We start from the raw sequence: 56,592 nt of genomic DNA, 5'->3' as shown, positions 1-56,592 counted from the left end.
TTGGGTAAAGGCTAGAGCGCGTTGATTGAGCGTTGCGCTAAAAAGTTTGGGCGCTAAGGCCATTAGACCAGCAAAGATGGTCAATGTTAGTAAGAAGCTGGGATGATAGGTAACCAGAGTCACAATTCCCAAAAGGATATTGAAGGCTTGGCTCAACATGAGTTCGAGAACCTCAAAGCCCATATCGTTGATGGTCTCTATATCGTAGGTTAGCCAAGAGGTATAGGCTTCTTGGCTCTGCTTGCGGAATTGGGCCAAATCCACTTGAGCTAAACGTCTGGTAATATCAGAACGCATTAGCTGGTCCATGTCTTGGATGGCCTTTTCCTTGGCAGGGGTAATGTAGTTGATTTGCAGAATCCAAATCAAGTTAACAGCCAGTTGGATGCCACACCAAAATAGAAAGGTCTGGACATCTAAAGTGACAAGGCTGGTGAGAGCCTGGGCATTGGCTAGTCCATTTCCCAAAAGGCAAAGGGAATTGACGGTAATCCAAAAAAGGACCAAAGCAGCTTGCTTGCGACAGCGTAAAATATAATTTGTCAGGGACATTGTTTTCCTTTCTTAGAGGAGGAGCTACTCCTCTCAAACGGCCAAATCGGCAGGGCGAGGAAAACAAGATTACCCGTTCTTAGTGAGGAGTAACCTGCCTTCCTAGGGACATGAAATGTTTAGTTAGTCTTTTTAGCATAGATGAGTCCTCACTTTCGTTTGTAATGGTAACTAGTATATCATTTAAAAAAAGGTTTGACAAGGCAAGATGAGTGATTTGGCACACCCTATGCATGTGTTTTTGTAAACTCTAAAAAGGTTGGATTTAGTCGAAAAGTTATCCGTTTTACGAGTGTTTTATTAACGGTCATCCTGAAAGCTGAACGATCTTCATGGGCCTAGCGTGGCTGATTTCGGGATAAAGCGTTATTTTTATGTGGCGGGTTCTTGGTCATAATACTCTTGTCCCACAGCTGTGATTGGTTATTAGTATTTTTTATGCCCTTGTAACGTACGAAAAAGTAGGGATTATGGGCATGGCCTCACTGGCGCGATGTCAGGAAGCTATCGTTAACTTGATGGAAGACTATCGTGTGGTATATAACGTCGTAGCTCAAAGAATGCGTTAGAGAAATGCGTTTTTACATGAGGAATCAGGGACTCTAAAAAGATGTTTGGATGCGTCAAACATGCGGTTTCCTCAGGTTTCTCTGGGGTATTATTTCAAACCAAGATACTATAGGAATTGGCTGAGTTGGAAAAGCGATTCTATTTCTAATCCTATATCTGCCTGCTAAGTCCCAAAAGCGGTGAATGGTATAAGAACTGAGTTTCAAATCTGTCATAACCTCACCTACTTATAGACGGAACGCTTGGAGGGTGATATAATACTAGATAAAAGATTAGGGAGGTATTGCGAATGGAACGCGCTATTTTTGCTGGAGGGTGTTTTTGGTGTATGGTTAAGCCCTTTGAGGAGATGGATGGTGTAGCCTCAGTCTTGTCGGGATATACTGCGGGGCATGTGGCAAACCCTACCTATGAGCAGGTATGTTCTGGCACAACAGGACACACGGAAGCTGTTGAGATTATCTATGATCCAGAAAAGCTGACCTATCAACAATTGGTTGAGATTTACTGGGCTCAGACGGATCCGACGGATGCCTTTGGTCAGTTCGAAGACCGCGGGGACAACTATCGACCGGTGATTTTTTACACGACAGAAGCTCAAAGGGAAATAGCAGAGCAGTCTAAGGCGGCCTTGCAGGCATCAGGACGATTTGCACGTCCGATTGTTACGACGATTGAGCCAGCTCAGCCTTTCTATCCAGCAGAAGACTACCACCAGGCCTTTTACCGTAAAAATCCAGAACGTTATGCCCTGAGCAGTCGTATCAGACATGCCTTTTTAGAGAGGAATTGGTCGTGAGAAAATCCTTTTATACCTGGTTGATGACCCAGCGAAATCCCAAGTCTAACCAACCAGTCGCTATCCTAGCTGATCTAGCCTTTGAAGATTCAACCTTCCCCAAGCACACCGATGACTTTGAAGTCATTAGCCGCTATCTGGAAGATCAAGCCAGTTTTTCCTTTAATTTAGGTGACTTTGACCGTATTTGGGAAGAGTATTTAGCGCATTAGGAGAAGCTATGTGTTTAATTTGTGATCGAATTGAAGCCATTCAAAAAGGGGAAAATCCTTACTTTGTGGCAGAGCTTGAAACTGGATATGTTGTGATTGGAGACCACCAATATTTCAAAGGGTACACGCTTTTTCTGAGTAAGGAGCATGTGACGGAACTGCACTTTTTAGAGAAGGAAGTCAGAAATCAACATTTGATTGAAATGGCTGATGTGGCAGAAGCCGTAGCACGTGCCTTTGATGCCCAGAAAATGAATATAGAATCGCTGGGAAATGGGGATCCCCACCTGCATTGGCACCTATTCCCGCGTCAAGAAGGGGATTTAAAAGATTATGGTCATAACGGAAGAGGACCTGTCTGGTGGCTACCCTTTGATGAAATGATGAGTGAGCACCAGGTTGCCTCTGGACAGACATTAGAAGAGATGAAGAATCGATTAGCTCATTATTTAGAGAAGTTTAAGTAAGAGCCAATCACGCTTGGCCGTGATTTTCTGGTATAATAGAGGTAATTTAGAATAAGGAGTTTTGCCTTGCAAAAACACACGATTGATATTCCCCTCAAGCACCCAGATGATGTGATGGCCTTATTTGGCACCAATGAACGTCACCTGAAACGATTAGAACAAGAATTTGATGTGGCCATTCATGCGCGGACAGAGATTGTTCAGGTCATTGGCCAAGAAGCGGATGTTGAACTGACCAGAATGGTTATCCAGTCCCTTTTGGTCTTGGTTGGACGCGGTCTTCTGATTAACACTTCAGATGTCGTGACCGCAATTAATATGGCTCGAAATGATGAGATTAACAAGTTTGTTGCCCTTTACGAAGAAGAAATCATCAAGGATAACTACGGGAAGCCCATTCGGGTTAAAACGCTAGGGCAGAAGGTCTATGTGGATAGTGTTAAACATCATGATGTTGTCTTTGGGATTGGTCCAGCAGGGACTGGGAAGACCTTTTTAGCAGTGACCTTGGCTGTGACTGCCCTCAAGCGCGGTCAAGCCAAACGGATTATTCTCACACGTCCAGCAGTAGAAGCAGGAGAAAGCCTTGGTTTCTTGCCGGGAGATTTGAAAGAAAAGGTTGATCCTTACTTGCGCCCGGTCTACGATGCGCTTTACCAGATTTTAGGCAAGGAACAGACGACGCGCCTTATGGAGCGCGAAATCATTGAGATAGCTCCCTTAGCCTACATGCGTGGTCGAACCTTGGATGATGCTTTCGTCATTTTGGATGAGGCGCAAAACACGACCATTATGCAGATGAAGATGTTCTTGACCCGTCTTGGTTTTAATTCCAAGATGATCGTCAATGGCGATATTAGCCAGATCGACTTGCCTCGTCAGGTCAAGTCTGGCTTGATTGATGCGGCACAGAAATTGCAGCATATCTCCCAGATTGATTTTGTCTATCTCTCAGCCAAGGATGTGGTACGCCACCCTGTTGTGGCAGAAATTATCAATGCTTATGAAGGTGCGATAGAAACCGAGCAGGGTTCTACTCGTGGAAAGCATAGAGAATTAGCCAGCGATGAAAGAACCGAAGAGTCTGCTGAGAGTAAAAAGTAGAGCGGGGAGAAGATAGTGAAAACATTGTCATCACGTTTTAGGGTAACTTCTATTAAAGAGGATACCTTGCAGCAAGTGTTAGATTTGTATGAGAGCAATCCGCTATTGCCCACCCAGACCAACATTGGAGACAGTCAAGGAAGATCTGTCTCGTTTACCAGATGGGAAATCTCTTCAAGATAAGTTTTATGTTGGTTTTTGGGATGAAAATCATTTAGTTGCGGTGATGGATTTTGTGCGTGCTTATCCTGATGATGAAACGGTGTTCATTGGATTTTTTATGCTCCATAAAATGTATCAAGGAAAAGGATTGGGAAGTTCCCTATTTCAAGAAGCCTCTGCTTATTTTGCGAAGGATTTCAAGAAAATCGGTCTAGCCTATGTAAAAGGCAATCCCCAAGCGCAGCACTTTTGGGAAAAGCAAGGCTTTTTGCCAACTGGTAGAGAAGTAGAACAAGAACTCTATACAGTGGTAATCATGGAAAAGGTATTGTGAGATGGAGTGATTGGCTTCGTTAGTAAATTAGTATTGATATTAAGCCCTCTGGGCTTTTTTTGTTGATGTAAGCAGAAGAAATTTTTTAAAATTTAGGGTGAGTTTTCCAATAAAAGGCGAGATATGGTAAAATGATGGTATTGAAAACGTCATCATTTTAAGGAGGATGGTCTATGTCAGATTTGACAAAATTGCAAAATGGTTCTGATATTCGTGGTATCGCGATTGCGACAGAAGAGTTGTCAGTGACTTTGACAACAGAGGCTGTGAAGCGGGTTGCAGCAGGACTGATTCGATGGTTGCGTCAATCCAATGAAGCAAGGTACCAAGCTGGAAAATTGCGAATTGGGGTGGGTCGTGATAGTCGGTTGAGTGGTCCATCACTGGCTCAAACGTTGATAGAAGAGCTTGTGGCTCAAGGAGTAGAGGTGATTGACTTTGGCCTTGCGACGACACCTGCTATGTTTATGGCGACCCAGTATGAGGAGTTTCTTTGCCATGCGGGTGTGATGATAACAGCGAGTCATTTACCTTATTATTTCAATGGTATTAAGATTTTCAGCAAAAATGGCGGAGCTGAACATGAAGATATTGACTTTATTTTAGAGCATACAGAGCCAAATGATAATGGCCAGATAGGCAGTCAGATAAAGGCTGATTTGCTGACGCCTTATGCTGCTGATTTGGTGGAGAAAATTCGCAAGGGTAGCAAAACAAACAGCGCCCAGTCACTAAAAGGCATGAAAATTATTGTAGATGCAGGAAATGGCGCAGGTGGTTTCTTCGCAGAAAAGGTATTAGCAATTCTTGGAGCAGACACGACTGGTTCCCAATTCTTAGAGCCTGATGGGACCTTCCCAAATCATATTCCCAATCCCGATAATAAGGAAGCTATGGCGAGCATCCAAGCTGCGGTATTAGCCACAAAGGCTGATTTGGGTATTATCTTTGATACAGATGTAGACCGAGCAGCGGTTGTCACCAGTAAGGGAGAAATTCTCAATCGGAACAACCTCATTGCCACTCTTAGTCAAATAGCTCTTTCAGAGCATCCTGGGACGAGCATTGTTACCAACTCACCGACCTCCGACCATTTGAAAGACTTTATCGAGAAACTAGGTGGGAAGCAAATTCGTTATATTTCTGGCTACCGCAATGTCATCAACCGTGCAATTCAGGCCAATGAGCAAGGCATTGACTGCCAGCTGGCTATTGAAACTAGTGGGCATGCAGCTTTCAAAGAAAATTATTTCTTGGATGATGGTACTTATGCAGCTGCGAAAATTCTCATGCTTTTGCCACAATTATCAGAAAAAGGTCAATCTGTAGATGATTTGATTGCAGACTTGAAACAACCTATCGAAACCCAGGAAGTTCGCTTTAAATTAGAAACCGAAGAATTTAAGGAACTTGGCAAACAGGTGATTGCAGACTTTGCAACTGTAGGAGTGACAGGGTGGACTGTTAATCCTGAAAATGAAGAGGGTATCCGTTTTACCTTGTCAGAACCATTTGGTCAAGGCTGGTTCTTACTTCGTCTTAGTTTGCATGAACCCCTTCTAGTTTTACAGGTAGAAAATGACGAAGCAGGGCATATCCCAGCGGTTCTCAAAGAAATTAGCCATCTCTTAGAACGTTATCCAGAGGTGAATCAAAGTAAATTACTAGAATTAGTGTAAAAGAAATGAGGCTGGGACAAAAGTCCCTGCCTCTCACTTTATTTTTGAATTATCAAGTTTGTCTCTAGAAATTGAAAAGAGACAATACTGGCTTTGCCAGTTTTCGTGTTCCCATACGCAGCTCAGTAGGTGATTAGCACCAATGAACCACTGCTGAGTGCTTCGAGGTGTTTAAATCTTGAAGATGGGAAATCGTGAGTTGCAAAGCAAGCGTCAAAAAAGTCCTGGGGACTGGACAGCCCAAACCTTAGACTTTTGACAGGTGAGAGGGAATCGAATTCTTACGAACTACCGATTTCTTATACGAAAACTCAAAAGAATGCAAAAATTCCCTCCCTATGATATAATCAAAGCGAAAAAATTTTTTATGTTAGGCTACTAGCTCGCCCCTAGTAGTCTTTTTCTGTGCTAAAAATTCAGGATACGTCATCTGCTCTTTTAAAAGGATATAGGCTATTTTTAATAGTTGATGCGCAAGTGCAATGGTTGCTTTTTGTGAGCCACGCCGACTTTGAATCTGATAATATCGTTCTGCTAATGGGCTGCCTTTTTGTCTTTTGACAGCGAAGGCCGCTTGACACAAGCATTTCTTCAAATAGGAATTCCCGTGTCGAATCTTGGTACTTCGCTTCTTACCAGCACTCTCATTGTTACCTGGACATAGTCCTGCCCAAGAGGCTAAATGCCCAGCAGTGGGAAACTGACTCATGTCAACACCAACCTCAGAAATGATAACAGAAGCTGTAATGACATCAATGCCTGGGATGGAATCCAATATTTCTACTTGGTCTTCATATGGCATTAAATAAGAATTGATTCGATTTTCTAGTATCTCAATCTGTTTCTGATAGAAATCATAAAACTCCAAAGACTGAGTTAACATAAAGCGGTGATGGTCAGAGAAATAACCGTCCAAGGCTTCCAGAAGCTGCGGCACTTTCTTCTTCAAGCTGGTATAAACGGATTGATGAACAATGCGAGCCCCATCAACCAGTAGCTGAAGGAGATTACGACCAGAGAGTCCCATAATATCTTCGATATAGGTCGTTAGCTTAATACCGCCTGACTGAAGAATGTTATGGATACGGTTGGTTTCTCGATGACGACTTTCCACATAATGTTTTCGTTGTCTGGTCAACTCCCTCAATTCTTGAATGGTTTCATCGGGAACGAAACTCCGAGGAAGCAGACCAATCCGTGTTAATTTGGCAATCCAGTGAGAATCCTTCTTGTCGGTTTTCTGACCTGGAATAGCCTTCATGTGGGCTGGTTGAGCGAGTATCAACTCGAAGTCATCACATAGAGCATGCCAGACAGGTCGCCAATAGACACCTGTGCTTTCCATACCAACGGCTTCCACATGAAATTGACTGAGAAAATCATGGCAAGCACGCAGGCCTTTAGTTGTTGTATCAAAGGTAGCCATCTCACGCTTTGGACGAGTTGAGGTGAGTGGACCGTGTAGAATACAAACGACGATGTTGGCTTGGTGGACATCAATTCCAGCGCAGGATTCATAAAGAATATCCATTACGATGTGCCTCCTTCTAATAAAGAAATAGAGAGCTTATCTACTGAATTTTAGTCGTATTTTTATACTCATGCCTGCCGCATATTTTGGGGTGCTCGTCAGTAGAGTGGATTAGTTTGTCCCTCGGCGTTTCAGGCCAATAAATGACCAACCACAAAGCCCTCACTAGGATTATACTCCTAATGAGGGCTATTGGCTTTGTTTTCGTGGTTCTGCGGGTGAGGGCGGAGCCATCATGGATGTCTGTCCCACTCTCTTTTCTGGTAAATTAAATCAAATCAGTAATCGCTTTGTAGTCGTAGCCAAGACCTTCTGCAACAGGAAGACTAGTGATGTTTCCTTGGTAGGTTGTTACACCTTCTAAGAGGCCTTTGTCAGCCTTAATAGCTTCTTTGAAGCCTTTATTTGCCAATTCCAGCACATAAGGAAGGGTTACATTTGTCAAGGCAAGGGTAGATGTTCTAGCGACCGCCCCTGGGATATTAGCAACTGCGTAATGAAGGACGCCGTGTTTCTCGTAGACGGGTTCTTGATGGCTGGTCACCTTGTCTGCTGTTTCAACGACACCTCCCTGATCAACAGCAACATCGACAATCACTGAGCCGGGACGCATGGCTTTAACCATGTCTTCCGTTACTAATTTTGGTGCCTTAGCTCCAGGAATCAATACTGCTCCGATGACTAAGTCAGCCTCTTGTACCGCTTGGGCAATGTTGAAGGGGTTAGACATCAAGGTTTGGACTTGGTTGCCAAAGATGTCCTCTAGTTCAGCCAAACGGGCAGCACTGATATCAAGGATCGTGACCTGAGCTCCCAGACCGATTGCAATACGAGCAGCATGAGTCCCCACGACACCACCACCTATGATGGTAATTTTACCCTTAGGCACGCCAGGCACTCCACCGAGGAGGACACCTGAGCCGCCTTCTTGTTTGGTCAGAAAGTGAGCCCCGATTTGAACAGCCATGCGACCTGCCACTTCACTCATAGGTACCAAGAGTGGTAGCGCGCCTTTTGTGTTGCGGACTGTTTCGTAAGCGATACCTGTAGTTTTTGCTTTTAGCATGGCCTCTGCTAACGCAGGAGCAGGGGCCATATGGAGATAAGTGAAGAGGAGCAAATCCTCGCGTAAGAAACCGTATTCGGCTTCTAAAGGTTCTTTCACCTTAACCACCATCTCAGCCGCCCAAGCTTCTGCGGCCGTTGGAACAATGGTTGCTCCTTGTGCCTGATAGTCAGTATCCATAAAACCAGAACCTACCCCAGCACCAGCTTCGACATGGACTGCATGGCCAGCATTCACTAGAGCAAGCACCCCCGCAGGAGTTAGAGCAACACGGTTTTCATGGTTTTTAATTTCTTTTGGAACACCAATAAGCATTATCATACCTCTTTTCTAATTGACACTTTATTTTAAAAAAATTCTTTAGAGAATGCAAGCTCTAGCTAAACTCTTAACCCATAAGAAGTCCTTTTGCGGGGAGAGTTGCTGATGGAGGTCAGGGATAAATGTTGAAGACTGCACCATGAAAATGTGGGAAAACTTATTGACAAGTTTAAGGCACTATGATATACTGTTCAAGTAAAGCTGATTTAGCTCAGTCGGTAGAGCGCATCCATGGTAAGGATGAGGTCGCCGGTTCGATCCCGGCAATTAGCATGCGTGCGTCTTGAGGTTTTCAAGACGCTTTTTTTGGAAAAAGGAGTTCTTATGAAAAAGGTTTGCTTTGTGTGTCTAGGAAATATTTGCCGAAGCCCTATGGCAGAATTTGTCATGAAATCGATGACAGATGCTTTTGAAGTTGAGAGTCGAGCGACTTCTGGCTGGGAGCACGGGCATCCGATTCATTCAGGCACTCAGGCTATTTTCAGGAAATACGCCATTCCGTTTGACAGTGCCAAAGATTCGACTCAGATCAGTGAAGCTGATTTTGCTTATTTTGATGTGATTATCGGTATGGATGCTTCTAATGTCGACAATCTAAAGAAACTTTCGGATCCTAAGTATCATGATAAAATCTTTGCATTTGACACAGAGTCTGTCCCCGATCCATACTATACAGGTGATTTTGAGGAAACCTATGCGCGTGTGGTGAGTGGTTGCCAAAAGTGGATGGATCAATTGTCTTAAAAGGTTGCAAAGATGGGAGATCTGTCTTTAGTTGCCTTCATATAATGCGCCCGCAGGGGCTGGGAGATAAGATGGAATTAATAGCTTATTATTGGGAGCGTTTAAAGCCCCATTTGCATCGAAAAAATTTAGAGTTAGCCACAGTCGGATTTATTCTGCTTTGTGGCTTATTTGTCCTTATGACAAGTATACCAAGGCAAGGAAAAACGAGCTTCAAAGATGGTAACCTTAATTACGAAGGACAACTGGTTCGGCGAAAATTATCAGGCGAAGGGACGCTGACTTACGCGAATGGTAACGTGTATGAAGGGGAATTTAGCAACGGGAGTTTTAATGGTCAAGGAGTTTTCAGAGCTAAGGCTGGCTGGATTTATGAAGGTAACTTTGTGAATGGTCTTGCGCATGGCAAAGGAAAGCTAACGACTGAAACAGGGGTCGTTTATGAAGGAGAATTTGTGAAAGGAGTTTACCAAGATGCGGATTAAATGGTTTTCTCTTGTCCGAATTACAGGGATGGTCATGGTCCTGCTTTATCATTTTTGGCCGAGTATTTTTCGGGGTGGTTTTGTCGGTGTGGACCTCTTTCTTACTTTTTCTGGTTTCTTAACCACTGCTTTATTTTTAGAAGAGTTTAGCAGCCAACAGCACATTGATTTATTCGGTTTTTATAGACGGCGTCTCTATCGGATTTTTCCACCTTTGACCCTAATGCTTCTCGTAGTCCTGCCCTTTACCCTCTTGATTCGGAGTGATTTCAGGGCTGGGCTGGCATCTCAGATGGCGGCTGTGTTAGGATTTGTGACGAATTATTTTGAAATTGCGACAGGTGGTTCCTATGAAAATCAATTTGTGCCCCATCTCTTTGTCCATACATGGACCTTGGCCATGGAGGTACAGCTTTATCTGGTTTGGGGGCTTGTTATTTGGGGCTTGAGTAGAATTGCCACTAACAAAGAACAGCTGAGAGGGTTGATTTTTGCGGTAGCGAGTATTGGGTTTCTAGTAACTTTTGTACGTCTGATTTGGGGAAGTATTGCGACGATCAATTTATCTTGGGTTTACTATGCCACAGGAAAGCATGGCTTTACCTTCTTTTTAGGAGCTATTTTAGCTTGTTTTATGGGGATGTACAAGCCGACTGTTCTGGTGAAGCATTTATTCCAGAAGCTTACCTTAACCAAGACCCTAGGGCTCTTTGCTGGTGCGAGCCTGGTGTTAGTTGCCTTGACCTTTTTACTGACATTTGAAAGTGTCTGGACCTATTGGGTTGGTTTTCTATTGACTAGCGTAGCAACTCTAGCGATGATTTTCTCTGCTAGGCAGCTCCATGACTTAACGATTGCCAGCAAAGAACCAGTGTTTTTGACCTATCTGGCTAATATTAGCTATGGGATTTATCTATTTCATTGGCCTTTCCTAATCATTTTTTCTGAAATGGGCTCTAGAGCTATAGCAGTTGGCTTAAGTTTACTCTTTTCCTTTGTTTTTTCAAGCCTATCCTTCTACCTTTTGGAACCGTTGATTATGGGGAAAGAGATTACCTTGTTCGGCGTTAACTTGACCTTCAAGCAACCGAAAAAAGTCTTGGGCGTTATGGCTGCTCCACTGGTACTCTTAGCTTTCCTTCTCGCCTTGATGTCACCACGTATCGGTGCATTGGAGAAAGATTTGATGGTGCAAGGTCTGGAGCAAGCAGATACCAAAATGGGGCAATTGAGGATCCAAGTGGATGGACAAAAGGCTTCTGATTATGGTGTTGTCGAAGGGGTCATGGTGATTGGGGATTCAGTCGCTCTTCGGGCAAGCGATGGCATAACCAAGGCCATTCCAGATGCTCTAGTAGATGGTGAAGTGAGTCGGACACTGGAAGGTGCCTATGATGTGATGATGGCAACGGCTAAGAATAAGGCCTTGCCACAAACCCTTGTCATTGCAGCAGGGACCAATACTGTGCAAGATTATCAGGAACAGTTGGACAGGATTGTCAAAGATATGCCACAAGGGCACCATTTGATATTAGTAACACCTTATGACGGCCGTGTAGCCGGAAATCCTGGAGCAATTGCCAATCTGACAAGAGACTATGAGCTGAGTCTGGCTGAGAAGTATGATTGGATTACTGTGGCGGATTGGTATAAGGTAGCAAGCAACAATCCTAAAATTTGGCATTATACAGATTATGTGCATTTTGGGAGTGATAGTGACAGTATTGCAGACGGCCAAGCCCTTTATGCTAAGATGTTGACAAAAGCTATAGCAAAGGCACAAGAGGGTTCTGTTAAAAAGCATCACTAAAGGAGTTATTGTATTATGTGCGGAAGAAATCGACTCGGATTTTCGGGCATTTAACAAGAAGGGGACGGGGTCAAACACCTATGATGGTAAATCATCCTAAGTGTTTGGCCCAGCCTTTTTTACTTGATTGATTCCCCAATAGATTGGAAATGATTAGGGATGGAGATAGAAAAGCCCGATTGGTTATTACTTTGAGACGAGGGACTATTTGAAGAGGAAGAGCCTCGTATCGAAAAGCCAGAGTCTGAGGACTAACTACAAAGGGATTGCCGAAGAACGAGATGCAAGAGGGTCTCGAACGTTGATAGGAAAAACCCATTTTACCCTTTGTAGCTCCATTCCTTGTGCTTTTATAAAAAGCTGACATTGCATAAGGTGGGGAATGTGTTTCATTTTAAGGGAAATAGTGCTTGTTCCTAAGCCAATTGGCCTTATGCTGTGCTTATAAGGTAATCTTTCTAACTGAAGATGTCAGAATGTTTTGTCTGTTTTCTCGAAAAAATTTTTTGAATATGCTATAATAAAGGAATAGAGTTAGGAGAGTGACATGAGTAGATTGATGCCAGGCCACATTCGCCATCAGGGGATTAGCCTCTATGAAGCGCAAGCCATTACAGATATCCTAGTGCAAAAGGATAAGATTTTAGCAAGTGTTGAAGGTTGTCGTCTGCAGTTTAGTTTTGACGATAGTGAGGTTTTTTGCGATTGTTCCTTATTTGGCCAAAAAGGATTTTGTGCGCATTTGGCGGCGATAGAATACTACCTAAAAAATGATATTAAAGGCGAATCCGTAGTGCATCAGCTTCAGGAAGGTTGGGTAGCCCAGGTACAAGAACACCGTCAAAGGTCAAAAGCCAGTCTCTTTTTGGATGAGTTAGTAGACGATTCTGTGGGCAATGGGATCAGCTATCAGTTGTCCGCAGAAGGAAAGTTTCACCCAACGGATAGGCAGATTTTGTGGACCTTGAAAATTTTACGCCTGCCGGATACCCGATCCTATATTATTAGGGACATTAAGAGCTTTTTAAAGTATCTTGATAGCGGTCAATCCTACCAGCTCGGTAAAAATTACTATGAACCTTTAAGGTTACTCCAGTTTGATTTGCCTTCTCAGGAAGTGTTAGCTTTTTTAAAGCGGTTGGTTCCCGATGCGGTAGGCTTTGATAGTGACTTTATTCTTCCTTATATGGGGCGCTACTTAAAGCTTCCGCAAGGTTTTTTTGAGGAGGGGACGTCCCTTTTAAAAGCCTTATCCGACTTCAGTTTGGAGCTGGAAGAAGGTCCCTATGAGACAGTAGATTTCTTAGATTTAGATGGAGAAGCGGACCTATTTGCATTTAGGGTAACAGTAGAACAGACCTTTATCCGGCTGATTATGACCGAAAAAAGCTATCAGTCTTTTTTTGATGGGAATTATCTTTTTGAAGGAGGACGGTTCTATCAGCTGGATTTTAGGCAACGGAAGCTTCTTAAGGCTTTTTCACAACTAGAAGGAGACACTAGGTCTGAGAAAGTCCTTCAGTTTGAGTTTGAAGACAAGGACCGGTTGTCTCTGTTGTTGAGAGATTTGAGGAGTATGGGATGTGTGGAAGCGCCTAAGCAGTTCAAAATCTATGATTTTAGAGCTTTCTTTGAATTTACCCTTCAAGCAGGGGATTGGGTTGAGTTAGCTTTGGCACTTGATTTTGAGCGAATCTGGGTATCTCATCCAGCAGATTTGGAAAAGCTACCCTTTTCCATCGATTATCAGCATTTGAGGACTATATGGTCATTGCTGGAGCAACATGGGTTTAAGCCGGGATTTAAGAGTCGGAAACACTTGGCGCATAGTCAGGATTTCTATGATTTTTATACGGTGGTTTTGCCAGCCTTTGAGGACTTAGGCGAGGTTATTTTGGCGGAAAATGTACGAGATGTTTTTAGGCAATCAAAGGCTCAGATTCACTTGGATTTGACAGGGAGCCTTTTAGATATTCAATTTGATTTGCAAGGGGTTGGACAAGAGGAACTTCAGTTTGCTCATCAAGCCTTGCAAGCGGGCCAAGCCTTTTACAGGAGTCGAACTGGCAAGGTCATTCTTTTTGATGAAGAAACGAAACAGATTAATCACACCTTACGGGATTTACGGGCGCAGTTTCAGCCAAGTGGGCGCTTAAAGGTATCCAAACTAGCGGCTTTTCAACTGTCTCAATCCTTAGCGGATATAAAAGGGGTTTACTTGTCCGATAAGGTTTCTGCCTTGATTGAGCATTTGCGCTACCCTGAGCAGTTCCCAATAGATGAGCCCCCTATTCAGGCTAACCTAAGGGACTATCAGCTTCTGGGAGTTAAATGGATGAAGATGCTGGCTCATTATGGTTTGGGAGGGATTTTAGCAGATGATATGGGGCTTGGCAAGACCCTGCAAACCATTGCTTTTTTAGCTAGTCATTTAAAGAAGGGGCAGCGTGCTTTAGTTTTGGCACCGTCTAGTTTGATTTACAATTGGCAAGATGAGTTTCAGCGGTTTGCACCGCAATTAGATGTGGCTGTTTCTTATGGTTCTAAAGCACAACGTTTGGCGCTTCTTGAAGAAGACCATCAAATCGTTGTAACCTCGTATGCCTCCTTTAGGCAAGACTTTGAAGTGTTCCAAGATCAATTGATCGACTGTTTGATTTTGGATGAAGCTCAGGTCATGAAAAATGACCAGACTAAGATTGCTAGTCACTTGAGAAAATTTGAGACCAAGATTTGTTTTGCCCTGTCAGGGACTCCAATTGAAAATCGTTTGGCGGAGCTGTGGTCCATTTTCCAGATTGTGCTACCAGGACTTTTACCAGGTAAGCGTGCGTTTAATCAGCTGACAGGAAGACAAGTTGCTAGGTTGATACAGCCTTTTGTCTTGAGGAGACGCAAGGAAGAAGTCTTGACAGAACTGCCCGACTTGATTGAGATGAACTGGAGCAATGAATTGACAGCTGATCAAAAAGCGATCTATCTGGCGCAATTACAACAGTTGAGGACAGATATTGCAGCTTCTAGCGATCAGGAAATTAACCAGCGCAAGATAGAGATTCTTTCAGCCATCACCCGTCTGCGTCAAATTTGTAACACGCCTAAGCTCTTTTTGTCTGATTACCAAGGTGACAGTGGAAAGTTAGAGAGTCTGCGCCAGCTATTGGCCCAAATCCAGTCAGGCGGCCAGAGAGTGCTTATCTTTTCCCAATTTAGAGGCATGTTGACCCTGATTGAGCAAGAGTTGAATCGGCTTGGTTTAACCAGCTATACCATTACAGGGTCAACTAAGGCGAATGACCGACAAGAAATCACGCGTGCCTTTAACGCTGGAAGTCGGGATGCGGTTCTTATTTCCCTCAAGGCAGGAGGGGTAGGAATTAATCTAACAGGTGCAGACACAGTCATCTTAGTTGACCTCTGGTGGAATCCAGCGGTTGAAGATCAAGCTATTTCGCGGGCTTACCGGATGGGACAAAAACGCAATGTTGAATGTTACCGCTTGATCACGAGAGGGACAATTGAAGAGAAAATCCAGTTACTGCAAGACAGCAAGCGAGAGTTAATCACAACAGTTTTAGATGGCCAAGGAGGAAGTGGCAGTCTTTCTGCAGAAGACATTCGCGAAATTTTAGGATTATCATCTCAGTAGTTTTGCATGCAGGCTTAAAATAAGGTATAATGAGAATGGACGCTTTCTAGATGCTAGAAGTCATCTACTAAGAAGCCATTGAAGTGTGGAAAGGACTGTTATGATGATCAGAGAACCATTTCCTTTAGTTGGTGATGATGAAGTTCTTGTTCGGGAACTTCCTGTTATGGACCTCTATGACGATTGGGATCTGATTTCCAATATCCAAGGTCCTTATGAAGATAAACCGTTTTCAGGTCCATCTGATCGTGTCCCCCAAAACAGTTGGGACACTCAGCCGATTGATTCAAAACAGTTGGGTAACTCTTTGGATACAGAACCGTATGTTCCAAGAAAAAAGAGCGACATGACGTCCCACTCTTATAGCCAGGCAGAGCGTGCTAAAGCTAGGGAAGACTTGAAGAGAAAACGGTCAGCTCCTTATCTCAATTTTGACAAGCCAGGTTTTAAAAGTAAAGAATTACCAAATCCAAAGCCAAGTCAAAAAGATAAAGATAAGGCCCAAGTTGATCGTCTAAGCCAGGCAGCGAATCGTTTGAGGCAGAAAACTTATATTAAAGCGGACATCAAACCGACCTATCAGCATGTGCCACCTGTTAGCGATGACCAGCCTAGAAAAAATACTTATGATTTCTTGAAAACTAGTCAAGTTTATAACTATCAGGAAAATCAGATTAAAAAGGAGAAAAAAACCGCTCAAGAATTGAACTTGACGCGATTTGAACAATGGAAAAAACTATGACAAAAACCTATCATTTTATCGGCATCAAGGGATCGGGCATGTCTGCCTTAGCTCTCATGCTACATCAGATGGGCCATAAGGTCCAAGGGTCGGATGAGGACAAGTATTACTTCACTCAGCGCGGATTAGAGCAGGCTGGCATCACCATCCTTCCTTTTGCTACTGAAAATATAACCCCTGATGTTGAATTGATTGCAGGGAATGCCTTTAAGGCTGCTAATAACATCGAGATTGCCTATGCAGAGGAAAAAGGTATTCCCTACCGTCGCTACCATGAGTTTCTTGGAGAGTTTATGGACGGTTTTGTCAGCATGGGGGTTGCGGGTGCTCATGGGAAAACTTCGACGACAGGGTTGCTATCTCATGTCTTAAGCTGTATGACGGATACCAGCTATTTAATTGGGGATGGGACAGGTCGCGGATCAGCCAGTGCGAAACACTTCGTTTTTGAATCAGACGAGTATGAGCGCCACTTTATGCCCTATCACCCAGCTTATTCGATTATTACCAATATTGACTTTGACCATCCAGATTACTTCACTAGCTTAGAAGATGTTTGCAGCGCCTTTGATGAGTATGCCAAGCAGGTGACGAAGGGGCTCTTCCTCTACGGTGAGGATGACAATCTACGCCAACTGACAGCCTCTGTACCGATTTATTATTACGGGGCCCAGGAAGATAATGATTTTGTGGCCTATGCGATTGAACGTTCTACCCAAGGATCCAGCTTCAACGTCAAATTTAGAGGAGAGGAATTGGGACAGTTTAGCATTCCGACCTTTGGTCACCATAATGTCATGAATGCAACTGCTGTCATTGCGAATCTCTATATTGCTGGTTTTGATTTGGATGAGGTTCGTAAACACTTGCCGACCTTTGCTGGTGTTAAACGCCGTTTTACGGAAAAAAAGGTTGATGAAACGGTGATTATTGATGATTTTGCCCACCATCCAACTGAGATTATTGCAACGATTGATGCAGCGCGTCAGAAGTACCCATCTAAAGAAATTGTTGCAGTCTTCCAGCCGCATACCTTTACAAGGACCATTGCTCTGTTGGATGAATTTGCGACAGCTTTGGAATTGGCTGATTCAGTCTATTTGGCTGAAATTTATGGTTCTGCCCGTGAAGTTGATAAAGGTGAAGTCAAGGTAGAAGACTTAGCAGCTAAAATCAGTAAACCAGGTGCTGTGATTACGGTTGACAATGTTTCGCCACTCTTAAACCACGATAATGCCGTCTATGTTTTTATGGGTGCTGGGGATATTCAATCTTACGAGTATTCGTTTGAACGCCTCTTATCGCAACTCACAAGGAATGTCCAATAAAATAATATGTTAACGATTAGACACGCTCGTTCAACGGATTTGAATCAGGTGATAGCCATTGAGTCCGCCAACTTTAGTCCAGCAGAAGCCGCTACTCCAGAAGTGATGGAGCAGCGGATTGCTTTGATTTCAGATACATTTTTGATCGCGGAAATTGCTGGGGAAATAGCAGGTTATGTAGAAGGACCTGTTATTGATCAGAAAACCATTTCGGACACTCTGTTTCATCAGACAGTTGCTAACCCTCGGTCGGGAGGTTATCTTGCCGTTACCAGTCTCTCGATTGCTAGCGAATTTAAGGGTCAAGGAGTGGGAACGGCCTTGCTAGCTGCTCTGAAAGACTTAGCAGTGGCTCAGGAGCGTTTGGGCATCACCTTAACCTGCCACGATTATCTGATTGCTTATTATGAAATGAATGGTTTCAAAAACTTAGGCTTATCTCAATCAACCCACGGTGGGGGAATTTGGTATGATATGCTGTGGGAAAATCCTGAAAATGCTAGCAAACGTTGATAAACCTTGCTTTTGTCAGATTTTTAGGATATAATGACTTGTAATTGTGTGAAAGGAGTTAGTTAAGTGTCTGACAAACTAAATTCAACTGACAAAGAGCTAAGTTTTAAAGAGCGTATTTTGCGTGATTTAGAACTGCTCAAGTCACAAAATAACGAGGAGGAAGACCACTCCCTAAAGCCTGGGTTAGAGCAACACTATGCTGAGGAGAGTTTTACTGACAGTCTCAGCAAAGAGGAATTTTATAGCCCAAATGAGGAATTTGAGGTTGACAGCAAAGGGGTTGGCTCGAGTAGTTCCCCAGAGTACGCTGCTTTGAAAGAGCAACTCTTAGAAAGATTAAAGGGAAATCCTAAAGAACCGGCGGTTATTCCAAATAGTGTTTCTGAAGAATCATTTCCTGATATAGAGTCCGTTGCAACTCACCAAGAGGTTGAAGTGCAGGGGACTTCTCCGTTTGAATTGGAGTCGGATTATAGCGGGCAAGAACGGACTGCCTCACAGACGTATAAGGTGGATTTGACGTTCCAGCCGAAAGCAACCTCAGATGAAGAGTTTGTGGAATTAGAAAGCAGTGTTCCTCCGATACCGAAACGTGCTGTGGATAGCATTGCTCAAGATTTAAAAAAGCCAGTACCTACGCCTTCAGGTCAGCCGGTTAGTCGACGTAGTCGGTCACAATCTGTGGAGAAAAAGCCCAAGAAAGTCAAAAAGAGCAAAACGAAAAAAATTGTCACTGCTATTTTCGGCACCTTATTCTTGGCCCTTTTAGGGACAGCAGTAGCAGGTTACTTCTTTATTCGTAGTAGCTTAGGTCCTGTTGATAGCAAAGCAACAGACTATTTACAAGTTGAAATTCCAAGAGGTTCTTCCGTCAAGCAGATTGGTCAGACCTTGGAAAAAGCTGGCTTGATTCGAAATGCCACTGTTTTTGACCTTTATGTTAAATTCAATAACCATACAGGTTTCCAAAGTGGTTTCCATAACCTGCAAAAGAGTATGGACTTGGATACAATTATTGATGCACTCAAGAAAGAGGGGACAGAGGCTCCTGTTGTACCAGCTTTAGGTAAGGTTACGATTCCTGAAGGTTATACCTTGAAGCAGATTGCTGCTGCAATGGAGACGAACGCCGCTTCAACTAATCAAGAAAAATCTCCATTTACTGCGGATGAATTCATGCAGGTGGTAACGGACGAAAGCTTTATCAGCGAGATGCAGGCGAAGTATCCGGATCTCTTGGCTGATTTACCAACAGCTGATACGGGTGTTTTATATCGCTTAGAGGGTTACCTCTTCCCAGCGACTTATGAATACCAAAGTGAAACAACTGTAAGGCAGTTAGCAGAGCAAATGTTAGCAGCAATGGATGCGAATTTGAGAACGTATTATCCAACTATCGCTGAAAAGGGATTGACAGTTAATCAAGTGTTGACTTTGGCCTCTCTTGTTGAGAAAGAAGGGTCAACAGATGAGGATCGTCAGAAAATTGCGAGTGTCTTCTTCAACCGTATCCAGTGGGGAATGCCACTCCAGTCCAATATTGCCGTCCTTTATGCTGAGGGCAAGTTAGGAGAGAAAATCACTCTGGCAGAAGATGCTTCGATTAACACACAGATTGATTCTCCTTACAATGTGTATACGAGACTTGGCTATATGCCTGGTCCTGTTAATAGCCCGAGCTTATCAGCTATCAAGGCAACCATTGAACCTGCACAAACAGATTATGTCTATTTTGTGGCAGATGTGACGACAGGTCAAGTTTACTTTGCAAGGACTCTAGAAGAGCACGAAGTAAATGTTCAAACCTATGTGAATAGTAAAATTGAGTCGTCTACAACAACCCAGTAAGATGAAACAAAATGATGTGCTTGTCGCATTATTTTGTTTTCTCATGAATGCTTAAAATTTTTTTAGAAAAGAGATTAAAACGAAAAATGGCAGAAAAAACCTTTCCAATGACCTTGGCTGAAAAGCAGGAGTTAGAAAAAGAATTAGAAGAATTAAAATTGGTTCGTCGTCCTGAAATCGTAGAACGCATTAAAATTGCACGTTCTTATGGGGACTTGTCTGAAAACAGTGAGTATGAGGCGGCAAAAGATGAACAAGCTTTTGTTGAGGGGCAGATTTCAACGATTGAACACCAGATTCGCTACGCAGAAATTGTGGATAGCGATGCAGTTGCAGCAGACGAAGTTGCAATCGGAAAGACCGTAACCATCCAAGAAGTAGGAGAGCAAGATTTGGAAGTCTACACGATTGTTGGTGCAGCATCTGCGGATGTTTTTGCAGGTAAAATTTCTAATGAAAGCCCTATGGGCAATGCTCTAATTGGCAATAAGGTTGGCGCGATTGTTACCATTCCGACGCCAGCTGGAAGTTACGATGTTAAGATTATTAAGGTAGAAAAGGCTAAATAGCTTATCTTGTTTTAGCCTAGTATCAATCAAAACCTAGCTTACTCCTCAGGCTCTTATTATAAGATCGGGGGAAGCTAGGTTTTGTGCTATAACCAGTTTAGCAACTTTCGCAATAGAAGCTTAATTCACAGAATTGGGGTTAAAAAACGTGTCCTGGCACGCAATGGGTAAAGGCATGCGGTTACCTCAAGGTTCTATTGACGACTGTTTCAACGTTAACTCCCATATAGAAATCAGTTCATAAAACAGCTTCAGACACTTAGAGGTCTGAAGCTGTTTTAATGGTTACATCAGTTTTAGCGAGAACGTTGTTTGCCAGCGTTACGTTTTTTCTTAGAAGTGCCAGGCAAGATGGCTTGGTTAACAGGTGCTTGCGGTGTGACGTCTTTCTTGTAAGTGGACGTATTAGTCGGTCTTGCTTTTGGAGGATTTTTGGCGAAATCTTCTGCGATTTTACGTTTGTGGTAAGGGCGAACAAAGAAATTGATGATGAGTTGTTGAAGGACCTGAATCAATCCTCCGATAACCCAGTAAAGGGTTACTCCAGCAGGAGAAGTCAATGAGAAGAAGGTGATCAAGATGGGACTCATGTACATCATGCTCTTCATCTGTTCGCGTTGTTGAGGGTCAACTGCCTGCATGGATAGGTAGGACTGGAGGAAATAGAGAACGCCAACAATAGCGGTTAAAATGAGTGACGGCTTACCAAGGTTGATGCCTAGGAAGGTCGCTTCTGAAATACCAGTGGTATAGCGCGCCGCGTAAAAGATGGCCGTAAAGAATGGCATTTGAATCAGAAGCGGTAAGCAACCTGCACCGCCAAGCATGGACACACCATTTTCTTTTTGGACAGCCATCAGTTCTCGTTGGACCATCATTTGCTCTTGTGGGTCTTTGGCGGTTTTGAGGCGTTCTTGGATAGGGTCAAGAATTGCTTTGAGATGTTCACGACGAACAGCCTGTTCGCTAGCCTTCCATGCCTGATAGAGACCGAGGGGGAAAATCAAGAGGCGGACAACCAAAGTAGTCAAGATGATACCAATACCATAACCGAACCCTTGGTCTTTAGCGAAATAGGTAATCAGCTGGCCCATCGGTTTTACCAGAAGATTGTAAACCCAACCTTCTCCTGTTGGGACACCGTTTTTTGTGGCGACACAGCCAGCTAGAAAGAAGCTAGCCAAGACTGTTAAGGCTAGTAAGCGCAAGATTTGTTTCTTTTTCACGATATGTTTTCCTTTTTTGAAGTAATACCTTTCTATTCTACATTTTTTTAGAAGAATAGACAAGTTTTATCCTCCATCACTTGACTTTAAAATCCTTAAAATCATCAAATGAGGTTAAGGTCACATCAAGGTAGGTTACTTTAGCGAAGCGGCTTGGTCCCTGACGAATATCATGGATAAACTGAGCCATTTTATCGGCATTATCAGACTGAGCGAGGATGGTTACGGTGCCATCGTCATTGTTCCAGACACGCCCATAGATATCGCCTAGTTCGACAGCGCGTGCCATCACTGCCCAGCGAAACCCGACGCCCTGTACTCTGCCGGAAGCTGTCATTTTAACCTTTTTCATAGAAATCCCCTTCCATCATATGGTATAATAGTCTTATGGAAATTATAACATCTAAAGCCAATTCTGTAATCAAAAAAACCAGAAAACTTCACCAGAAAAAGCATCGAGTGGATTCTTACTTGATTGAAGGCTGGCATCTTTTTGAAGAGGCTGTGGCTGCTGGAGCCAGGATGCGTCGGATTTTTGTGACAGAAAAGTTTGCATCACGGGTCGCACACTATCCTCAGGCCATTCAGGTAACAGATGAGATTTTAAAAGACTTAGCAGAAAGTCCGTCCCCTCAAGGAATAGTGGTAGAGGTCGAAAGGACTGTTAATCCCTTGCCAAAGGTTTTAGCTGGTCGATTCTTAGTTTTGGAAGATGTTCAAGATCCTGGTAATGTGGGAACTTTGATTCGGACGGCGGATGCTGCCGGCTATTCTGGTGTGATTGTTTCAGAGAAAACGGCAGATAGTTACAATTTAAAAACCTTGCGGTCAATGCAGGGTAGCCATTTTCACCTCCCTATTTACCGGTTGCCTATGCAGGATTTCCTGACTAAGGTACGCCAGCAGGGATTTCCCTTGATAGCAACGACGCTGTCTCAGGCCTCTATTGACTACAGAACATTGCCAAAGTTGTCAGATTTTGCCTTGGTTGTGGGAAATGAGGGACAAGGGATCAGTCAGGAAGTGGCAAATGCAGCAACTCATCTCGCCCATATTACGATGCCAGGTCAGGCAGAGAGTCTCAATGTCGCTGTCGCAGCAGGTATTGTCATCTTTAGCCTGCTTTAAGCTAAGTCTGGTATGATAAAGAGAGCCTGAAAGGAGGATCTCGTATGGATTATTGGAAAGATCAGGAATATATGGCCTATGTTGGCCAATTAATCGATAACCCTAGGGTCAAGCGGATGGAGGCTATTGTTCATCACCATCATTCTACGCGCTTGCAACATTCGATCAATGTGAGCTACACCAGTTATAAGATTGCTAAAAAATTAGGTTGGGATGCCAAGGCAACGGCTAGGGGAGGGCTCTTGCATGATATGTTCTACTATGATTGGCGAAACACTAAGTTTAATAAAAGTCACGCTTGGGTTCATCCAAGAATTGCCTTGCGTAATGCCCGTAAGGTGACAGATATTAATAAAAAAGAGGAAGATATCATTGTGAAGCACATGTGGGGAGCGACGCTGGCACCACCGCGTTACAAGGAGAGCTACATCGTGACAGCGGTAGATAAGTATTGGGCTGTTAAAGAAGCCCTTACGCCGTTTAGGGAGGCTGTTAAGTCACGAAGACGCCAGCTGTTTCACCGCAAGATGTTAAAACGCTAAAGGAGAAAAAAGAACAAATGAACAATACCATCATTCAAACACAAACAGGGCTTTCCCAGTTCTACGCTAAGGTATATGGCTTTGTGGCCATGGGAATCGGGCTATCAGCGGTCGTTAGTGGCCTGATGTTAACGGTCTTTCAGCAACACCTCATTAATGTGTTAGTGGGATCGCCCATGGTTTTATACCTGATTATCTTTGGGGAGTTAGGCTTGGTGCTCTTTGCTTCACGTGCTGCGGCTAGAAATACACCGATGGCCTTGCCTTTATTTCTTATTTATTCAGCGGTTAATGGGTATACTTTGAGTTTTGTCATTGCGCGCTACACACAAACGACCGTTTTGCAGGCTTTTGTGAGCGCGGCGGTCATGTTTGCAGTCATGGCTGTGATTGGTCTAGTGACTAAGAAAGATTTATCAGCGGTTGGCAAATTCTGCTTGGCAGCCCTCCTCGGGGTGATTATTGCTTCTGTTGTGAACATGTTTATCGGCAGTGGCACCATGTCCTTTATCGTCTCTCTAGCGTCTGTCCTGATTTTTGCAGGTTTGATTGCTTGGGATAACCAACAGATGCGTTTGGTTTACGAGGAATTAAATGGTCAGGTACCGATGGGATGGATCGTGTCCTTGGCTCTTAATCTCTACCTTGACTTCATCAATCTCTTTATCCACTTGCTCAATATTTTTGCTCGTAGGGATTAGGAGCAACCTAGATGGATTTTCCCCTAAGTATATCTACAGTTATAGATTGTCAACGTCAGCGTCAATTCTTGAGGTATCTTCTTCTTAGAAATAGTTTTCTTTGGTTCGTTGTTGTTTTAATAATGCTCTGCCTTCTGATCATAGCTGCACTGGCCTCGCCTGAAAAACGGCTGTTGAGCCTTGTCTTGGCCACGCTGTTTCCGCTACTTGTCTTCTTGACAGGTGAGCTGATGATTTGGCAAAGGAGTAGACTGTTGCAGGATTTCAAGCAAGAATTTTATTTTACTGAAAAAGGGGTTGAAGTCCGGACTATCAGTGGAATTCAAAGGGTCTGTTATGCCAATATTTTCAGAATCTATGAAACTAAGAAAGATATTTACCTCATGCTAAGCAAGCAGAGTGGCTGGGTTCTAAAGAAGAGCGATTGTCCTGAAAGGGTTTTGGCGTTAATTCAGGATCAGATGGCGCGTGACAAGTAACTAGAGAACTGGCGAGTTGGCTTTTTGAAGAAGGTCAACTCGCCTTTCTTTTATGGGCAAAGAGGTTTCAGTTTTAAAGCAACAAGAATTTTGGTAAAATGAAAGGTAAAATACAAGAGTATGACGACTAAATCATACTGACAAGGAGCACACGATGAAGAGACCATTTATCACTCTACAGCAAGCACAAGGATTGGCCGAGAAATTTCCAACACCTGTCCATCTCTATGATGAAAAGGGGATTCGTGAGAAGGCCAGGGCCCTCAATCAGGCTTTTTCCTGGAATAAAGGATTTAAGGAGTATTTTGCGGTTAAGGCAACACCGACGCCAGCTATCTTGAAAATTTTCCAAGAAGAGGGCTGTGGTGTCGATTGCTCTAGCTATGTGGAGCTTTTGATGAGCCAAAAGTTAGGTTTTGCTGGTCACGAAATCATGTTCTCCTCCAACAATACTCCTACTGAAGAGTATCGATTGGCAGCCGAATTAGGGGGAATTATCAATTTAGATGCTTATGAAGACTTGGCCTTTGTCAAAGCAGCATTGGATGGGCAATTGCCCCAAGTCATGTCCTGTCGCTATAACCCAGGGGGAGTATTCGCTATGGGGACAGACATCATGGACCATCCTGAAGAATCCAAGTTTGGGATGACCAAGGACCAACTGATTCAGGCCTTTAAAGAGATGAAAGATTTGGGGGTTCAAGAGTTTGGGATCCATTCCTTCCTTGCGTCTAACACGGTGACGAATGATTACTACCCTGCCCTAGCCAAACAACTCTTTGAGTTAGCTGTCGAAGTTGTGGCAGAAACAGGAGTTAACTTAACCTTCATCAATCTTTCTGGCGGTGTGGGCGTTGACTACAAACCTGAACAAACTCCTAACGATATTTTGGTCATCGGTGAGGGAGTTCGTAAGGTTTACGAGGAGATCTTGGTCCCAGCTGGTCTGGGGGAAGTGCGACTGTGTACTGAATTGGGACGCTTTATGACCGGACCTCACGGGCATATTCTCACCGAAGTGATTCATCGCAAAGACACCTACCGCACCTATGTTGGTGTGGATGCTTGCGCGGTCAATTTAATGCGCCCGGCTTTTTATGGGGCCTATCACCATATCACTAATCTATCCAATCCAGAGGGCAATATAGAGACAGTGGATGTGGTTGGTTCCCTCTGTGAGAACAATGATAAATTTGCGGTTAATCGTGAGTTGCCAGAAGCACGTATTGGAGACCTCTTAGTCATCCATGACACAGGGGCACACGGTTTTGCCATGGGTTATCAGTATAATGCTAAGTTGAGATCTGCCGAGGTTCTTTTGCAGGAAGATGGTAGTGCACGATTGATTCGTCGCGCGGAGACGCCTGAGGACTATCTGGCAACTGTTTATGGCTTTGATTTTGAGGCATAAAGGAGAATAGGTCATGAGTCAGTTGTTATCTTCCGCTAAAATTGCTGGTTTAGAGCTTAAAAATCGATTGGTAATGGCACCAATGTGTATGTATGAAGTCCATCGGCAAGATGGTCTTGTGACCCCCTTTCATAAGGTACACTACGGGGCGCGTGCTTTGGGGAATGTCGGCTTGATTATTCTCGAGGCGACTGCAGTCAGTCCAGAAGGTCGTATCACTAATCGTGATTTAGGGATATGGAATGACGCGCATACTAGCGGTTTGAAAGATTTAGTCGCTGACCTTCATCGTTTTGGTAGCAAGGTTGGTATTCAGCTGGCCCATGCTGGTCGCAAGGCTGAGGGTGTAGACCTGCCTCTGGCACCGTCGGCTCTGCCCTTCAGTAAAGCTTATGCTTGTCCGAAAGAGATGACCATCGAAGATATCCAAAAGGTCCAGGCCCAATTTGTAGCTGCGGCTCGACGTGCTCAATTAGCGGGATTTGATATGGTTGAACTCCATGCAGCTCACGGTTATTTGATCAATCAATTCTTATCTCCGTTGACCAATGACCGCAAGGACCGATATGGTGGTAATCTAAAAAATCGGTTTCGCTTTTTAAAGGAGTTGCTTGAGAGCACCAAAGAGGTCTTTGAAGGGGCGATTTGGGTTCGTCTGTCCGTGAGAGCCTACGCCCCAGGTGAAAATCGTTTAGAGGATTGGATTCAGGTGAGCCAATGGTTAGAGGAACTGGGGGTATCTTGTATCGATATATCAACAGGTGGCGTTGTGGACACAAAACCAGACATTCCTCTGGTGCCAGGCTACCAAGTGCCTTATGCGTCGGCTATCAAAGAGAAGTTAACAGGCGAGACAGCAGTTGCTGTGGTGGGACTCTTGGACAATCCAGGATTGTGTGAATATCTCTTGCAGAGCCAGCAGGCTGATTTAATTTTGCAAGGCAGAGCCCTTTTACGCCAAGCTAACTGGCTAGCAGATGCTGCGAAAGTTCTTGGAGATAGGGATTACCAGCCTTATAATTCTTCCTATGCTAGGGGGCAGCTTTAGGCAAGTGCGACGCTAGAGGAGACAAAGTGCTTGACCTGAGATTAAGGTAGACTGGCTGGAAAAAAGGTTTTCCAAATCAAAATGCTGTTTTTAACTTTCAAAATCCTGTCATTTTTGGTATAATACAAGGGATTAAAACTTAGGAGTAGATAAACATGAGTACTGGTTTATGGATTTTAATAGTTATTCTTGCTTTTGGTGGTGGGATGTTCTTGGGTGCGTTCTTGTTGCGTAAGCAAGTGGAAAAAGACATGTTGGAACACCCGCGTTTAAATGTAGATGCCGTGCGTGCGATGATGGGCTCTATGGGGCAAAAACCTAATGAGGCCAAGGTACAGCAGGTTTATCGCCAAATTAAAAATGCTCAAAAAGAAGCCGTTAAGAAAAAATAGAGATAAACAGGGACTGGGTTTTGCCCAGTCTCTTTTGGAGATAAGAGATGGACAATAGACCCATAGGCTTTTTAGACTCAGGTGTAGGTGGCTTGACAGTGGTTCGGGAATGTTTGCGCCAACTCCCCCATGAGCGGGTTGTTTTTGTGGGAGACCAGGCCAGAGCGCCTTATGGTCCAAGGACAGCTGAACAGATTAGGGAATATACTTGGCAGATGGTTAATTTTCTCTTGACCAAGGATGTCAAGATGATTGTCTTGGCCTGTAACACAGCGACGTCTGTTGTTTGGGAAGAGGTTAAGGCGGCCTTGCCGATCCCTGTGTTGGGGGTTATTTTACCAGGAGCATCTGCTGCGATTAAGTCGACCCAGACAGGCCATGTCGGGGTTATCGGGACGCAGATGACGGTCTGCTCGGATATTTACAGGCAGAAAATTCAGAGCTTATCCCCTGAAACAGAAGTGGTCAGCCTAGCCTGTCCGAAGTTTGTTCCTTTGGTGGAGTCAAACGAGATGACATCAAGCCTGGCTAAGAAGGTTGTTTATGAGACGCTCAAGCCCTTGAAAGGCAAGGTTGATACTCTGGTTTTGGGATGCACCCATTATCCATTGTTAAGGCCTATTATTCAACACGCTATGGGACCAGAGGTTAAGTTGATTGATAGCGGAGCAGAGACAGCGCGTGATATCTCGGTCTTGCTGAATTATTTTGAAATCAATCATGACCGAAACCAGTCTTCAGGGGAACATCAATTTTACACGACAGCCAGTCCAGAAGCCTTCAAAATCATTGCAGAAGACTGGCTGGATAGACAAATTCAAGTGGAGCAGATTAGACTATGACAGAAAAAATTTACGAATACAAAGACGACCAAGATTGGTATGTGGCTAAGTTAGACGGCTTTCCGTACATTTCTTCTTTTTCAGGTGATGAGGTGTTCGACATGATCCGAAGGGATTTGACGGATATTTTGGACTGTGATTATGAAAATCCAGATCAGGGCTTTCAGGTTCATGTGATCCGCTATTCCTCTTCTTTTAAGTTGATCAAATTTGTTTTGGATAGCTTTAATGATGCCCATGGCCGTCATTTTCAAGTCAGCCAGCATAGAGGTGCTACTTTAGTGACAGAAGGTGAGCAATTGAGATTAGTTCATTTACCAAAGGAAGGTCTTCCTTTGAAGGAGTTTATGGGACAGACCGAGCAATTCGGTGATACTATCCTAATTGCTACCCGTAATGAAGGGAAGACCAATGAGTTTCGAGCCTTCTTTCAGAAGCTAGGCTACGGTGTGGAAAACTTAAATGCCTACCCAGACCTGCCAGAGGTCGAAGAAACAGGAACGACTTTTGAAGAAAACGCTCGACTGAAGGCGGAAACGATTGCCCAATTGACAGGAAAAATTGTCTTGGCAGATGATTCAGGCCTAAAGGTGGATGCCTTGGGTGGGCTACCAGGTGTCTGGTCTGCTAGATTTTCCGGACCTGGTGCAACGGATGAGCGAAACAATCAAAAGCTGTTGCATGAGCTATCCGTTGTCTTTGACCAAGAAGCACGTTCAGCCCAGTTCCACTGCACCTTAGTTCTTGCTAAACCAGGTAAGGAAAGCTTGGTTGTTGAAGCGGATTGGCCTGGTTTTATCGCCTATGATATGAAAGGCGAGCATGGCTTTGGTTATGATCCACTCTTTATCGTGGCAGATACAGGGCGTAGGGCGGCTGAATTAAACACCGAAGAAAAAAATAGTCAATCCCATCGCGCCTTGGCCTTGAAGAAACTTTTGGAGGTCTTTCCAACATGGTAAGTCGTATTGTTGTGCTTAGTGATTCCCACGGTGATCGCACCATTGTTCAGGAGATCAAACAGCGCTACCAAGGACAAGTAGCGGCTATTTTTCACAATGGTGATTCCGAACTAGAAGCGAGCGATAGCCTTTGGGATGGCATTCATGTAGTCAAAGGCAATTGTGATTGGTCTGATTTTCCAGAACGGTTGCTAACCTCCATTGATGGTGTGAAAATTGCTCAGACCCACGGGCATCTTCAGGGAATTAATTTTGGCTGGAGTCGATTAGATTACTGGGCAGAAGAGGTGGCAGCAGACCTTTGCCTTTATGGACATCTTCACGTCCCTGCTGCTGAGGTTAGGGGCAACTGTCTCTTTTTCAATCCTGGCTCTATCAGTCAGCCTAGAGGGATGGTGAAAGAATGCCTCTATGCTAGGATTGATATTTATCCAGATCGCTATGAAATTGCCTATTTGAACCGTGAACATACCGTCTATACCCCACTAACAAGGACAATAAACCGATGATTCATCCACTTTTTAAAGAATTTTTACGATCCCACGAAGAAACGTTTTTAACGCCAGCGGAAAATTTAGCCGTTCTCATTGATACCCATAATATGGACCATGCCAAGCTTTTGTTGTCGCATATGACCTATTCCCGTGTTCCCGTGGTAACTCAGGAGGGAAAATTTGTTGGGACCATTGGCTTGACAGAGATTATTCGCTATCAGGTAGAACATGGTTTGACAGAAGAGCAACTCAATCGGGATATCTGCAGTATCGTAAAGACAGATGTCCGTTATGTCAGTGATTTTTACAGCTTGACGCAAGTGATGAGTGAGTTGATTGAACAGTCCTTCTTGCCAGTGGTTGATAAGGATGGTTACTTCAAAGGGATTATCACTCGGAAAGCGATTTTGAAGGCTATTAATAGCCTCTTGCATCATTTTGGTCAATCGCATGAGATTGAGGAAAAAGATGACAGTCATTGATGATTTTCTAAAGCATAAGCGCTTGTCAGCTAATTCCCTGTCAGCTTATCGCTATGATTTAGAGCAGTTTCGACAGGTAGTGGCTGGCGATATTGATATTACTACCCTAGCCCAGTATCAACAGTTTCTGAGAAACTTAAAGCCTAGTGCGCAAAAGCGTAAGATATCAGCAGTCAATCAATTCCTCTATTATCTCTATGATTCTGGACATTTAAAAACCTACCACAGGTTATCAGGTTTATCGCAGCCGATCTTAGAGGAGAAAGCGCTAGTAGAGCAACTTGATTTTTCGCAACTATGGTTGGAGACCCCTTACCAGAAGGGGCAGGTGTTGGCTTTATTGATTTTGACCTTGGGCTTATTGCCGAGTGAGATCTTGGCTCTGGAAGCTAAAGATTTGAATCTGGAGTACGGTGTTTTGGCCATTACAAAGGCAGAGCATAAGCGTGTGCTGAAGGTGCCAGACTCTCTCTTCCCTTATTTAGAAGGCCTGAATCCGGAAGGGTTTCTATTTGGGAAAGGCTCAAAACCATACTCGCGGCAATGGTTTTTCACTCGCTTCCGTGAATTTATGTCAAGTGTAGGTTATGGAGAGGTGACTGCCCAAAAATTAAGAGAGCAGTATATTGTGCGGCAAGTAGCTTCCGGAGAGTCTCTGACGGATATTGCTAAGGCATTGGGGCTTAAGACGGTGGCTAGTCTGGCAAAATACCAGTCCATCTAAAAAATAAGCAGTTAACTGCGGCAAAGCGGAGACGCTTGGTAAGAAGAAATGGATATAAAGATTAAAGATTTTGAGGGTCCATTGGACCTCCTCCTCCATCTGGTCTCCAAATATCAGGTGGATATCTACGATGTACCAATTACTGAGGTTATTGAACAATATTTGGCCTATATTGCGACCCTACAGGCGATGCGCTTAGAGGTGGCTGGTGACTATATGCTCATGGCTAGTCAATTGATGTTGATTAAGAGCCGAAAGTTGCTGCCCAAGGTGGTGGCGGAGCAGGAGGTCAACGATGATCCTGAGTTGGACTTGCTCAACCAGCTGGAAGAATACCGTAAGTTTAAACTGTTAAGTCAAAAATTATCAGAGCAACACGACTTGCGAGCCCAGCATTTTTCAAAACCAAGACAGGAGTTGATTTTTGAAGAGGTTAGCCTGAAGCGAGATAAGACTAGCATTGACCTTTTCTTAGCTTTTTCTCAGATTATGGCGCAAAAAAAGGAAAGTTTTAAGCAAAATCATGCGACCATTGAAGCTGATGATTATAAAATTGAGGATATGATGGCCTATATTGAAAGGCAGTTTTCAGATACTCGGACGCTCTGTTTACAGCAGTTGTTTCAAGCTAGCCAGTCCATGAGTGAGTTGATCACGATGTTCTTAGCGACCTTGGAATTGGTTAAAATTCAAGTGTTGACGGTCGTTCAAGAGGAAAATTTTAGTCAGATTTATTTGCAAAAGGAGACATATGAGCCGACTAGCTGAAATTGAAGCCTTGCTCTTTGTAGCGGGAGAAGAAGGACTGAGCTTGCGCCAGATGGCAGAAGTGTTAGAATTACCAGCTACAGGTCTTACCCAATCATTGGAAAGGTTAATCGAGAAATACGATAAGGACACAGAATCGTCCTTAATGGTGCTCCAATCCTCTAACAGATACCGTTTGGTGACTAAGGAAGAGCATGCGGAACTTCTGCAGCGCTACTCCAGAACACCTATTAATCAGAGTATGTCTCGTGCTCTCTTAGAAACCCTGTCTATCGTAGCTTACAAACAACCGATAACCAGACTTGAGGTGGATGAGATTCGTGGCGTCAATTCTAGCGCAGCCATGGCTAAGCTCGTGACCTTTGAGTTGATCGAAGCAATTGGACACAAGGAAGTCATCGGTCGTCCAAGGCTTTATGCGACAACACCAGGCTTCTTAGATTTTATCGGAATCAATAGTCTAGAAGAATTGCCGGAAGTGACAGATTTGGATCTAACTCAGGAAGAAAGCCAACTGTTTGGTGGGCAGGCGCTCCTGTCAGATGAGGAGTAACTGGGTTGCTACCGTCTTTAGAAAATAGAAATAAAGGGAAAAACATGCGTATCAATAAATTTATTGCCCATGCTGGAGTGGCCAGTCGTCGTAAGGCAGAAGAGCTGATTAAACAGGGATTAGTGACAGTGAATGGACAAGTGGTTCGTGAGCTAGCCACTACCATTAAATCAGGAGATCTTGTTGAAGTAGAGGGCATTCCTGTCTATAACGAGGAAAAAGTTTACTACTTGCTGAATAAACCTCGAGGGGTGATTTCCTCTGTATCAGACGATAAGGGACGTAAGACGGTTATTGATCTTCTGCCTCAGGTCAAGGAGCGGATTTACCCAGTTGGCCGTTTAGACTGGGATACATCTGGTGTGCTTATTTTGACCAATGATGGGGATTTTACAGATGAGATGATCCATCCAAGAAACGAGATTGACAAGGTCTACATTGCCCGGGTAAAGGGGATTGCTACCAAGGAGATTCTGCGTCCCTTGACGCGTGGCGTGGTGATTGATGGGAAAAAGACCAAGCCAGCGGTCTATGATATTTTAAAAGTTGATCCAGCTAAGGGGCGTTCAATAGTCCAGTTAACCATTCATGAGGGCCGTAACCATCAGGTGAAAAAGATGTTTGAGGCAGTAGGGCTTCTGGTGGACAAGCTTTCTAGAACTCAGTTTGGAAATTTGGATTTGACAGGGCTTCGTCCCGGTGAATCTCGCCGGCTCAATAAGAAAGAGGTTTCCAGACTTCATGAGTTAGCCGTTCGCAAAAGGAAATGAAAAAAGGATTAATTGCGCTGGTTCGTTTGTATCAGCGGTACTTGTCGCCACTAAGTCCACCGACTTGCCGCTTTCAACCAACTTGCTCCAACTACATGATCGAGGCAATTGAAAAGCATGGCTACAAGGGTGTTTTGATGGGAGTTGCCCGTATTTTACGGTGCCATCCCCTTAGTCACGTTGGGGACGATCCTGTTCCAGACACCTTTCGGTTGCGGCGTCAACCAGCTAAGAAGCACCTGAGCTTGACGGATAAGGACAGCGATTTTAGCGAGTCTGATAGGCTCAAATAATTATCTTGCAGTCCTTATGCTATCAAACAGTTATGGTTTTAAAACGACTTGTAAACCACTAGCCCATGTTTTTCAGAAAGCTCTCAGAAATAGCAAGAAAACAATCAAAAAACAGTCAAAACCCTTGACATTGGTAGCCAGAATGGTATACTAGACTAGAAATTGATTGGCTTACATCAAACCTGTTGTGATTTAAGTTAACCAATAGCAGACTACGCCAGTTGCTGAGCTTGACTCCGGCTGGCGTTGTTTTTATCTAAGGAGAAAGAAATGGCTCGTAATCATATTGTCCTCTTTGAACCACAAATTCCTCAGAACACGGGAAACATAGCCCGTACCTGCGCAGCAACCAATAGCCCTTTGCATATCATTCGTCCGATGGGGTTCCCGATTGATGATCGCAAGATGAAGCGGGCGGGTTTGGATTATTGGGATAAGTTGGATCTTTATTTTTATGATTCTTTAGACGATTTTTTAGAAACATGTTCTGGGCAGTTGCACTTGATTTCTAAGTTTGCTAACAAGGTCTATGCCCAAGAAACTTTTGCAGACGGCAAGGACCATTACTTTATTTTCGGAAGAGAAGACAAGGGGCTTCCTGAAGAGTTTATGCGTGCCCATCCTGAAAAGGCCTTGAGGATTCCCATGAACGATGCTCATGTCAGGAGCCTCAATGTCTCCAATACCGTCTGCATGATTGTTTACGAAGCCTTGAGGCAACAGGGATTTGCTGGACTGGAATTGACACACACCTATGAAGGGGATAAACTGAAATAAATAAACATGGGCCGAGCAGGCAATAAAAGCTTGCTCGGTCCATGTTTATGTTAGGAGTGTTTGAAGAAGTGACTATTCATCTAAAATCAGAAACGAACTTGCTGAATCCTTGTTTGTTGACGATGGTTTTTAAAACTGAACAATCTAATCCTTGTACTACTTCTTGCAGCTTGTCAATGACATCGTCAAGTGCCTTAAAGGCCTTATTTTTAAACCCACGTTTACGAATATCAGCCCAGACTTGTTCAATAGGATTCATCTCAGGCGTATAAGGAGAGGAAGGGGCTTAAAGCCAATATTGGCAGGCATCTCTAGCGTACTTGTTCTGTGTCATACAGTTTTATAATGCGTAAACGATAATCTTTTTAGGAGGTTTCAGATACTTGCTTGAGAAACGCAGTTATCCAATCGGTGTTATAACCACCAGCGATCAGCAAGAAGGATTCTTCTGTATGGCGTCAACTGCTACCGCATCCTTATCTAAAATCTCTGCTAAAAATTCGTGCGACAGATGAATTGGTCGTTGGATCATTTCCCCTCCAAATATACGGAACTGTCGATTCATTTTCCCTTATTTTTAGCTAATCTTCTAGTAGTTTAACAAAAAATCCAAAAACTCCTCAAAACTGTGGCTCTGCAAAAGACTTATCCGTGGCAACTGATAGGGATCAGACAATTCTGATGAGGGAATGCCTGTTTGACCAGTGAAGAGCAAATCTGTCTTTAAAGACTGAGCAACAGACAGGGTGTCTGCATTGTGATTGCCATAAGGGGTGGCAATGGAGGTGATGTCCTGTTTCAGGAGGTCTTCAAGTTTATTTTTAGCTGTTAGAAGCTCCTGATCTTGTTCTGACAAGCTTAACTGGCTGAGGTGTGGATGAGTCTTGCTATGGTTTTGAATGGCAAACCCTGCTTGTTCAAGTTCTAAGAGCTGAGAACTGGTCAAGTACTTGGGCTGGTCAATCCAGTCCTCCATTTCAGGCGTGGCGGACACTCAGTTTGAGGCTATCATTGGCTATGAGTTGATTGTGGCGGAAAATGGCAGAGCAGATCAGGCGGATTTGGACAGCCTACAGACTGCCCTGACCAGTTCAGCAGTGGCGGGCAGCCTAGCTCTTGCTTACCACAGCCTGACCGAGAAGGTCAGCGGGACAGACTCAGACCAAACCATCAGCCTTTTGATCGCAGATGGTCAGGCACAAGCTGCGGCAGGTTGACATGCTGGAAGCCCTCAAATCAGTTGACTAAGTCGTTGGTTGAAAAGCGGCCTGCTCACAGAGTGTTGGCAATCAGAAATTGAAGTCTAAAAAACAGAAGTCCGATAAAGAGGCTTCTGTTTTTTGATATAGAAAATAAGGTTTGTCCAGCGCCAGCTATTTTTCCAAAAAAGAATCAGACTAAGGGGTCTGCCGACCCAGGACCATCTTGCTGACCACCCGGCTATGGGGATTGGCAAACTCCTTGTCCAGATAGGCCTGGTAGGCCCCAGGCGTCAGGATACCACTATTGGTCACGATATCCAGTCCAGCGTCCGCCACGACCCGGTCCACCAGCTGAACGCAGTTGGTGGTCATGACAAAGTAGGTCTTAAAAGTTCCCTGCCTAAACTTATAGGCACGCGCCCCATAGTGCGCCACCATGCCTCCCAGATAGGAGGCTTTTTGCTTGTCGCTTTTTAGGGCAAATGGCTGAGCTTCTGACAGGAGTTGGGTCAGGTTAGCCTTGACTTTGGCCTTCTCCTCGGGCGTCAAGACCAGACCGTAGCCAAAGACAGCCCGCCAATCATCCGCCTTAAGGCTGGCTTGATAGTTCTCGGCTGGCATGGTCATGAGGACCCCATCACCGACAGCCTCAAAGAGCTTGGTGCTGTCCACATCGTGGTTGCCGTAGCTGTAACTGATTCCGTCAAAGACAAGGTCCACATGGCCCATCATTTCAAAACCCCGTCTGGCTGTATGGATCCAGATTTCCAGATCAGGAGCCTGGGTCTTGTCTCCTAAAAAGAGGGCCTGGCTTCTCTCCTTGTTGAGGTAGCTGTTGACCTTATTGAGGGCAGAGACAGGGATAAAGCCTGTCAGAATGATGGGCAGACCGATTCGCTTACGGCGAACCTTGAGCGACACCTTGCCAAGGTCGAACTCCACCCCATCCCTCAAGTTGGTCAGCCCAAGAAAAAGAAGGTAGAGGCCCAAGAACCAGTACAAGGTGGGCAGGTAGTCTTGGGCATAGAAGAGGACGAGACCAGCAAACACCACATGGACCAGCCCATCAATCAGGGCCAGGTAGCGACCAGGTAAGCCATTGGCAAAGGCCAGGCCGCTATGGATGAGGAGGAAAGTCCCTAGGATGCCCTGATAGAGACCTATGGCCAAGCCCAAAAGTCCTGCTGGCAAGAGGGGTGTGCTGAGAAAGAGCAGGCCAATTCCCAGATGGAGCAAAAGTCGCCCCAGAGACCAGCTGGCTTTCTGACCCAATAAACGCAGGCCAGCCAGCACTCCCTGCCCCAAAATCAAGAGACCCGCCATTTGAAAAATGACCATGGAAAACCGGGTCTGAAAGTGGAGAAAACCTAGCCCTAGGCCCATCAAGACCAGGCCGGTCATGTAGTAAATCCTAGACGTCCATTTTTTAGTTGGCATCTGTCACCTCCCGGTCCATCAGGACCTCATAGTGTTTATACAGACCAGCAAAGTTACCTCGATAGCTGGACTTCCAGGGCTTGTCTCGACCGCAGAAATGCAGGATGACCGTGTGCCGCATGACCCAGTCCAAATCCAGTTCACCGCCACTTTTGAGCTTGTAAAAGGGCAGGTAGCGGGTATCCAGATTGTAAATTTGGTCTGGAATTAGGGTAATCTGATGGCCGTAGAGGGCATTGAGGACATCCTGGTCAGGTAGGAAGAGGACGGGACCTTTTTCCTCGATATAGGCTATGATGGCCTCCCGTTTAACGGTTTTTCGAATGGCGGCCAGGTTCATGAGCAAGAGCCCTGAATTGACATAGCTGGTGGCCTCATAGTTGCCCAGACGGAGCTTGTTGACGGCTTCGTTGACTACCGAATCCTCGACGTGGCTGGCTGCTGCATACAGTTGCTCTCCCAGATCCATGTCATAGAGGGGAGCCAGGTCATTGATGCAGAGCATGTCCGCATCCAGGTAGAGGATTTTATCCAGGTCAGCTGGCAGGTACTCGTGGGCCAGGAGTCGGTAATAGATGGTTTCAGGGTAGCGGTCGGTGGTTGGGGCTGTTTCAAAGGCTTTTTCTCCGATAAGGATAGGGTGGTAGGTGGCACCCAAGCTCTGACAGAACTGGCTGATGGCCTCGTGGGCAGCCAGCCGAGTCTTTTGCAGGACATAGACCTGGACATCGCGACTGCTGCTGTTTTTAATCAGGGAATAAAGGGTAACTTGAAACTGACGAACGTAGCCGTCATCAATGGAAAAGAGGAGGTTCATGGGGTTCCTTTCAAATTTTTTTGATCAGTATAACAAAATAGGTGGAGGCTGGCAAGTTCTCGCTAGAAAAGCCAAAAACCCTCCGAACAGGGAGGGAAGGCTATCAGCGCCAGCTATTGACCCAAAAGAAAGGGGCTGGGGTGGACATTCTAGCGGTTGGGAAGTTTTGTGACCGTCCTTATTTGACCTGTTGACCTGTGAAGATGGCTTCCAGTTTGCGGAACCATTTGCTGCCCCGTTTTGGTACAGGTAGGAGTTGTTCGTAGAGGTCCAGCATGTTGAAGCAGCAACGGCCAGCGCTGAATTTTTCCTGCTCTAAATCAACCGTGTAAAAGCTGGCAAATTCCCACTGGGCGGTAGGGCCTGTAAATTTCCGGCGGCTCTTTCGTGATGAAGTAGCTCGGACCAAAAAGGCAACGGTCACGCCGTCAATGCCGATGGCGGGCTCTTTAATCAGCTCAAACTTGAGGTCAGGCCAGGTGTTGTACATGTTTTGCAAGAAGGCTTCTGCCTCGTCAATGCCTCGAATTAAATCCACAGCCCCGTCATCTTGGAGGACAAAATCCTCAGTATAAAATTCTCTGGCCATAGAGGCGTCACGTTTTTCCATGCCCTTGTAATAGCGTTCTGCCAGCCATAGGGCTTTTTCAGGTGTTAATTTTTCCATAATTGTTCCTCTTTCTAGTTTCTATAAGTTTCGTGTTGTGATGGTGAAGTTATTTGGCATCAGGGACCACCATAATCCGCTGGGCTCTGAAGGAGGATACCCAGAGGTCGTCTCCAACATAGAGAGCCGTTGTTCCGCCACCGAAGGCTCGAAATGTCGGTAAATCCAAGACCTCTGTTACTATCATAGTGTCAGGGTCCAGCTCCGCCACAGCTGTATCGGATGGCGACACCCCAATATCCGTTCCATTGGTCAAGAGGACCACGGTCAGAATATGGGTGTCCTGGCCCGTTACCAACAAGCTCCCATCGCTACTGTATCGGATGTTATCTGGCAAGAAGGAGACAGGGACAGTCACTGGCTTGGCCGTGTCATCGACCAGGCTAATCCTAGTGACGGTCTTATCCGAATAGCCATTGATAAAGGCCCATTTTTCATCAGGAGAGACGGCGATGCCGTTGTTGCCAGCCAATCGGGCCTGGGGCAGCTCCTGATAACCAGCCTCGGCGGTCCATTTATAGACAGTGCCGGTAGCTTTCCCAGCCAGAAAATCGGTGAAGGTGCCAGCATCAGTCTCTATCATGGGGATGGTCACCAGAAAACCATCTGACAAGGGAGCAACAGAATTGCCCACCATGCCATCAGGTGTCGGTACCGAGCCCTTCCAGCTAATCTGCGGCTTATCACCTGCTATGGACAAGTCAAACACCTCAACGGATTCTCGGCCGCCATGATTGACGGCATAGATTTCAAAGCTGGTGTCATCGAGCTGCTTCATGGCGATGCCGTGAGCGGAAAAGAGCTCAGGCTCTTTGATGGTTTCGTAGCCTGCCACAGGGGCAGCTGAGAAATCAATCTCAGCCTCCTCCCAGGTCATGGTCTTAGCATCAATCAGATAGAGACCGCCCTTTTCCCAGCTCTTGTCACCAAGGTTACCTGTCAGGACCCACTGGCTGTCGCCCAGCTGGACCATGTCTTCGGCATTATTGAGGCCTTGAATGGAGGCTAAGCCCTCGGGATCCTCAGTTTGGTGGCCTGTCGAATAGTAGAGGTAGCTGCCTCCAAACCCGATGGCAAGAAGGGCCATCAGGCTGAGGAGGGTCGCTAGTAGTCGTTTTCTAAATTTCTGTTTTGTCATTCTATCCTCGCTTAACTAGCCGTTTCTTACTGCTGGATAATATCCACGATCTGCTCCTGGGCTTCCTTGGCTTCAGGGATGGGGTAGATGGCATAGACGTGGTTCATCTTGTCAGCTTCAATATAGTTGTGGTCTATCCCTTGCTGGGTCAGGAGGTTATGGAGTTTTTGGTTGTCTGGCAGGAAAATCTCGTGGGTACCGACAAATATGGAAATCTTACCTAAACCGTCAAAGTCACCGTAAATGGGGCTGACATAGGTATTGTCCATGTTAGCTCTGCCATTGGCCCAAAGCTCACCATCCCGGTTAAGGCCCCAGGCCGACAACATGGGGTCAACTGCCTCGTAGTTTGCCACCTCTGGGTTGTCGGTCGCTACATCCAACCAAGGCGAGAGGAGGATGATGTCCTTTGGTTGCGGGAGCTCGTGGTCGCGGGCGTACATGACAAAGCCCAAGCTAAAGCCGCCACCGGCTGAGTCACCCATGAGGGTGATGTTGCGAGGGTTAGACGTTTGGGCTAGAACCTGCTTGTAGAGGGTCTCCATCTTGGGGAAGGCGTCCTCATAGGTGTAGGCAGGCGCCTTGGGGTAGATGGGGAAGACCACCTTGGCATCCAAGGCTTTCGAGAGGTTATCCAGGGCTGAAAAATGCTGAGGGGTCGGTTGTGCCACATAGGCACCACCGTGGATGTAAAAGAGCACCTTTTGGTTGGAGTCTTGTTTGTCGTTCCAGGTGAAGACCTGCATGCCGTCCACCGTGGTTTCCGTCACCTCTTGGGAAAGCTTGGGTTTGGCAAAAGGCTGGTCGCTGATGGCCTGCTGCTCAGCCAGAAAGGCTTCAAATTGGTCTTCTGGTTGCTCCTGTAGCCCCTTCTTGGTGCCGTTTAGCCAAAAGTAGCGTTCTACCACCCAGCTGGCTAAGGACCGTTGGTCGATGAGGCGGGCATAGCCCCATAGCAGAGCTGTGATGGTGAGCAGGATCAGGCCTGCTCGTTTCAGGTGTTTTTTCATGGTTTTTCTCCTTCTTGTGTTTTAGACTTTTTTAGTATAAACTATGAAGTAACTTTATAGTCAAGGAGAAAGTTCCATGAACAGCAAAGAATTTGTCGCCCGTAGTGGTCTTGCCATTTCTACCGTCCGTTATTATGAAAAAATTGGCCTCCTGCCAGCTCCTGTCCGTGGAGATAACAACTACCGTTCCTATGAAGACAGGCACCTCATCCTTGCCCGCTTTATCAAGGACATGACCCTAAGTGGTTTTTCCCTCAAGGACATCGGGGTCTTTTTAGAGGACTTGCGACAAAAACAAGACCTGACCGATGTGGCCAAGGCCAACCTCCGTGACCGCTTGGTGGAAATTGACCAGCAGATTGCGCAACTGGGTCAGCTCAAGACCTTCTTGTCTGCTTTACTCGAATCCCAGAGTGAATTAGTTTCTCAACTGGCAGAGTTACAGGATCAGTTGTAGGCTACTAGCGTTGAACGCTTGACGTCAGGGAAAACAAAAACAGCTGTTCTCAAGCTCAGGCTAGCTAAAGGAGCAGCTGTTTTATGATTGGTTAGAGAAGCCACATAAACACTATGGTTGGCTGATAAAGTCTAAAATCGTCTCATAAGCAGCCTGAGCTGCTCCTGTTTTATCGTATTTAAGGTTGGACAGGTAGCCATGGGCAGTTAAGCCGTAGGTTTCCTCGTCCGTGTGAAAGTAGGTATTGGTGACATCCAGTTGACTAAGCTTATCACTAAAGGCTCTCATATCTTCTGGGAATCCGTCAGCTGTGCCTGCCAGCATGATTGAAGGTGGGTAGTCAGCGGTCAGATAGGGGATGGGATTGTATGACTGGAGCAATTCTTTCTGTTGCCACAAGAGGTTATCATCCAGATAATTTGATATCATCAGGTCCAGTGCCAGATTGCCGCTTGGGATTTGAAAGGGGGCATCATCAATGACCGTGGCTTGGACTTGAGAGCTGGTGAGTTTTGGGTCTTGGGTCAAAGGATAGAGGGCTCGGTAGTCAGGGTTTGACAAGATGGCGCCGTACTGACCAACCATGATAGCGCCAGCCGATTGCCCAAAGAAAATCACCCGATCCATGTTTAGGCCTAGCTCTGTTTGATGGTCCACCAAATAGTTGACCGCCTCGTTCATCTGTACAATGGGGTCTGGGAAATGGTAGTCAGGCACCAGCACATAGTTGATGTTGACCAAATTGTAGCCCTCCTGGACCAGCCGATCAAAGAGGTAACTACTATCGTTGTTGACAGCTAAGGGGTCGCCCATAGCCTTATCGCCACCGAAAAATCCCCCACCATGGAAATAGATAATAGTTGGCCTATCAACATTGGTATCCTCAGACGGATAGGAAATGTCTAAAAACGAGTTGGGGTAGGTGCTGCCATAGTCGATATCATTGCGGTAATAAATCCCATTTTCCTTGACGTGTTGTGAAGGGGGATTGAGCGGTTCTGTCGGATTAATGGGGTTGCCCTTGGGATACAAGGCTGACTGGATGACGCTTATAGCCAGTTGGGGTTTGAGAGCAATAGCTCCCGCTAGGAGGCTAAAAAGTCCAATCAGACTTGCTAGGATAAGACCTAAAATCTTCCAGAGTCGTTTTGACTGTTTCTGCTGTGCCATTAGGGAAGTCCTTTCTACTTGTCCAATAAGTCTAAGCCATAGCTTTTGACATCTCCATTAACTGCTTCAGCCATCCAGTCGGCAATGCTTTTGTCATCTGTCATGGGTGTGAAAAAGGTTTTATAGTTGATGGTAGTGTGTTGAGTAGCTGTTGTCTTGTCATCTTGACCGTGGTCCCAAATATAGATACCAACGCCGTCAATACGGCTTTGTAGGCTCTCAACCATGGCTTTCAGCTCGGCTTGAAACTGCTGGCTAGTCTCAGGTGTCGGGTCAGCCAGCTGTCCTTTGTCGATATAATTTTGGTATTGTTGAAGAATGCCGTCACGATAGGAGCTGTCAAAGAGGATTTTGACGGTATCCCCTCGCTTATCATGGAGTGCGACCAGGCTATCCAGGACCAGATTGTTAGACGTGAGTCGATCACTGATGTGATCTGCCGTTTGCCAAACCTTTTCGGCAATGCCCTTCCAATCCTCATGCAACAAGAGGGAGCTATCAACTGCCACAGTGACGTTTTTTGCGGTTGGAAACTGGTCAATCACATCGTCAGCAAGGAGGGATGTGGCAAAGCCTCCTGCTGAAAAGCCTGTGACCAGAAGGGTATCAGGATTGCCCATATGGGTTTTGGCTTCAGCCATCAGAGTCATCAGGTTCTGATAACCCTTATGATGGAGGATTTTTTGCCGACCGTTTTTGTCGGTGTAGGCAAATTCGCCTGTTCCAGAATGAAAATCCCCAGTGCTATAAGGTAGGGCTAAGATTGTCCAGTCCTTAAAAGGATTGTCTTCCTGGGAACTGCCAATCCCCCAAGTGGCGACAAAATCTTGGTGCTTGGTTGAGGTGGCGTAGAAGGCCTTACCAGCTGCGGCTGTTTCAGCATTGATACTGGCACCACCACCAAAGAAATAGACCATGACCTTGTTTTTGTCCTTGCCAATTCTCAATAAACCGTGGGCTGGTTGACCGGTCGAATCAACCACTCCATCAGGACTGAGGCGATACCATTTCCCCACATCAGGTGTTTCTTGTCTGAGTTCAGGTGCCGACCAGCCAAAGGTCTGTTTGTAGGTAACGAAACCAATTAAAGCAAGGCTAGCTAGGATAACTGTAAAAACTTTAAAAAATTTTTTCTTGCAGAAAGGTTGTTTGGTCACGATAATCTCCTCTTGTGGTATAATTTTAGAAACAAGTGTTTCTATTTTGCTAGTATAGCAGATGACGGGGTGGAAAACTAGTGCTAGCTCTGCTATTGCTCCAAAAGGAAACAAAAGGAAGGAAGTGTTTCGCATGGACAAGGTTAAGCGGCAGGAATCGCTGTTTGTGGAGAGCGTGATTGGGGCGATGTGGGATTTGCTAGCGGTTAAGCCCTTTGAGAAGATTAGCGTGTCCGAACTGGTGGCACGGGCTGGTGTGGGGCGAGTGACCTTTTACCGTAATTTTACCAGTAAGGAGGAGGTGCTGGTCCGCTCCCTCCATCATGAGATGCAGGTTTGGTTGGCGAGGCGGGAGATGGATTTTTCGGATTGGTCGGACGCCCATTTGATGCTGGCCCTGCGGCAGTTTTTTGATTTTTGGTATGGGCAGCAGGAGCCGATTCGCTTGCTCATGGCCAATCGCTTGGACTACTTGTTGGAAGAAGAATTAAATCGGTATTTTCAAGAACGGCTAGGGCATCTGACGGATGATTTTCACCTGCAATTTATTGTCGGTGGCTTTTTCAGGGTCCTACGGACCTGGGTGGCCAAGGGTTGTCAGGAGAGTCCTGATGAGATTATGGCATTACTGAAAAATGGATAAGATTACAGATTTAAAAAAGACGAGCAACACTGCCCGTCTTTTATTCTCTTTTTCTACTAATCCGCCAAAATCTTTTCCAAAAAGGTTAAATGCTTGGCATAGACCTCTTGAGCGTAAGGGTTTTTAATGTCCAGTTCAAAGATGTGGTGGAGTTCGATGTCTTTTTTGTCGTAAAACTGGCTCTCAACCGTCACTCCAAGGGCTTTCAAGCGGTCAACCAGCGCCAGATTGGCTGTGGTGAAACTGCCTGTGTTGCCATCGCTGATAAAGCTGGCTGGAAAGTGAGCATCCACATGCTTGACGATTGAGGCTTCTTCGGCAATAGCTGCCTGCTCCACATCCAGCACTTGGAAGTAGGAACGGGGGACAGGGGCGATAAACCAATCCAGAACAGGCTCCCCCATCCGCATGCCTAGCTGAATATCCGACCACGCGCTAACGCCGATATAGGCTTTGGGAATGACTTGGGATTTGGGCGTAAAGTCAATGGCTTTGGCATAGTCTTTATTGGTCAAGACAAGGGCTAACTGTCCTGCCAGTTGCCCACCAGCTGAATCGCCTGACAAGATGATGCTATCGGGATCAATACCGTAGGTGGTCGCCTGTGCGACGACATCAGCCAGTGCTTGGTCGACTTGTGTGAGGCCGTCAGGGTAGCGAGCAGCGGGTGAGAGCTGGTAGTTGACATTGACCACGTTGTAGCCATCCTTGACATAGCGAAAGAGGTAATCCTCACGGTTCCACTTGTCGCCAGCAGCGTAGCCGCCACCGTGGATGTAGACCAGCGTTCCCTTAGCTTGTGGTGTGGTGTAAATGTCCATGGTGTTATTGAGCAGATGAGAGGGATAGGTTAGGTTGTAGTAGTTGATTCTGCCTTCTGATAGCTCTTCGGTGCGCTGGAGGTTGGCTTCTTTTGGGGGTGTTTTTTCGCTGAACAATAGCGGAGCTTGGCGGGTCATGAAGTCTGGGTTGATAACATTGTAGGTCAAAAAGAGGTGACCAACCACAAGACCTAGCAGAGCAAGGCTAGCTAAACCACGTCTGACCTTGCCCCAAACGGTCTGAGGAGCTCTGCCATTTTTCAAAAGATGAGAGAGGACAAGGCTCAGGCCTGTCACGCCTGTCAAGGTCGCTGCCAGCATGGCGAGCGAGTAGCGGTCGCTCCACCAACCGATGACCAGAGCAAGGGAACTTGCTAGGCTGAATCCTTTTTGCCAGAGGGCTCGGCTACGCAGGAAGCGGTAGGTGAGGAGGGCTAGCAGGATTGGAACGATAGTCGCAGGCTGGTGGAAGAGGACATACAGCCCGAGGCTGAGGGTGAGGATGAGGCTGTCGATGAGGTAAAGAGGGTTCATAAGAGCGTCCTTTCTGGTTTTGACTGTACAAGTGTACCACCGATATTGTAGAATAACAAGAAAAAGCCTTTCGGCCAAGACAAATCAAAGGAGATGTGCCATCGTGACCAAGACGCTAGACTACCTCCGCCGTTCTAATGAAGAAAACCACCAGCTGACCAAGGAAGCCATCGAGACAGCTCTGTTGCTTCTCTTGGAGCAGAAACCGCTCAAGAAAATTGCCATCACCGAATTGGTCGAGCGGGCTGGGGTGGCAAGAAATTCCTTTTACCGTAACTACAGTAGCAAAGAAGATGTCCTGCGGATCATGCTCAAGGAGCGCTTTGCCCAATTAGCTAGTACCAATGTCGCTAGGTTTCAGGAGAGCAGACAAGCGGGGCTGTTGGGGCTTTTTCAGTTTATAGCGGCGGATTTCCGCTTTTATCAGTTGCTCTTGGCAGAAGGGCTACGAGAGCTACTGGAGGAAGAAGCCTACCGCTACCAGCCTATGGCTTTTGAAGAGCCTGACCAGCAGACCTACTACCGGAATCGCTTTGTGGCAGCAGGCATCACACGGGTGATTTGTGATTGGTTAGGTGAGAAGGATCCCCAGTCGCCTGAAGACATGGCAGAACTCGGCAATCAGATGCTGAAATGAGACGAGTGCTTAACTTTTTCAGAATCATCATGAAAGATACCAGCAAGTCAATTAAGTGGCCGGACTCATAGAGTTACTGAGACAAACGATTGATGGCGCAGGATTAGATAAGTTTACTTAATTTAAGATGTTGAGGAAGTCAGTGTTTCATGTGTTTAATCCGATACGCTAGGAGAGCTCACAGGTCATCGTATTGAAGGAAATCAAATGCAGTTGCGGAGTGAGAGTTAATTGCTCATTCGTTAGTAATGACGACTCAATAGTCTACTTCCCCATTAGCTAAATAACAATAAAACAGTTGCAATATTATTTTTTGCTGCAACTGTTTTGAAGTATTAAGAGAGCCACAAGTCAATCGGGAACTACTGACAGCTCAGAAATACGATAGTTAAACTACTTTTTCAAAGCAGAAAACTAGGATAAAGTAACATTTAGGGGGAAATCATTCCTGAAACAACTGAAAAGGTATTTGCAACCGATATAATTTAGCAGGGCTAAAAGATCTAATAACATCCCCGAATTAGAGAAGACTTAACTCTATTGTAGGTAAAACAAGCGATTTTTATCCAATATTCACCTCAGCTAAGCAAACCAGTAAGGAGCTAACGTATTACCTACGTACCAACTTCACAACCGCCTCGGTCCGTGCAGTATGGGGGAGTGAAATGGTCTGGGAAGAGACCATTTCAGCCCGAGCCTAGAAATGTAAAAGCGAGGGAGCTATTTGCGTACCAACTTTACAACCGCCTCGGTTCTTGGTGTCCGTGGACTGAGGAGACAATTTTTCATCATTGTTTGTATCATTACTACACAATTCTGACGAAGAATTTTCCGATTTTTTCGACTCATTTTTACGCTTATCTTTGAAATTTTTAGAATTCAAAGAAGTCTCATCTCCAGATTTATAAATAAAAGTAATCTTTGCTGGATCAATAACTCCATCATCAGATATACCTCCAATAATCACTTTCTCTACTAAACTTTCAAAGATGGCACGATCAAACTCGCTAATTAGTTGCTTAGATTTCAACAATTTTCTAAATGATTTTAAACGTTCTTTAATACCTGAATCTGTACGTAGCCTAACCTCAAGATTTACTTTTGAAGCTGATAGTTTTTCTTTATCCTTTATAATAGCATGTTTAAAAACATCGTCCTAATATTTAATCTTGAAATTTGTCTGCGATATAGTGTTCTACTGTAAGTGCCATCTCATTATTATCCTCGATATACTTATATAAAAAATATGCAGTCTCAAAGTAACTTTTAACAGTCTTTCTTTCAGAAAAATTTAGACTTAAATTTCCTAATAGCAAAAATAAATCTGCTAATAGATATGATGTGCGATACTCTTGACATAGCCTAATTGTAGCAGTTACTTGCTTAATGGCTAAGTCTATATTTTTTTGTAGCCAGTAGTATCTACTTAGATTATAGTTAAATTTTATAGAAAGTTCTAATTCCTCTATTTTATCTAAACTAAGTTTCGTTATCTGTTCATTTAAATCTTCCTTAATTCTATCAAATCTAACTAAGTTTTCCGTATCATAATAAAAATTAAATAGAGTATTTGAAATTTGTAGATAGTTAATATCTATCTTAGTAAGTGATTTCAAAATTTCCTCCAAATTTTCCATTGCTTCCTCTCTTTTTTGAAAAAAATAGAAATCAACAAGGGCACCAACCCACTCCAAATATATTTTATCTGATAGAGATAAACGATGTGACTTTCCTTTCTCAAGTTCATAAATATATTTTAAGGATTCATAATTTCTATGATTGATAAAGTTTTTAGATATTTTTTTAAACTCAATAAGTTCGACACTTTCATCTGAAATATGTTCATCAAAAAAATAATCCATACTCACATTAAGTTTTTTAGCTAACTGATATAATAATTCTGACCCCGGAGTATATTCTCCATTCTCTAATCTACTAATTTGACCTTGCTTGCATATCCCATCAGCTAATTCTTTCTGTGACAATTTCAATTCTTTTCTTCTATTTTTTATTCTAGAAGCTAGTAATATTCCCATAAATTTTCCTTCCCTAGTTCATTATAATATTTTATTTTACCACTTCAAAAAAAATATGCAAATAATAGATACATTGTTATTAAAATACAAATTATGAAAATGATGTTTCCATCATGTCCTGATATTTTAGACTAGATAACTTTCACTACTACAGCGTATATTTCATTTACTCAACAAATTTCGTAAAATCTTGTAGTTTTTTATGATTGTCTGTACTATTATTCAGGATTTTCACAAATGTTTCTAATCTTCTAGCTAGTTATACTTCCTTATCTTTCTATAGAATCGTTCAATTTATGTAGTTCTATATTCTCTTTTACGTGTTCAGTCTACTGTCTTTTTTATTAAAGCTTAGAATAGACCACTTTAATTTAAAGTACTCATTTAATTGTCCACCCCTCACTCCATTTCTACTACATAATCTTCCACCCTACTATGGTATCTTCTATTTTCTCATGATTCATTATAAATATGTGTTAGAACATAATTTCTAACTTGATGGATCCTACAAAGAAAGAGGCTGGGCAAAAACTAGCTTCCAAGCAATAAATAAAATCGGGCATTTCCACAGTTGGAGATGCCCGATTTTATATGCCATGGTTTATAATTATAATAACGACAAAACAACTAGAAAGCCATGACGATGTATAAAAAATATAACAAAGATCAATTAAGTTTGGAACTAAATCTTGCCTACGATATCCCTATGACTCATGAGGTTAGACTCTTCAGTCTTTTTGTGGACGGTATCCCTAATCAAGTTTTACTTGAGGAAAAGTCTCGCACTAGCCGACCAGCCTTCCATCCAACCATGCTCTTAAAAATGACTCTTTTCGCCAATGCCCGTCAGATCATTTCAGGTCGTAAATTAGTTCAAATGAATGACGAAGTTATTCCTATGAAATGGCTAAGCCAAGACACTTATATTAGTTATAAAACCATCAATAAGATCGTTCTAGTAAACATGCCAAAAATCTGATAAAGACTGCCTTTATTTACTTTGCCTTGCTCATGCGCGAAAATGGTCTGATTGAAGATGAGGCTCTCTTTATTGATAGTACTAAAGCCAATCTCTATTCTTTTACTTGGAAAAAAGCCGTTACTAAGTACGAAGAAGCATTGAATGGTAAAATCGCTAAACTTTATGACAACCTTGTCCAAGAAGGGGTAGATTTAGCTCTTTCAAAAGAAGCATGTGACACTAGCGAAGGATTAGTGCGTCTTTTAGAAGATACCGAACATGCCTTAGCAGAAGTTGAAAAAGATATTTCTGAGAAACCAAAACTTATTAAGGGAGGATCTGCTAATAATCAGAAGAGATGTCGCATCAAGAAACTCCGCAATCAGCTGCGGAAAAAGGTCATTCCTCGTAAACAACGATATGAAGAAGCTAGATTAATCCTCGAAGACCGAAACTCTTTCTCCAAAACAGATTATGATGCCACCTTCATACGAATGAAAGAGGATCATATGAAGAATGGCCAGCTGAAACCTGGTTATAATGTCTAGACTACCTCTAATGGTCAATACGTTCTTGCCTATGATATTTTTCCAAATTCAACCAATACAAGAACTATCAAGCCCTTTCTTCAATCTATTCAAACATTAGATTTATTTCAATATATTGTCTCAGATGCGGTCTATGGGAGTAAGGAAAACTATAACTTTGTTTTTGATGAGCCAGAGAAAACCTCTGATTCCTTATTGTTTGTACCAAAAGGAGATGGCTAAGAACTATCAAAAACAGTCCTAATAACCAAAACAACCAGACGTCCCTTGAGGAAACAGACCAATTTATCAAACCTTATAGCGTTTTTTATCCCTTTAAGAAGTACTCTCGCGCACGGATAAGTATGGATTTGAGCCAGATTTCAAGATTTACCAGGCGGATAAGGTTCAGGACACTCCTGAGCTAGAACAACTGACCAAAACTGAAAAGGACTATCAGAAACAGATTCATTATAATCCGACCTGGGCTTACTTTAAGGAATTCATCAAAGAAAAATTGCATAGTGAAAAAGGCTCTCGCCTATACGCCAAACGGAAAAACGATGTCGAACCCATTTTTGGTAGATTGAAGAGTGTTTTTGGCGTGTGCCAACTTCATGTTCGAGGTCATCCAGCTGTTCAAACTGAGGTTGGGTTCCATAGTAACTTAAAATCAAAAACCACACCGTAATTTCACACTTGAAAACAATCAAGAAGTGAGAATTACGGTGTGGTTTTATTTCGAAGCTAGTTTTTACCCAGCCTATATAAATTTATCCATTAATTTCCTTTTATAAACGTTATACTAATTAACATTAATGATATAACAAATAACACAAAAGTAATCTGCTGAACAGTAATCAATATGACAAGAAATGATACGAGAATTCTCATAATAAACATACTAAACTGGAAGTAGGTCAGTAAACTTCCAGTTACCATTGCAATTCTTTCCTCAGATATAGCGTTATAAATCAAAAGATTATATTTGGGATTTCCTGCTCCTATCAATATACCACCTAAAAACATTGCACAGATAACTAAGATAAAATTATGTAACATTAGACCCAAAAATAAGCCACTCATTACTATTGTACCTAACTTTAAAATCTGGGGCATAGATGTATCTTTGAATAATGACGTCACAAGAAAGCTACCTAAAATATTACCAATTATATACGAAGTATTAACAGTCGCAATAGTAAAAGAAGCGCTCTTCATAATAAAATGAGGATCATTATCTATCATTAGTACTACCAAAATGGATACAACAGAAAATAGAGCATTGATTATAGGAACAATAAATAATGCCAATTTTAATTCAGAAATTTTATAAATTTCTGAAATAGATTCCCTCACTCCAGTATAAATTTCTTTCAAAACCAAATTCTCTTCCATAGAATTTTTAGCTGTTGTTCTAAAAGTAAATTGTTTTAAGTATGGCATGATTGTCAACATAAGTATAAAAGAGAGAAAAAATGTCCCCGCATTCAAATAGGCTAACGAACTATAAGAAAAAAAACCTACCAGAATAGCACCAATTGGTTGATATAATGCAGAGAAACTGAATGATAATCCCTGTCTGACAGCAATTGCACTCTGTCTATCAGATTCTTTCACCATTTTAAGAGAAAGAGGAATAAATAATCCTGATTCATATTGACCAGCAATATCTGAAAAGACATTAATGATAGAAGCAATTATAACAACCCAAAGATGAGGGCTAAAGCTCATGATAAATCCTAGTAGAATATAAAGCAGTGTTCGTAACAGTTGCGAACCAAGGATGGCATACACCTTATTTTTAGTCCTATCAGAATAATATCCCGAAAATAAATATGTTGCAGTTGGTATAACCTCAGAGAAACTTACTATTGAAATGGCCAATTCAGTATCTGGTAACATCAGTACATAATTAAATAATGCTAAACTATAAAGAACGTCACCAAAATTTGACAATAAATCTGCAATTAAACTAATACGATAATTTTTATTTAAGAGTATATTTTTCATTTTGCCTTAATCCTTTTCTGAAACTTGAAAAAGATGTTTACAATAATCACAATTTGCTCTGGCCTTACTGGTTACCCACTCAATTGACAATGTATTCACATCTAAAAATCCTCTTCTATTTATTACTGTTGGGCTAGAAATATTAGTTAGGACTTTTATACACTCCCATGCTTGTATATTTGCCACAAAGCTACTTAAAATTACGTTTGCTCCTGCTGATTTACGCATGTTAATAATTACATTTTGACTTGATTTAGACAAAAATTCTTTATGTGAACTATTTATACACTCCCAGCAAACGGTTTGATTAGGAATAATTGTTGGTCCAATAATTCCAGTATGACCAGAATATCCACCACCAATTATATGAGGTTTATTTAATTTCATACATAAATTTGAAATCCATGTAGAAGTAGTATTTATATCAGGATAATCCGTACAATTTATTACAATATCCGCTGAAATAACTGCACTCTCTAATGTTTTTAAATTATCTGGCAAAATCTTAACCTTGTCACCCTTTTTAAAAATATAAGCAAGTTATTAGCAGCTACCAGATTTAGAAGTAGTATCTGATTTTTCTTGGGCAGTTAAAACACGTTCATTAATTTTTTTCATTTTTAGTTCCTTTCTTTATTTGTACTAGATATATACTAGCAACTTCCAACTTTTGTACGACTATCTGCTTTTTCTTGTGCTGTCAAAATACGCTCATGAACTTTATTCATAAATTTTCTCTCCTTTCTTTAGGTTGAATGTATTATATCAGAAAAAAGTTATTTTGAAAATACCTTTTTTGTATTTTTTTAAAAAATATTTTTTTTGTATTTTTTTATTGTGTTTTGTTATATCTTTTGTTAGTATTAACAGTATAGCAAATTAAGTTTGAAAAAATTCAAAGTTAATTATGCAACTACTTACCCTAATTTTAAATAGACTGATAAGAGACATTTAGGCTAATTTTTAATTAAGTCATGGTTCAATAAGTTTACGTGCTTGATGTCACATTTAGTACAACTATTGGCTTGAAAAATTATGACTATAGTTATTCAAACTAATCGTAATTAGTCTTCTCATTCTATACTGTAAGAGTAAAATAAAAACCACAAAACTTTTTCATCCAGTTTTAGACCTTCAATGAAACGAAAGGAATGTTCTACAAATATGAATAAGTCAATAATAGATTACAATGTATTCTACCAAAATCTTGACTTTTTGAAATTTTTAAGTAAAGCCCCTATTGAACAATTGTCTCAATTATTATTAAGTATTAACAGCGAAAAAAACAATAGTATGGTCTCCACTTTGAAAAATAACAACTTAGACCTAATCCAAAATATTCCTAATGCTTTATTAAATTCTGATGAAAAGCAAAATTGGGCAGAATATAGATTAAATATGTCAATAAAAGTAATTCTTTCAGTATTATATGCTGAAAGAAATCATTATAAATTTCAAATTCATGGAGCACATCTATTAAGTCCATTAAAAGGCAACATTTGCTTTCTCAATATCGATTCCCATGATAGCCATGAGATGACACATCACAATTTGTCGTGATGACTGTTCATTCTTTTGCATGATTTTCCTCCTGAAAATAAAAAAGCGAGAACACTTATTAAAATGTTCTCGTTTACGTTGAAACATCTAATCTTTGTGTCTTCCACAGACAGGCAAGATAAAAACGCTAACTTCAATTTCCTTTTTTTGCACTTTTTTGAGTCCTCCTAGACCATCTGGAATAAATACAAAATGTTTGAAAAACTGCTTGAAATCAAGGATTCTCAGCATTCCTTCTTTTGTAGCTTCACTACAGCCTCGGTCCGTGCGGTATGGGGAAACATGTCCACGCTTTGGATATACTTGACCTCGTAGACCTCGCTCAGCTTGACCAAGTCCCGCGCCAAGGTCGAGACATTGCAGGAGACGTAGACCATTTTTTCAGGGGCATAGCGGAGCACGGTATCAAGAAGCCTGTCATCCAAGCCAGTTCTCGGTGGGTCGACGACAAGGGCTGTGGCACGGTAGCCTGACGCATACCACTTCGGAATGATGTCCTCTGCCTTGCCCGCTTCATAGTAGGTGTTGTCAAAGCCCATGGCTGCTGCATTTTGCCTAGCGTCTGCGATGGCTTCTGGGATAATGTCCATGCCACGGATGCTTCTCACCTTATCCGCAAAGGCAAAGCCAATCGTCCCAACCCCACAGTAGGAATCAATCAGGTCATCGTCCGCCGTCACATCCAAGGCCTTCACTGCCTCACCATAGAGGACATTGGTTTGCTGGGGATTGAGCTGGTAAAAGGCCCGAGGAGACAGGGCAAAGCCGTAGTCCAACACCTCTTCTTGAATGGTCTCCTGCCCCCAGACAATCTCTGTCTGCTCCCCATAAATCTCGCTGGATTTGCTGGTGTTGAGGTTGATCGCTACGGTCTTGATTTCTGGGTAAGCGGTGGTCAAGTCCGTGATCACCCCTGTCAGTCTGACCGCCTTGCTGGTGACAAAAATCATCTGAACCTGATCGGTCGCTACTGCCCGACGCACCATGACCGTCCGCACCCCTGCGACTTTGCGCTCATTGTAGATGGGCACCTTGTGCTTGTCCAGTAGCCGAACCGTGCTGTTGATAATGTCCTGCGTCAGCTTGTCCTGCACTAGACAGTCCTTGATGTCAATCAATCGGTGACTACCTTCAGCATAAAGTCCTGCCTTGACCGAACCGCCAAAAGAACGGGTCTGAAACTGTAGCTTGGCACGGTAGTGAACAGGCTTGTCCATGCCGATGGTCGGGCGAATGTCGTAAGCCTCATAGCCTCTGGGCTGGAATTTTTTCAGTGCCTGACGGAGCAAATCCGTCTTAAACTCCAGCTGCTTGTCATAGCGAAGGTGCATGATTTGACAACCACCGCAAGCCTCGTAAATCGGACAGGCTGGCTGCACCCGAAACTTGGACGACTTGTTCACACTCAGAATCTTGGCCTCGACAAAATTTTTCTGCACCTGCGTGACCTGACAATAAACCTCCTCACCTTTCAGGGCGCCCTTGACAAAGACCAAGGTTTTCTTGTAAAACCCAATTCCTTCACCGTTAATCCCCATCCGCTTAATTTTGAGGGGAATCCGTTGTTTTTCTCGTAATAGCATAGGTTTATTGTACCACTTTGTTCTAGCAAATACCACGGAAAACGTGGTATAATGACAGAAAAGGAGACCATCATGACTAGCCTAAATCCACACGATTTCCCCAAAGCCCTCGCCTCCTAGCTGACAGAAGCAAGCATCAAGGACTGCAGTTCTCACTCAACTGCCACTGTCTGGGCATTGCGTACAGGCTATTTTTTGAAGGTGGACGCCCCAAACCAACTGGCTCGTGAAGCCCAGTGGGCTGACTGGTTTTTCCAGCAGGGACTGGGGGTTGAAGTCGTACTTTATATCACTGACGACCGTGATTACCTGCTGACCAGAGCTGGCGACGGGCAACCTGCCTACGCCTACCTTGACCGTCCTGAGCAGCTCTGCTATGCTTTAGCCAAAACCCTGCGCGCCCTTCATGACCGACCAAAGCCTCCCATAGGGGACGACAATCGCCTAGCGGACTACCTGAACACCGCCAAGGCTAATGCCGAGGCTGGTAGCTTCTGGACTAAGGCCCTCTTACCTTAATTTGGCATTAGTTGCCGTGAAGAGGCTTACGCCCTCATGGCAGAGCAACAAGACCTCTTACAGGCTGACACTTTGATTCATGGGGATTACTGCCTGCCAAATGTTCTCTTCGATGACCAGCTCAACGTAACCGCCCTGATTGACTTGGGGTTGGCTGGCCTATCCGACCGCCACATAGACCTCTACTGGGCCATCTGGTCGCTCAACTATAATTTGGGAACAGACCAATATAGCGATACTTTTTTGGACCATTACGGTCGGGACTTGGTTAACGACGACAAATTGACATTGATTGCTGCTATTGAAGCTTTTGGATAGAAAGATATGATGAACATCACCAAACTGGAAAAGAAAAAGCGTCTCTACCTGCTGGAGCTAGATGAGACGGAGACACTCTATATCACCGAGGACACCCTTGTTCGCTTCATGCTGACCAAGGGCAAGACGATCTCTGACAAGGAGCTGGAGGAGATTAAAGCCTTTGCCCAGTTTTCCTATGGAAAAAACTTGGCCCTCTACCACCTCTCTTTCAAACAACGAACGACCAAGGAAGTCCGTGACTACCTGATCAAGCACGAGATTGCTGATACCAGTATTTCACAAATCATTGACAGCTTGACGGCCGACAAGTGGCTAGACGATGCCCGCTACGCCCAGCAAGTGATTGAGGCCAATCTCCATGCAGGGGATAAGGGGCCACAAGTCATCAAGCAAAAATTACTTCAAAAAGGCTTGCCGCTTGATCTTATTAGCCAAGCCTTGGAACCAGTAGACTTTGAGGCGACTTGCCAGCGTGTTGCAGAGAAATTGCTTCGCAAATACGATGGGAAATACCCGATCAAGGGAATCAAGGACAAGTTGCTCCAAGGGCTGATGGCCAAGGGTTTTTCTTATGAGCCTGCTAAGCGAGCAGTGGCTGATTTAGCCCTTGAAGAGGATGAGGAAACGCTCCAAGAGCTAATTTTCAAGGAGTTAGATAAGCAATACCCCAAATACAGTCGAAAATATGAGGGCTACGAGCTCAAACAGCGATTGACGCAAGCGCTGGCTCGAAAAGGGTTCGATTTTTCCGATATAGGGGCTGCCTTGAGAGATTATTTGTGAGGATTTGAATTAAAAATCATGAAAATTTTCTAAAATTATGGTAGACTATTTGAGTAAAACTTAAATTGTAGAAAGTTGGGAAGTGATGAAACTACCAAAAGAAGGCGACTTTATTACAATTCAAAGTTATAAGCATGATGGTAACTTGCATCGGACGTGGCGAGACACCATGGTACTCAAAACAACAGAAAACGCCATTATCGGGGTCAATAATCACACCTTGGTAACGGAAAATGATGGTCGACGTTGGGTGACAAGAGAACCTGCAGTTGTCTATTTCCATAAAAAATATTGGTTTAATATCATCGCTATGATCAGAGACACAGGGGTGTCTTACTACTGTAATATGGCCAGTCCTTACCTCATGGATAGTGAAGCTCTCAAGTATATTGACTATGACTTAGATGTTAAGGTCTTTACGGACGGGGAGAAACGCTTACTGGATGTGGAGGAGTATGAACGCCATAAGCGGGAAATGCGGTATTCGAGAGATATTGACTATATTTTGAAGGAAAATGT

Annotated in this window: 57 protein-coding genes, 1 tRNA gene and 4 pseudogenes (2 of these 62 running past the window's edge); 41 read left to right on the top strand and 21 right to left on the bottom strand. The window is 43.9% G+C overall.

What is annotated here, in order from left to right:
• Positions 1-552, bottom strand: partial view of an ATP-binding cassette domain-containing protein gene (locus tag HF992_RS02740; RefSeq protein WP_168548526.1) — the 5' end (the start) only. Its footprint begins 1,047 nt before the window's first position; the window shows 552 of its 1,599 coding nt (coding positions 1-552); it begins with the start codon at positions 550-552; its stop codon lies beyond the left edge, outside the window.
• 859 nt (positions 553-1,411) lie between these two features.
• Between HF992_RS02740 and msrA the strand changes: the two genes are divergently transcribed.
• The 6 genes and pseudogenes from msrA (at position 1,412) to HF992_RS02710 (ending at position 5,879) form a co-directional block, all read left to right on the top strand.
• On the top strand, positions 1,412-1,921 hold the full coding sequence (gene msrA / locus HF992_RS02735; protein ID WP_168548525.1) for a peptide-methionine (S)-S-oxide reductase MsrA: 510 nt from the start codon (positions 1,412-1,414) through the stop codon (positions 1,919-1,921).
• Positions 1,918-2,133: a YozE family protein gene (locus tag HF992_RS02730; RefSeq protein ID WP_168548524.1), complete on the top strand. Its 216-nt coding sequence runs from the start codon at positions 1,918-1,920 to the stop codon at positions 2,131-2,133. Before msrA ends, HF992_RS02730 begins: the two co-directional genes overlap by 4 nt.
• Before the next feature lie 8 nt (positions 2,134-2,141).
• Entirely contained in the window at positions 2,142-2,600 is a 459-nt protein-coding gene (locus tag HF992_RS02725; protein WP_168548523.1) for an HIT family protein, read from the top strand.
• Between the two features lie 66 nt (positions 2,601-2,666).
• Positions 2,667-3,704 (top strand): PhoH family protein, encoded by a 1,038-nt coding sequence (locus HF992_RS02720; protein WP_168548522.1) that lies wholly within the window; start codon positions 2,667-2,669, stop codon positions 3,702-3,704.
• A 12-nt stretch (positions 3,705-3,716) separates the two neighbouring features.
• Positions 3,717-4,200, top strand: a pseudogene (locus tag HF992_RS02715) (GNAT family N-acetyltransferase).
• Between the two features lie 173 nt (positions 4,201-4,373).
• The gene (locus HF992_RS02710; RefSeq protein WP_168548521.1) at positions 4,374-5,879 is read left to right on the top strand and encodes a phosphohexomutase domain-containing protein; all 1,506 of its coding nucleotides are present in this window, start codon (positions 4,374-4,376) and stop codon (positions 5,877-5,879) included.
• A 370-nt stretch (positions 5,880-6,249) separates the two neighbouring features.
• Here HF992_RS02710 and HF992_RS02705 read toward each other — a convergent pair whose 3' ends face one another.
• Both HF992_RS02705 and ald read right to left on the bottom strand, forming a co-directional pair.
• The gene (locus tag HF992_RS02705; protein ID WP_168548520.1) at positions 6,250-7,410 is read right to left on the bottom strand and encodes an IS110 family RNA-guided transposase; all 1,161 of its coding nucleotides are present in this window, start codon (positions 7,408-7,410) and stop codon (positions 6,250-6,252) included.
• Between the two features lie 268 nt (positions 7,411-7,678).
• Positions 7,679-8,791, bottom strand: a complete 1,113-nt coding sequence (gene ald / locus HF992_RS02700; RefSeq protein WP_168548519.1) for an alanine dehydrogenase — start codon at positions 8,789-8,791, stop codon at positions 7,679-7,681.
• Positions 8,792-8,997: 206 nt separating this feature from the next.
• Between ald and HF992_RS02695 the strand changes: the two genes are divergently transcribed.
• The 10 genes from HF992_RS02695 (at position 8,998) to greA (ending at position 20,488) form a co-directional block, all read left to right on the top strand.
• Positions 8,998-9,070 (top strand) — tRNA-Thr (locus tag HF992_RS02695).
• Positions 9,071-9,121: 51 nt separating this feature from the next.
• On the top strand, positions 9,122-9,541 hold the full coding sequence (locus tag HF992_RS02690; RefSeq protein WP_168548518.1) for a low molecular weight protein-tyrosine-phosphatase: 420 nt from the start codon (positions 9,122-9,124) through the stop codon (positions 9,539-9,541).
• A 71-nt stretch (positions 9,542-9,612) separates the two neighbouring features.
• Positions 9,613-10,026, top strand: coding sequence for an MORN repeat-containing protein (locus tag HF992_RS02685; RefSeq protein ID WP_168548517.1), 414 nt, complete (start codon positions 9,613-9,615; stop codon positions 10,024-10,026).
• The gene (locus HF992_RS02680) at positions 10,016-11,836 is read left to right on the top strand and encodes an acyltransferase family protein (protein ID WP_168548516.1); all 1,821 of its coding nucleotides are present in this window, start codon (positions 10,016-10,018) and stop codon (positions 11,834-11,836) included. The genes HF992_RS02685 and HF992_RS02680 overlap by 11 nt, the downstream gene beginning before the upstream one ends.
• Before the next feature lie 547 nt (positions 11,837-12,383).
• A complete protein-coding gene (locus HF992_RS02675; protein WP_168548515.1) occupies positions 12,384-15,485 on the top strand; it encodes a pilus expression-regulating Snf2 family helicase in 3,102 nt (1,033 codons plus the stop codon).
• Positions 15,486-15,585: 100 nt separating this feature from the next.
• Complete coding sequence (zapJ, locus tag HF992_RS02670) at positions 15,586-16,227, top strand: divisome accessory protein ZapJ (protein ID WP_168548514.1); 642 nt, start codon at positions 15,586-15,588, stop codon at positions 16,225-16,227.
• Positions 16,224-17,555 (top strand): UDP-N-acetylmuramate--L-alanine ligase, encoded by a 1,332-nt coding sequence (murC, locus tag HF992_RS02665; protein ID WP_168548513.1) that lies wholly within the window; start codon positions 16,224-16,226, stop codon positions 17,553-17,555. Before zapJ ends, murC begins: the two co-directional genes overlap by 4 nt.
• A gap of 6 nt (positions 17,556-17,561) precedes the next feature.
• Positions 17,562-18,068 (top strand): GNAT family N-acetyltransferase, encoded by a 507-nt coding sequence (locus HF992_RS02660; protein ID WP_168548512.1) that lies wholly within the window; start codon positions 17,562-17,564, stop codon positions 18,066-18,068.
• Positions 18,069-18,134: 66 nt separating this feature from the next.
• A complete protein-coding gene (gene mltG, locus HF992_RS02655; protein WP_343032942.1) occupies positions 18,135-19,919 on the top strand; it encodes an endolytic transglycosylase MltG in 1,785 nt (594 codons plus the stop codon).
• A gap of 86 nt (positions 19,920-20,005) precedes the next feature.
• Complete coding sequence (gene greA, locus HF992_RS02650; RefSeq protein WP_168548511.1) at positions 20,006-20,488, top strand: transcription elongation factor GreA; 483 nt, start codon at positions 20,006-20,008, stop codon at positions 20,486-20,488.
• A gap of 296 nt (positions 20,489-20,784) precedes the next feature.
• Here the strand turns inward: greA and yidC are convergent, their stop codons facing one another.
• Together yidC and HF992_RS02640 are read right to left on the bottom strand one after the other, a co-directional pair.
• Entirely contained in the window at positions 20,785-21,714 is a 930-nt protein-coding gene (yidC, locus tag HF992_RS02645; protein WP_168548510.1) for a membrane protein insertase YidC, read from the bottom strand.
• Positions 21,715-21,790: 76 nt separating this feature from the next.
• Positions 21,791-22,066 (bottom strand): acylphosphatase, encoded by a 276-nt coding sequence (locus HF992_RS02640; RefSeq protein WP_168548509.1) that lies wholly within the window; start codon positions 22,064-22,066, stop codon positions 21,791-21,793.
• A gap of 35 nt (positions 22,067-22,101) precedes the next feature.
• Between HF992_RS02640 and HF992_RS02635 the strand changes: the two genes are divergently transcribed.
• The 17 genes from HF992_RS02635 (at position 22,102) to HF992_RS02555 (ending at position 34,080) form a co-directional block, all read left to right on the top strand.
• Positions 22,102-22,842 carry a TrmH family RNA methyltransferase gene (locus tag HF992_RS02635; protein WP_168548508.1) on the top strand — a complete coding sequence of 247 codons (741 nt, stop codon included), beginning with the start codon at positions 22,102-22,104 and terminating at the stop codon, positions 22,840-22,842.
• Between the two features lie 44 nt (positions 22,843-22,886).
• Positions 22,887-23,384, top strand: coding sequence for an HDIG domain-containing metalloprotein (locus HF992_RS02630; RefSeq protein ID WP_168548507.1), 498 nt, complete (start codon positions 22,887-22,889; stop codon positions 23,382-23,384).
• A gap of 17 nt (positions 23,385-23,401) precedes the next feature.
• Positions 23,402-24,085, top strand: a complete 684-nt coding sequence (locus HF992_RS02625) for a Bax inhibitor-1/YccA family protein (protein ID WP_168548506.1) — start codon at positions 23,402-23,404, stop codon at positions 24,083-24,085.
• A gap of 11 nt (positions 24,086-24,096) precedes the next feature.
• On the top strand, positions 24,097-24,564 hold the full coding sequence (locus HF992_RS02620; protein ID WP_168548505.1) for a YcxB family protein: 468 nt from the start codon (positions 24,097-24,099) through the stop codon (positions 24,562-24,564).
• A gap of 154 nt (positions 24,565-24,718) precedes the next feature.
• Complete coding sequence (locus tag HF992_RS02615) at positions 24,719-25,975, top strand: diaminopimelate decarboxylase (protein WP_168548504.1); 1,257 nt, start codon at positions 24,719-24,721, stop codon at positions 25,973-25,975.
• A gap of 13 nt (positions 25,976-25,988) precedes the next feature.
• Complete coding sequence (locus HF992_RS02610) at positions 25,989-27,023, top strand: oxidoreductase (protein WP_168548503.1); 1,035 nt, start codon at positions 25,989-25,991, stop codon at positions 27,021-27,023.
• Positions 27,024-27,178: 155 nt separating this feature from the next.
• Positions 27,179-27,415, top strand: coding sequence for a YneF family protein (locus HF992_RS02605; protein ID WP_168548502.1), 237 nt, complete (start codon positions 27,179-27,181; stop codon positions 27,413-27,415).
• Between the two features lie 47 nt (positions 27,416-27,462).
• Positions 27,463-28,257: a glutamate racemase gene (gene racE / locus HF992_RS02600; RefSeq protein ID WP_168548501.1), complete on the top strand. Its 795-nt coding sequence runs from the start codon at positions 27,463-27,465 to the stop codon at positions 28,255-28,257.
• Entirely contained in the window at positions 28,254-29,219 is a 966-nt protein-coding gene (locus HF992_RS02595) for a nucleoside-triphosphate diphosphatase (RefSeq protein WP_168548500.1), read from the top strand. Before racE ends, HF992_RS02595 begins: the two co-directional genes overlap by 4 nt.
• Positions 29,213-29,728, top strand: a complete 516-nt coding sequence (locus HF992_RS02590) for a metallophosphoesterase (protein WP_168548499.1) — start codon at positions 29,213-29,215, stop codon at positions 29,726-29,728. Before HF992_RS02595 ends, HF992_RS02590 begins: the two co-directional genes overlap by 7 nt.
• Positions 29,725-30,195 (top strand): cyclic-di-AMP-binding protein CbpB, encoded by a 471-nt coding sequence (gene cbpB, locus HF992_RS02585; RefSeq protein WP_168548498.1) that lies wholly within the window; start codon positions 29,725-29,727, stop codon positions 30,193-30,195. The genes HF992_RS02590 and cbpB overlap by 4 nt, the downstream gene beginning before the upstream one ends.
• The gene (gene xerD / locus HF992_RS02580; protein ID WP_246201214.1) at positions 30,182-30,919 is read left to right on the top strand and encodes a site-specific tyrosine recombinase XerD; all 738 of its coding nucleotides are present in this window, start codon (positions 30,182-30,184) and stop codon (positions 30,917-30,919) included. Before cbpB ends, xerD begins: the two co-directional genes overlap by 14 nt.
• Before the next feature lie 48 nt (positions 30,920-30,967).
• Positions 30,968-31,687 (top strand): segregation/condensation protein A, encoded by a 720-nt coding sequence (locus HF992_RS02575; protein WP_168548496.1) that lies wholly within the window; start codon positions 30,968-30,970, stop codon positions 31,685-31,687.
• Complete coding sequence (scpB, locus tag HF992_RS02570) at positions 31,671-32,240, top strand: SMC-Scp complex subunit ScpB (RefSeq protein ID WP_168548495.1); 570 nt, start codon at positions 31,671-31,673, stop codon at positions 32,238-32,240. The genes HF992_RS02575 and scpB overlap by 17 nt, the downstream gene beginning before the upstream one ends.
• 44 nt (positions 32,241-32,284) lie before the next feature.
• A complete protein-coding gene (locus HF992_RS02565) occupies positions 32,285-33,010 on the top strand; it encodes a pseudouridine synthase (protein ID WP_168548494.1) in 726 nt (241 codons plus the stop codon).
• A complete protein-coding gene (gene yidD / locus HF992_RS02560) occupies positions 33,007-33,303 on the top strand; it encodes a membrane protein insertion efficiency factor YidD (protein ID WP_168548493.1) in 297 nt (98 codons plus the stop codon). Before HF992_RS02565 ends, yidD begins: the two co-directional genes overlap by 4 nt.
• Before the next feature lie 270 nt (positions 33,304-33,573).
• Entirely contained in the window at positions 33,574-34,080 is a 507-nt protein-coding gene (locus HF992_RS02555) for a tRNA (cytidine(34)-2'-O)-methyltransferase (protein ID WP_168548492.1), read from the top strand.
• Between the two features lie 76 nt (positions 34,081-34,156).
• Here HF992_RS02555 and HF992_RS02550 read toward each other — a convergent pair whose 3' ends face one another.
• The 3 genes and pseudogenes from HF992_RS02550 to HF992_RS02540 form a co-directional block, all read right to left on the bottom strand.
• Positions 34,157-34,339, bottom strand: a complete 183-nt coding sequence (locus tag HF992_RS02550) for a hypothetical protein (RefSeq protein WP_168548491.1) — start codon at positions 34,337-34,339, stop codon at positions 34,157-34,159.
• 183 nt (positions 34,340-34,522) lie between these two features.
• A pseudogene (locus tag HF992_RS12280) lies at positions 34,523-34,612 on the bottom strand (SAM-dependent methyltransferase); the annotation flags it as partial.
• A gap of 57 nt (positions 34,613-34,669) precedes the next feature.
• Complete coding sequence (locus tag HF992_RS02540; RefSeq protein ID WP_168548490.1) at positions 34,670-35,056, bottom strand: polysaccharide deacetylase family protein; 387 nt, start codon at positions 35,054-35,056, stop codon at positions 34,670-34,672.
• Here HF992_RS02540 and HF992_RS02535 point away from each other — a divergent pair.
• A complete protein-coding gene (locus HF992_RS02535) occupies positions 35,031-35,297 on the top strand; it encodes a hypothetical protein (RefSeq protein WP_168548489.1) in 267 nt (88 codons plus the stop codon). The genes HF992_RS02540 and HF992_RS02535 overlap by 26 nt on opposite strands.
• 180 nt (positions 35,298-35,477) lie before the next feature.
• On the opposite strand, the gene HF992_RS02530 is transcribed toward HF992_RS02535, so the two are convergent.
• The 5 genes from HF992_RS02530 to HF992_RS02510 all read right to left on the bottom strand — a co-directional run bounded on the left by HF992_RS02530 (position 35,478) and on the right by HF992_RS02510 (position 40,351).
• A complete protein-coding gene (locus tag HF992_RS02530; protein WP_168548488.1) occupies positions 35,478-36,719 on the bottom strand; it encodes a hypothetical protein in 1,242 nt (413 codons plus the stop codon).
• The gene (locus tag HF992_RS02525) at positions 36,709-37,536 is read right to left on the bottom strand and encodes a glycosyltransferase family 8 protein (protein ID WP_168548487.1); all 828 of its coding nucleotides are present in this window, start codon (positions 37,534-37,536) and stop codon (positions 36,709-36,711) included. The genes HF992_RS02530 and HF992_RS02525 overlap by 11 nt, the downstream gene beginning before the upstream one ends.
• Before the next feature lie 178 nt (positions 37,537-37,714).
• Positions 37,715-38,203: a nuclear transport factor 2 family protein gene (locus HF992_RS02520; protein WP_168548486.1), complete on the bottom strand. Its 489-nt coding sequence runs from the start codon at positions 38,201-38,203 to the stop codon at positions 37,715-37,717.
• 49 nt (positions 38,204-38,252) lie between these two features.
• Positions 38,253-39,341, bottom strand: a complete 1,089-nt coding sequence (locus HF992_RS02515) for an SMP-30/gluconolactonase/LRE family protein (RefSeq protein WP_168548485.1) — start codon at positions 39,339-39,341, stop codon at positions 38,253-38,255.
• A 26-nt stretch (positions 39,342-39,367) separates the two neighbouring features.
• Positions 39,368-40,351: an alpha/beta hydrolase fold domain-containing protein gene (locus tag HF992_RS02510; protein WP_168548484.1), complete on the bottom strand. Its 984-nt coding sequence runs from the start codon at positions 40,349-40,351 to the stop codon at positions 39,368-39,370.
• A 76-nt stretch (positions 40,352-40,427) separates the two neighbouring features.
• On the opposite strand from HF992_RS02510, the gene HF992_RS02505 reads away from it, so the two are divergent.
• Complete coding sequence (locus HF992_RS02505) at positions 40,428-40,808, top strand: helix-turn-helix domain-containing protein (protein WP_168548483.1); 381 nt, start codon at positions 40,428-40,430, stop codon at positions 40,806-40,808.
• Positions 40,809-40,919: 111 nt separating this feature from the next.
• On the opposite strand, the gene HF992_RS02500 is transcribed toward HF992_RS02505, so the two are convergent.
• Positions 40,920-41,978 carry an alpha/beta hydrolase gene (locus HF992_RS02500; protein WP_168548482.1) on the bottom strand — a complete coding sequence of 353 codons (1,059 nt, stop codon included), beginning with the start codon at positions 41,976-41,978 and terminating at the stop codon, positions 40,920-40,922.
• Between the two features lie 14 nt (positions 41,979-41,992).
• Positions 41,993-43,135: a pectin acetylesterase-family hydrolase gene (locus HF992_RS02495; RefSeq protein ID WP_343032941.1), complete on the bottom strand. Its 1,143-nt coding sequence runs from the start codon at positions 43,133-43,135 to the stop codon at positions 41,993-41,995.
• Between the two features lie 133 nt (positions 43,136-43,268).
• Here HF992_RS02495 and HF992_RS02490 point away from each other — a divergent pair, with 133 nt between their 5' ends.
• A complete protein-coding gene (locus tag HF992_RS02490) occupies positions 43,269-43,778 on the top strand; it encodes a TetR/AcrR family transcriptional regulator (RefSeq protein WP_168548481.1) in 510 nt (169 codons plus the stop codon).
• 56 nt (positions 43,779-43,834) lie between these two features.
• Here the strand turns inward: HF992_RS02490 and HF992_RS02485 are convergent, their stop codons facing one another.
• Positions 43,835-45,133 (bottom strand): alpha/beta hydrolase, encoded by a 1,299-nt coding sequence (locus tag HF992_RS02485; protein ID WP_168548480.1) that lies wholly within the window; start codon positions 45,131-45,133, stop codon positions 43,835-43,837.
• A gap of 103 nt (positions 45,134-45,236) precedes the next feature.
• Here HF992_RS02485 and HF992_RS02480 point away from each other — a divergent pair, with 103 nt between their 5' ends.
• Entirely contained in the window at positions 45,237-45,770 is a 534-nt protein-coding gene (locus HF992_RS02480) for a TetR/AcrR family transcriptional regulator (RefSeq protein ID WP_343032940.1), read from the top strand.
• A gap of 697 nt (positions 45,771-46,467) precedes the next feature.
• Here the strand turns inward: HF992_RS02480 and HF992_RS02475 are convergent.
• Positions 46,468-46,800 carry a conjugal transfer protein gene (locus HF992_RS02475; RefSeq protein WP_246201213.1) on the bottom strand — a complete coding sequence of 111 codons (333 nt, stop codon included), beginning with the start codon at positions 46,798-46,800 and terminating at the stop codon, positions 46,468-46,470.
• A 133-nt stretch (positions 46,801-46,933) separates the two neighbouring features.
• The gene (locus HF992_RS02470; RefSeq protein WP_168548478.1) at positions 46,934-47,806 is read right to left on the bottom strand and encodes a helix-turn-helix domain-containing protein; all 873 of its coding nucleotides are present in this window, start codon (positions 47,804-47,806) and stop codon (positions 46,934-46,936) included.
• A 643-nt stretch (positions 47,807-48,449) separates the two neighbouring features.
• On the opposite strand from HF992_RS02470, the pseudogene HF992_RS02465 reads away from it, so the two are divergent.
• Positions 48,450-50,091, top strand: a pseudogene (locus HF992_RS02465) (transposase).
• Here HF992_RS02465 and HF992_RS02460 read toward each other — a convergent pair.
• From HF992_RS02460 to rlmD, 3 genes are all read right to left on the bottom strand, one after another.
• Positions 50,075-51,307, bottom strand: coding sequence for an MFS transporter (locus HF992_RS02460; RefSeq protein ID WP_168548477.1), 1,233 nt, complete (start codon positions 51,305-51,307; stop codon positions 50,075-50,077). The pseudogene HF992_RS02465 and the gene HF992_RS02460 sit on opposite strands and share 17 nt — an antisense overlap.
• Positions 51,308-51,313: 6 nt before the next feature.
• On the bottom strand, positions 51,314-51,808 hold the full coding sequence (locus tag HF992_RS02455) for a ThiF family adenylyltransferase (protein ID WP_168548476.1): 495 nt from the start codon (positions 51,806-51,808) through the stop codon (positions 51,314-51,316).
• 1,283 nt (positions 51,809-53,091) lie between these two features.
• Complete coding sequence (gene rlmD, locus HF992_RS02450) at positions 53,092-54,450, bottom strand: 23S rRNA (uracil(1939)-C(5))-methyltransferase RlmD (RefSeq protein ID WP_168548475.1); 1,359 nt, start codon at positions 54,448-54,450, stop codon at positions 53,092-53,094.
• Positions 54,451-54,570: 120 nt separating this feature from the next.
• Between rlmD and HF992_RS02445 the strand changes: the two are divergent.
• The 3 genes and pseudogenes from HF992_RS02445 to ntdP all read left to right on the top strand — a co-directional run.
• Positions 54,571-55,287, top strand: a pseudogene (locus HF992_RS02445) (phosphotransferase).
• Positions 55,288-55,296: 9 nt separating this feature from the next.
• Positions 55,297-56,073 (top strand): recombination regulator RecX, encoded by a 777-nt coding sequence (gene recX / locus HF992_RS02440; RefSeq protein ID WP_168548474.1) that lies wholly within the window; start codon positions 55,297-55,299, stop codon positions 56,071-56,073.
• Between the two features lie 85 nt (positions 56,074-56,158).
• Positions 56,159-56,592: the 5' portion of a nucleoside tri-diphosphate phosphatase gene (gene ntdP, locus HF992_RS02435; protein ID WP_168548473.1), read on the top strand. 100 nt of this gene lie beyond the right edge of the window; only the first 434 of its 534 coding nucleotides appear in the window; the start codon lies at positions 56,159-56,161; its stop codon lies off the right edge, out of view.

Origin of the sequence: Streptococcus ovuberis, assembly GCF_012396585.1 — a bacterium.
GTDB classification, from domain to species: Bacteria; Bacillota; Bacilli; order Lactobacillales; family Streptococcaceae; genus Streptococcus; species Streptococcus ovuberis.
The sequence above is the reverse complement of the archived record's forward strand: the minus strand, read 5'-3'. Positions and strand labels throughout refer to the sequence as shown.

What these genes read in the sequence shown, in the direction of transcription:
- HF992_RS02625 (WP_168548506.1), top strand. Translation starts at nt 23,402, where the DNA reads ATGAACAATACCATCATTCAAACACAAACAGGGCTTTCCCAGTTCTAC.
- HF992_RS02565 (WP_168548494.1), top strand. Translation starts at nt 32,285, where the DNA reads ATGCGTATCAATAAATTTATTGCCCATGCTGGAGTGGCCAGTCGTCGT.
- HF992_RS02590 (WP_168548499.1), top strand. Translation starts at nt 29,213, where the DNA reads ATGGTAAGTCGTATTGTTGTGCTTAGTGATTCCCACGGTGATCGCACC.
- HF992_RS02610 (WP_168548503.1), top strand. Translation starts at nt 25,989, where the DNA reads ATGAGTCAGTTGTTATCTTCCGCTAAAATTGCTGGTTTAGAGCTTAAA.
- HF992_RS02485 (WP_168548480.1), bottom strand. Translation starts at nt 45,133, where the DNA reads ATGAACCCTCTTTACCTCATCGACAGCCTCATCCTCACCCTCAGCCTC.
- HF992_RS02680 (WP_168548516.1), top strand. Translation starts at nt 10,016, where the DNA reads ATGCGGATTAAATGGTTTTCTCTTGTCCGAATTACAGGGATGGTCATG.
- HF992_RS02470 (WP_168548478.1), bottom strand. Translation starts at nt 47,806, where the DNA reads ATGGGAATATTACTAGCTTCTAGAATAAAAAATAGAAGAAAAGAATTG.
- HF992_RS02660 (WP_168548512.1), top strand. Translation starts at nt 17,562, where the DNA reads ATGTTAACGATTAGACACGCTCGTTCAACGGATTTGAATCAGGTGATA.
- ald (WP_168548519.1), bottom strand. Translation starts at nt 8,791, where the DNA reads ATGCTTATTGGTGTTCCAAAAGAAATTAAAAACCATGAAAACCGTGTT.
- greA (WP_168548511.1), top strand. Translation starts at nt 20,006, where the DNA reads ATGGCAGAAAAAACCTTTCCAATGACCTTGGCTGAAAAGCAGGAGTTA.
- HF992_RS02725 (WP_168548523.1), top strand. Translation starts at nt 2,142, where the DNA reads ATGTGTTTAATTTGTGATCGAATTGAAGCCATTCAAAAAGGGGAAAAT.
- rlmD (WP_168548475.1), bottom strand. Translation starts at nt 54,450, where the DNA reads ATGCTATTACGAGAAAAACAACGGATTCCCCTCAAAATTAAGCGGATG.
- cbpB (WP_168548498.1), top strand. Translation starts at nt 29,725, where the DNA reads ATGATTCATCCACTTTTTAAAGAATTTTTACGATCCCACGAAGAAACG.
- HF992_RS02515 (WP_168548485.1), bottom strand. Translation starts at nt 39,341, where the DNA reads ATGACAAAACAGAAATTTAGAAAACGACTACTAGCGACCCTCCTCAGC.
- zapJ (WP_168548514.1), top strand. Translation starts at nt 15,586, where the DNA reads ATGATGATCAGAGAACCATTTCCTTTAGTTGGTGATGATGAAGTTCTT.
- HF992_RS02505 (WP_168548483.1), top strand. Translation starts at nt 40,428, where the DNA reads ATGAACAGCAAAGAATTTGTCGCCCGTAGTGGTCTTGCCATTTCTACC.
- HF992_RS02675 (WP_168548515.1), top strand. Translation starts at nt 12,384, where the DNA reads ATGAGTAGATTGATGCCAGGCCACATTCGCCATCAGGGGATTAGCCTC.
- HF992_RS02595 (WP_168548500.1), top strand. Translation starts at nt 28,254, where the DNA reads ATGACAGAAAAAATTTACGAATACAAAGACGACCAAGATTGGTATGTG.
- HF992_RS02500 (WP_168548482.1), bottom strand. Translation starts at nt 41,978, where the DNA reads ATGGCACAGCAGAAACAGTCAAAACGACTCTGGAAGATTTTAGGTCTT.
- recX (WP_168548474.1), top strand. Translation starts at nt 55,297, where the DNA reads ATGAACATCACCAAACTGGAAAAGAAAAAGCGTCTCTACCTGCTGGAG.
- HF992_RS02630 (WP_168548507.1), top strand. Translation starts at nt 22,887, where the DNA reads ATGGATTATTGGAAAGATCAGGAATATATGGCCTATGTTGGCCAATTA.
- HF992_RS02635 (WP_168548508.1), top strand. Translation starts at nt 22,102, where the DNA reads ATGGAAATTATAACATCTAAAGCCAATTCTGTAATCAAAAAAACCAGA.
- HF992_RS02520 (WP_168548486.1), bottom strand. Translation starts at nt 38,203, where the DNA reads ATGGAAAAATTAACACCTGAAAAAGCCCTATGGCTGGCAGAACGCTAT.
- racE (WP_168548501.1), top strand. Translation starts at nt 27,463, where the DNA reads ATGGACAATAGACCCATAGGCTTTTTAGACTCAGGTGTAGGTGGCTTG.
- HF992_RS02525 (WP_168548487.1), bottom strand. Translation starts at nt 37,536, where the DNA reads ATGAACCTCCTCTTTTCCATTGATGACGGCTACGTTCGTCAGTTTCAA.
- HF992_RS02510 (WP_168548484.1), bottom strand. Translation starts at nt 40,351, where the DNA reads ATGAAAAAACACCTGAAACGAGCAGGCCTGATCCTGCTCACCATCACA.
- msrA (WP_168548525.1), top strand. Translation starts at nt 1,412, where the DNA reads ATGGAACGCGCTATTTTTGCTGGAGGGTGTTTTTGGTGTATGGTTAAG.
- HF992_RS02530 (WP_168548488.1), bottom strand. Translation starts at nt 36,719, where the DNA reads ATGCCAACTAAAAAATGGACGTCTAGGATTTACTACATGACCGGCCTG.
- murC (WP_168548513.1), top strand. Translation starts at nt 16,224, where the DNA reads ATGACAAAAACCTATCATTTTATCGGCATCAAGGGATCGGGCATGTCT.
- HF992_RS02690 (WP_168548518.1), top strand. Translation starts at nt 9,122, where the DNA reads ATGAAAAAGGTTTGCTTTGTGTGTCTAGGAAATATTTGCCGAAGCCCT.
- scpB (WP_168548495.1), top strand. Translation starts at nt 31,671, where the DNA reads ATGAGCCGACTAGCTGAAATTGAAGCCTTGCTCTTTGTAGCGGGAGAA.
- HF992_RS02705 (WP_168548520.1), bottom strand. Translation starts at nt 7,410, where the DNA reads ATGGATATTCTTTATGAATCCTGCGCTGGAATTGATGTCCACCAAGCC.
- HF992_RS02605 (WP_168548502.1), top strand. Translation starts at nt 27,179, where the DNA reads ATGAGTACTGGTTTATGGATTTTAATAGTTATTCTTGCTTTTGGTGGT.
- HF992_RS02615 (WP_168548504.1), top strand. Translation starts at nt 24,719, where the DNA reads ATGAAGAGACCATTTATCACTCTACAGCAAGCACAAGGATTGGCCGAG.
- HF992_RS02540 (WP_168548490.1), bottom strand. Translation starts at nt 35,056, where the DNA reads ATGGAGGACTGGATTGACCAGCCCAAGTACTTGACCAGTTCTCAGCTC.
- HF992_RS02575 (WP_168548496.1), top strand. Translation starts at nt 30,968, where the DNA reads ATGGATATAAAGATTAAAGATTTTGAGGGTCCATTGGACCTCCTCCTC.
- HF992_RS02710 (WP_168548521.1), top strand. Translation starts at nt 4,374, where the DNA reads ATGTCAGATTTGACAAAATTGCAAAATGGTTCTGATATTCGTGGTATC.
- HF992_RS02490 (WP_168548481.1), top strand. Translation starts at nt 43,269, where the DNA reads ATGGACAAGGTTAAGCGGCAGGAATCGCTGTTTGTGGAGAGCGTGATT.
- HF992_RS02640 (WP_168548509.1), bottom strand. Translation starts at nt 22,066, where the DNA reads ATGAAAAAGGTTAAAATGACAGCTTCCGGCAGAGTACAGGGCGTCGGG.
- HF992_RS02555 (WP_168548492.1), top strand. Translation starts at nt 33,574, where the DNA reads ATGGCTCGTAATCATATTGTCCTCTTTGAACCACAAATTCCTCAGAAC.
- yidD (WP_168548493.1), top strand. Translation starts at nt 33,007, where the DNA reads ATGAAAAAAGGATTAATTGCGCTGGTTCGTTTGTATCAGCGGTACTTG.
- HF992_RS02620 (WP_168548505.1), top strand. Translation starts at nt 24,097, where the DNA reads ATGGATTTTCCCCTAAGTATATCTACAGTTATAGATTGTCAACGTCAG.
- HF992_RS02685 (WP_168548517.1), top strand. Translation starts at nt 9,613, where the DNA reads ATGGAATTAATAGCTTATTATTGGGAGCGTTTAAAGCCCCATTTGCAT.
- HF992_RS02550 (WP_168548491.1), bottom strand. Translation starts at nt 34,339, where the DNA reads ATGAATCCTATTGAACAAGTCTGGGCTGATATTCGTAAACGTGGGTTT.
- xerD (WP_246201214.1), top strand. Translation starts at nt 30,182, where the DNA reads ATGACAGTCATTGATGATTTTCTAAAGCATAAGCGCTTGTCAGCTAAT.
- HF992_RS02460 (WP_168548477.1), bottom strand. Translation starts at nt 51,307, where the DNA reads ATGAAAAATATACTCTTAAATAAAAATTATCGTATTAGTTTAATTGCA.